The organism is Klebsiella sp. A-Nf5, from assembly GCF_002810545.1.
Taxonomy (GTDB): Bacteria; Pseudomonadota; Gammaproteobacteria; order Enterobacterales; family Enterobacteriaceae; genus Klebsiella; species Klebsiella variicola.
Genome location: NZ_PIOG01000254.1, coordinates 56,466 through 114,136 on the forward strand (window position 1 = coordinate 56,466; position 57,671 = coordinate 114,136).

38 protein-coding genes, 1 tRNA gene, 1 other RNA gene and 1 pseudogene are annotated in these 57,671 nt (G+C 59.6%); 11 read left to right on the plus strand and 30 right to left on the minus strand.

Annotated features, from left to right (window positions below):
* Positions 1-70 precede the first annotated feature (70 nt).
* A complete protein-coding gene (gene gorA, locus CWM53_RS23680) occupies positions 71-1,423 on the plus strand; it encodes a glutathione-disulfide reductase (RefSeq protein WP_100631011.1) in 1,353 nt (450 codons plus the stop codon).
* A 52-nt stretch (positions 1,424-1,475) separates the two neighbouring features.
* Here the strand turns inward: gorA and CWM53_RS23685 are convergent, their stop codons facing one another.
* On the minus strand, positions 1,476-2,099 hold the full coding sequence (locus tag CWM53_RS23685) for a glutathione S-transferase family protein (protein WP_074387008.1): 624 nt from the start codon (positions 2,097-2,099) through the stop codon (positions 1,476-1,478).
* 135 nt (positions 2,100-2,234) lie between these two features.
* Here CWM53_RS23685 and CWM53_RS23690 point away from each other — a divergent pair, with 135 nt between their 5' ends.
* From CWM53_RS23690 to CWM53_RS23700, 3 genes are all read left to right on the plus strand, one after another.
* The gene (locus CWM53_RS23690; protein ID WP_100631010.1) at positions 2,235-3,383 is read left to right on the plus strand and encodes an iron-containing alcohol dehydrogenase; all 1,149 of its coding nucleotides are present in this window, start codon (positions 2,235-2,237) and stop codon (positions 3,381-3,383) included.
* 239 nt (positions 3,384-3,622) lie between these two features.
* Entirely contained in the window at positions 3,623-5,275 is a 1,653-nt protein-coding gene (locus CWM53_RS23695; protein WP_100729726.1) for an alpha,alpha-trehalase, read from the plus strand.
* A 66-nt stretch (positions 5,276-5,341) separates the two neighbouring features.
* Positions 5,342-5,875, plus strand: coding sequence for a GNAT family N-acetyltransferase (locus tag CWM53_RS23700; protein WP_100729725.1), 534 nt, complete (start codon positions 5,342-5,344; stop codon positions 5,873-5,875).
* Positions 5,876-5,909: 34 nt separating this feature from the next.
* On the opposite strand, the gene CWM53_RS23705 is transcribed toward CWM53_RS23700, so the two are convergent.
* On the minus strand, positions 5,910-6,668 hold the full coding sequence (locus tag CWM53_RS23705; protein ID WP_100676312.1) for an SDR family NAD(P)-dependent oxidoreductase: 759 nt from the start codon (positions 6,666-6,668) through the stop codon (positions 5,910-5,912).
* A 119-nt stretch (positions 6,669-6,787) separates the two neighbouring features.
* Here CWM53_RS23705 and CWM53_RS23710 point away from each other — a divergent pair, with 119 nt between their 5' ends.
* From CWM53_RS23710 to CWM53_RS23720, 3 genes are all read left to right on the plus strand, one after another.
* The gene (locus CWM53_RS23710) at positions 6,788-7,687 is read left to right on the plus strand and encodes a LysR family transcriptional regulator (protein WP_100631008.1); all 900 of its coding nucleotides are present in this window, start codon (positions 6,788-6,790) and stop codon (positions 7,685-7,687) included.
* Positions 7,688-7,793: 106 nt separating this feature from the next.
* A complete protein-coding gene (yhjD, locus tag CWM53_RS23715; RefSeq protein WP_074387003.1) occupies positions 7,794-8,825 on the plus strand; it encodes an inner membrane protein YhjD in 1,032 nt (343 codons plus the stop codon).
* Positions 8,826-9,096: 271 nt separating this feature from the next.
* Positions 9,097-10,419 (plus strand): MFS transporter, encoded by a 1,323-nt coding sequence (locus tag CWM53_RS23720; protein ID WP_100676313.1) that lies wholly within the window; start codon positions 9,097-9,099, stop codon positions 10,417-10,419.
* A 37-nt stretch (positions 10,420-10,456) separates the two neighbouring features.
* On the opposite strand, the gene CWM53_RS23725 is transcribed toward CWM53_RS23720, so the two are convergent.
* Positions 10,457-12,508: an AsmA family protein gene (locus CWM53_RS23725; RefSeq protein WP_100729724.1), complete on the minus strand. Its 2,052-nt coding sequence runs from the start codon at positions 12,506-12,508 to the stop codon at positions 10,457-10,459.
* 194 nt (positions 12,509-12,702) lie between these two features.
* Between CWM53_RS23725 and CWM53_RS23735 the strand changes: the two genes are divergently transcribed.
* Entirely contained in the window at positions 12,703-13,632 is a 930-nt protein-coding gene (locus tag CWM53_RS23735; protein ID WP_012967094.1) for a sugar kinase, read from the plus strand.
* A gap of 54 nt (positions 13,633-13,686) precedes the next feature.
* On the opposite strand, the gene CWM53_RS23740 is transcribed toward CWM53_RS23735, so the two are convergent.
* The 9 genes from CWM53_RS23740 to bcsR all read right to left on the minus strand — a co-directional run bounded on the left by CWM53_RS23740 (position 13,687) and on the right by bcsR (position 29,578).
* The gene (locus CWM53_RS23740; RefSeq protein ID WP_061153028.1) at positions 13,687-15,189 is read right to left on the minus strand and encodes a M16 family metallopeptidase; all 1,503 of its coding nucleotides are present in this window, start codon (positions 15,187-15,189) and stop codon (positions 13,687-13,689) included.
* Between the two features lie 219 nt (positions 15,190-15,408).
* Positions 15,409-16,695 (minus strand): dicarboxylate/amino acid:cation symporter, encoded by a 1,287-nt coding sequence (locus tag CWM53_RS23745; protein WP_061153027.1) that lies wholly within the window; start codon positions 16,693-16,695, stop codon positions 15,409-15,411.
* 156 nt (positions 16,696-16,851) lie between these two features.
* Positions 16,852-18,858 carry a biofilm formation regulator HmsP gene (gene hmsP / locus CWM53_RS23755; protein ID WP_206053090.1) on the minus strand — a complete coding sequence of 669 codons (2,007 nt, stop codon included), beginning with the start codon at positions 18,856-18,858 and terminating at the stop codon, positions 16,852-16,854.
* A gap of 243 nt (positions 18,859-19,101) precedes the next feature.
* Positions 19,102-22,581 carry a cellulose synthase complex outer membrane protein BcsC gene (gene bcsC / locus CWM53_RS23760; RefSeq protein WP_100729723.1) on the minus strand — a complete coding sequence of 1,160 codons (3,480 nt, stop codon included), beginning with the start codon at positions 22,579-22,581 and terminating at the stop codon, positions 19,102-19,104.
* The gene (gene bcsZ / locus CWM53_RS23765) at positions 22,563-23,672 is read right to left on the minus strand and encodes a cellulose synthase complex periplasmic endoglucanase BcsZ (protein WP_100631004.1); all 1,110 of its coding nucleotides are present in this window, start codon (positions 23,670-23,672) and stop codon (positions 22,563-22,565) included. The genes bcsC and bcsZ overlap by 19 nt, the downstream gene beginning before the upstream one ends.
* A gap of 3 nt (positions 23,673-23,675) precedes the next feature.
* On the minus strand, positions 23,676-26,021 hold the full coding sequence (gene bcsB / locus CWM53_RS23770) for a cellulose biosynthesis cyclic di-GMP-binding regulatory protein BcsB (protein ID WP_100729739.1): 2,346 nt from the start codon (positions 26,019-26,021) through the stop codon (positions 23,676-23,678).
* Positions 26,022-26,031: 10 nt separating this feature from the next.
* Positions 26,032-28,650 carry a UDP-forming cellulose synthase catalytic subunit gene (gene bcsA, locus CWM53_RS23775; protein WP_012540356.1) on the minus strand — a complete coding sequence of 873 codons (2,619 nt, stop codon included), beginning with the start codon at positions 28,648-28,650 and terminating at the stop codon, positions 26,032-26,034.
* Positions 28,647-29,378: a cellulose biosynthesis protein BcsQ gene (gene bcsQ, locus CWM53_RS23780; RefSeq protein WP_074386998.1), complete on the minus strand. Its 732-nt coding sequence runs from the start codon at positions 29,376-29,378 to the stop codon at positions 28,647-28,649. Before bcsQ ends, bcsA (CWM53_RS23775) begins: the two co-directional genes overlap by 4 nt.
* An 11-nt stretch (positions 29,379-29,389) precedes the next feature.
* Positions 29,390-29,578, minus strand: coding sequence for a cellulose biosynthesis protein BcsR (bcsR, locus tag CWM53_RS23785; protein WP_002921513.1), 189 nt, complete (start codon positions 29,576-29,578; stop codon positions 29,390-29,392).
* Between the two features lie 168 nt (positions 29,579-29,746).
* On the opposite strand from bcsR, the gene bcsE reads away from it, so the two are divergent.
* The 3 genes from bcsE to bcsG are packed head-to-tail and all read left to right on the plus strand — an operon-like array spanning position 29,747 to position 33,173.
* Positions 29,747-31,300 (plus strand): cellulose biosynthesis protein BcsE, encoded by a 1,554-nt coding sequence (gene bcsE / locus CWM53_RS23790; protein ID WP_074386997.1) that lies wholly within the window; start codon positions 29,747-29,749, stop codon positions 31,298-31,300.
* A complete protein-coding gene (gene bcsF, locus CWM53_RS23795) occupies positions 31,300-31,497 on the plus strand; it encodes a cellulose biosynthesis protein BcsF (RefSeq protein ID WP_004204976.1) in 198 nt (65 codons plus the stop codon). The genes bcsE and bcsF overlap by 1 nt, the downstream gene beginning before the upstream one ends.
* The gene (gene bcsG, locus CWM53_RS23800) at positions 31,494-33,173 is read left to right on the plus strand and encodes a cellulose biosynthesis protein BcsG (protein ID WP_100676316.1); all 1,680 of its coding nucleotides are present in this window, start codon (positions 31,494-31,496) and stop codon (positions 33,171-33,173) included. The genes bcsF and bcsG overlap by 4 nt, the downstream gene beginning before the upstream one ends.
* Positions 33,174-33,279: 106 nt before the next feature.
* On the opposite strand, the gene CWM53_RS23805 is transcribed toward bcsG, so the two are convergent.
* The 18 genes and pseudogenes from CWM53_RS23805 to CWM53_RS23900 form a co-directional block, all read right to left on the minus strand.
* Positions 33,280-34,281, minus strand: a complete 1,002-nt coding sequence (locus CWM53_RS23805) for a glycosyl hydrolase family 8 (protein ID WP_074386995.1) — start codon at positions 34,279-34,281, stop codon at positions 33,280-33,282.
* Between the two features lie 11 nt (positions 34,282-34,292).
* A complete protein-coding gene (gene bcsD / locus CWM53_RS23810; protein ID WP_008806909.1) occupies positions 34,293-34,769 on the minus strand; it encodes a cellulose biosynthesis protein BcsD in 477 nt (158 codons plus the stop codon).
* Positions 34,769-38,821, minus strand: coding sequence for a cellulose biosynthesis protein BcsC (locus CWM53_RS23815; protein WP_074386993.1), 4,053 nt, complete (start codon positions 38,819-38,821; stop codon positions 34,769-34,771). The genes bcsD and CWM53_RS23815 overlap by 1 nt, the downstream gene beginning before the upstream one ends.
* The gene (gene bcsB / locus CWM53_RS23820; protein ID WP_100630998.1) at positions 38,821-41,253 is read right to left on the minus strand and encodes a cellulose biosynthesis cyclic di-GMP-binding regulatory protein BcsB; all 2,433 of its coding nucleotides are present in this window, start codon (positions 41,251-41,253) and stop codon (positions 38,821-38,823) included. Before bcsB (CWM53_RS23820) ends, CWM53_RS23815 begins: the two co-directional genes overlap by 1 nt.
* Positions 41,250-43,361: a UDP-forming cellulose synthase catalytic subunit gene (gene bcsA / locus CWM53_RS23825; RefSeq protein ID WP_061153014.1), complete on the minus strand. Its 2,112-nt coding sequence runs from the start codon at positions 43,359-43,361 to the stop codon at positions 41,250-41,252. The genes bcsB (CWM53_RS23820) and bcsA (CWM53_RS23825) overlap by 4 nt, the downstream gene beginning before the upstream one ends.
* Positions 43,362-43,380: 19 nt before the next feature.
* Positions 43,381-44,173: pseudogene (locus CWM53_RS23830) on the minus strand (cellulose synthase operon protein YhjQ/BcsQ).
* Position 44,174: 1 nt separating this feature from the next.
* On the minus strand, positions 44,175-44,711 hold the full coding sequence (gene bcsO / locus CWM53_RS23835) for a cellulose biosynthesis protein BcsO (protein ID WP_100630997.1): 537 nt from the start codon (positions 44,709-44,711) through the stop codon (positions 44,175-44,177).
* 514 nt (positions 44,712-45,225) lie between these two features.
* Positions 45,226-46,239, minus strand: a complete 1,014-nt coding sequence (dppF, locus tag CWM53_RS23840) for a dipeptide ABC transporter ATP-binding subunit DppF (protein WP_061153011.1) — start codon at positions 46,237-46,239, stop codon at positions 45,226-45,228.
* The gene (gene dppD / locus CWM53_RS23845; RefSeq protein WP_061153010.1) at positions 46,236-47,219 is read right to left on the minus strand and encodes a dipeptide ABC transporter ATP-binding protein; all 984 of its coding nucleotides are present in this window, start codon (positions 47,217-47,219) and stop codon (positions 46,236-46,238) included. The genes dppF and dppD overlap by 4 nt, the downstream gene beginning before the upstream one ends.
* Before the next feature lie 10 nt (positions 47,220-47,229).
* Positions 47,230-48,132: a dipeptide ABC transporter permease DppC gene (gene dppC, locus CWM53_RS23850; RefSeq protein WP_074386990.1), complete on the minus strand. Its 903-nt coding sequence runs from the start codon at positions 48,130-48,132 to the stop codon at positions 47,230-47,232.
* 9 nt (positions 48,133-48,141) lie between these two features.
* Positions 48,142-49,161, minus strand: coding sequence for a dipeptide ABC transporter permease DppB (gene dppB / locus CWM53_RS23855; protein ID WP_008806900.1), 1,020 nt, complete (start codon positions 49,159-49,161; stop codon positions 48,142-48,144).
* Between the two features lie 134 nt (positions 49,162-49,295).
* Positions 49,296-50,903 (minus strand): dipeptide ABC transporter periplasmic-binding protein DppA, encoded by a 1,608-nt coding sequence (dppA, locus tag CWM53_RS23860; protein ID WP_061153008.1) that lies wholly within the window; start codon positions 50,901-50,903, stop codon positions 49,296-49,298.
* Positions 50,904-51,747: 844 nt separating this feature from the next.
* Positions 51,748-51,879, minus strand: a non-coding RNA gene (locus tag CWM53_RS23870) — RtT sRNA.
* Positions 51,880-51,913: 34 nt separating this feature from the next.
* Positions 51,914-51,990 (minus strand) — tRNA-Pro (locus CWM53_RS23875).
* A 119-nt stretch (positions 51,991-52,109) separates the two neighbouring features.
* Positions 52,110-53,504 (minus strand): ankyrin repeat domain-containing protein, encoded by a 1,395-nt coding sequence (locus tag CWM53_RS23880; RefSeq protein ID WP_100676318.1) that lies wholly within the window; start codon positions 53,502-53,504, stop codon positions 52,110-52,112.
* 196 nt (positions 53,505-53,700) lie between these two features.
* The gene (gene eptB, locus CWM53_RS23885) at positions 53,701-55,374 is read right to left on the minus strand and encodes a kdo(2)-lipid A phosphoethanolamine 7''-transferase (RefSeq protein ID WP_074386988.1); all 1,674 of its coding nucleotides are present in this window, start codon (positions 55,372-55,374) and stop codon (positions 53,701-53,703) included.
* Between the two features lie 228 nt (positions 55,375-55,602).
* A complete protein-coding gene (locus CWM53_RS23890; RefSeq protein WP_074386987.1) occupies positions 55,603-56,808 on the minus strand; it encodes an MFS transporter in 1,206 nt (401 codons plus the stop codon).
* A gap of 241 nt (positions 56,809-57,049) precedes the next feature.
* The gene (locus CWM53_RS23900) at positions 57,050-57,631 is read right to left on the minus strand and encodes an autotransporter outer membrane beta-barrel domain-containing protein (RefSeq protein ID WP_162678233.1); all 582 of its coding nucleotides are present in this window, start codon (positions 57,629-57,631) and stop codon (positions 57,050-57,052) included.
* Between the last annotated feature and the right edge of the window lie 40 nt (positions 57,632-57,671).

The window sequence follows — 57,671 nt, forward strand, 5'->3', positions numbered from 1 at the left end:
GCAACCATCGGTGGAACCTTTTAAGCCTCGCGCTACAATCGCGGCAATCAACGATTAAGGACATATGGGCATGAGCAAACATTATGATTACCTCGCCATCGGCGGCGGTAGCGGCGGTATCGCCTCGATTAACCGCGCGGCCATGTACGGCCAGAAGTGCGCGCTGATTGAAGCCAAAGAACTGGGCGGCACCTGCGTCAACGTCGGCTGCGTGCCGAAAAAAGTAATGTGGCATGCGGCGCAGATCCGCGAAGCGATTCATCTTTACGGCCCGGACTACGGTTTCGATACCACCATCAACCATTTCGACTGGGAGAAGCTGGTCGCCAGCCGTAGCGCCTACATCGACCGCATCCATACCTCCTACGACAACGTACTGGGTAAGAACAACGTCGACGTCATCAAAGGCTTCGCGCGCTTTGTCGATGCCCACACCGTGGAAGTGAACGGCGAGACGATCACCGCTGACCATATCCTGATCGCCACCGGCGGCCGTCCAAGCCACCCGAATATTCCGGGCGTCGAATACGGTATTGATTCCGACGGTTTCTTTGAACTGCCGGCGCTGCCGAAGCGCGTGGCGGTAGTGGGCGCTGGCTATATCGCCGTTGAGCTGGCGGGGGTGATTAACGGCCTCGGCGCCGAAACCCACCTGTTCGTGCGTAAACACGCGCCGCTGCGCAGCTTCGATCCGCTGATCGTGGAGACGCTGGTGGAAGTGATGAACGCCGAAGGCCCGCAGCTGCATACCAACGCCATCCCGAAAGCGGTGGTGAAGAATGCCGACGGCAGCCTGACGCTGGAGCTGGAAGATGGCGGCAGCCAGACCATAGATTGCCTGATTTGGGCGATTGGCCGCGAACCGGCGACCGATAACTTCAATCTGGCGGCTACCGGCGTGAAAACCAACGATAAAGGCTACATCATCGTTGATAAATTCCAGAACACCAACGTGCCGGGCATCTACGCGGTGGGCGATAATACCGGCGCCGTCGAGCTGACTCCGGTAGCGGTTGCCGCAGGCCGTCGCCTCTCCGAGCGCCTGTTTAACAACAAGCCGGAAGAGCACCTGGACTACAGCAACATCCCGACCGTGGTCTTCAGCCACCCGCCTATCGGCACCGTCGGTTTAACCGAGCCGCAGGCGCGCGAGCAGTACGGCGACGACGCCGTGAAGGTCTACAAATCTTCTTTCACCGCGATGTACACCGCCGTCACCTCTCACCGCCAGCCGTGCCGCATGAAGCTGGTGTGCGTCGGCCCGGAAGAGAAGATTGTCGGGATCCACGGCATCGGCTTCGGGATGGATGAGATGCTGCAGGGCTTTGCGGTGGCCCTGAAGATGGGCGCCACCAAAAAAGACTTCGACAACACCGTCGCCATTCACCCGACAGCGGCAGAAGAGTTCGTCACCATGCGCTAAGACGCGGTCGCCGGATGATAAAAAGAAGCCCCAGGGGCTTCTTTTTTTATGCTCAGGCCACGCCGTTATTGCCATGGCGCATAAACGCCGGGCGCTGATTGAGCGCCATATACCAGCGCTCCACGGCCGGCATCTCCGGATGGGCAAAAGGGGTCATCTTCCAGCGATGCACCGACAGCCCCAGCACGATATCGGCGAGGGTGAAGCGCTCGCCGGCTATCCACGCCCCGGTACGCTGCAGTTGTGCTTCGACAATGCGCACGCACTGGGTCCAGGTGGCAATACTCTCTTTAATTGCCGCCGGATCCTGAAAGCGCGGATCTTTGCGCACCAGACCCATAAAGGCATGGCGCCAGGCAGTGTTAAACTCGGTCGCCTGCCAGTCCATCCAGTGCTCCACCTCGGCGGCGGGCTGTGGCTCGGTGGGCAGCAGATCCCAGCGCTCCGCTTTCCGCGCCAGATAGCGGCAGATACTGTTCGACTCCCAGAGCACAAAGTCGCCGTCCAGCAGCACCGGCACCAGGCTGTTAGGATTCAGGCGCTGAAACTCAGGCGTATCCAGAGGCTTAAATCCGCTGCCGTAATCCTCCTGCTGGTACGCCAGCCCGGCTTCCTCGCAGGTCCACAACACTTTCCGTACATTGATTGAAGAGCGTTTGCCCAGAATTGTTAGCATTGTCAGCGATTCCTCAGCCATAAAAGAGAGATCTTTCACTCTACTCTATTGTCAGCCTTGCCAGCCAGCAACAAGGCAGAGTAGTGGATAATGTGTATAGTTGATTCCAGCCTGTTTGCCGAAAAGGAACCCGACATGTTGACCCCTTTTACCGTTTTGATGCCCGCAAATATTCGTTTTGGCCGTGGCCAGGCCCTGAGCGCTGCCCCCTGGCTGGCGCAGCAGGGCGGCCCCATTCTGCTGGTGCATGGCGCCAGCCCGCAGCGGGCGGCGTTTCTGCTCCATCAGCTGGAGGCGCTGCAGCTGGAGGTCACGACGCTGGCGATAAGCCGCGAACCCTGGCTTATCGATATCGAGCAGGGCGTCCAGCTGGCGCGCGAGAAAGGCGTCCGGGCAGTGGTCAGCCTCGGCGGCGGCGCGGTGATTGACGCCGGTAAGGCGATTGCGGCGCTGGTGCCCGCCGCCGGCCCGCTGGTCGACTATCTGGAGGTGGTGGGAACGGGTCGTCAGCTGGAAGCCAGTCCGCTGCCGTTCGTGGCGATCCCGACCACCGCCGGGACGGGCGCGGAAGTCACCAAAAATGCGGTGATCAACGTCCCGGAACAACAGCGAAAAGTGAGCCTGCGCGACGACCGAATGCTGCCTGACCTGGCGATTGTCGACCCGGCGCTGACCGACAACGCGCCGCGGAGCATCACCCTGAGCTCCGGCCTCGATGCCCTGACCCAGGTGATCGAGCCCTGGCTCTGCAGCCGGGCCACTCCCTTCACCGATGCCCTCTGCCAGCAGGCGATCCCGCGGGGCATCCGCGCGCTAAAGATCCTGATGGAAAAAGAGTGTCCGGCCAGCCGCGACGAGATGGCATGGGTCAGCCTGTGCGGTGGACTGGCGCTGGCGAACGCCGGACTGGGGGTGATCCACGGCCTCGCCGGCCCGCTGGGCGGCCTGAGCCGCGCCTCGCACGGTGCCTTATGCGGCAGCCTGCTGCCGTTTGGCCTGGCGCTCAATGAGTCGCAGATAAGCGACCCTGCCCTGCGCCAGCGCTTCAACGACGTTCGCCGCTGGCTGGCCGACGGGCTGGACGTCCCTGTGGAACAGGTCTGGGACAGTCTGCGGGAATGGAGCCATCGCGCCGGTCTTGGCACCCTGCGCGACCTCGGCGTGGCGCGCGATGCGCTGGAACCGGCGGCGCTGGCCGCCAGCACCTCCTCATCGATGAAGGCCAACCCGGTCAGTCTGAGCAGCGAACAGCTGCTGGAGATGCTGGAGGCGGCGTGGGAGTGAGCGCGCCGGGATAAAATTTTGTTGCATAATGAATGCTCCGAATTTCATCTGTGCCCGAATAGATAACTTTTAGTTATTTATCAATTCGTTACTTTAAGATAACGGCTTTTCTTCTCGGCGGGAAAGCGTGATCTAACGCACAGTTTACTTCACACTCACCGAAGCGACTGTCTACGCTTAATAGACAAGGCCGGGTATGCCCGGCCCCGAACTCACGCTATCCGGAGGTCCGTATCGCTATGTTCAGCCAGAAATTACGCCACGTTGAAGACGACGAGTTACGGATCGACATCGATCCCTGCTACGAAGCCGATCCGTACGAATTAAAGCTGGATGAAATGATTGACGCTGAACCGGAGCCTGAGGTGATCGAGGGGCTTCCGGCGTCCGATGCCCTTACCCCGGCGGATCGCTATCTTGAGCTGTTTACCAACGTGCAGAAATCACGCATCTTTGCCGACAGCAAAACTTTCCCCGACTGCGCGCCGAAACACGATCCGCTGGACATCCTGCGGCACTACCGGAAGGTCAAACGTCAACCCGACTTCGACCTGCGCCAGTTCGTTGAAGACAACTTCTGGCTGCCGGAGAACCAGACCGACGTCTACACCTCCGATCCCAGCCTGACGCTGAAAGAGCACATCGATAAGCTGTGGCCGGTGCTGACCCGCGAGCCTCAGGATCATATCCCCTGGTCTTCACTGCTGGCGCTGCCGCAGGCCTATATTGTGCCCGGCGGTCGGTTTAGCGAAACCTATTACTGGGACTCTTATTTCACCATGCTGGGGCTGGCGGAGAGCGGCCGGGAAGATCTGCTGAGATGTATGGCCGATAACTTTGCCTGGCTGATTGAAACCTACGGCCACATTCCGAACGGCAACCGCACCTACTACCTCAGCCGTTCGCAGCCGCCGGTATTTGCCCTGATGGTCGAACTCTTTGAAGAGGACGGCGTGCGCGGCGCGAAGCGCTATCTGGACCATCTAAAGATGGAGCACGCCTTCTGGATGGACGGCGCCGAGTCGTTGATCCCGCACCAGGCGTATCGCCACGTGGTGCGCATGCCGGATGGCTCCCTGCTCAATCGCTACTGGGACGACCGGGACACGCCGCGGGATGAGTCCTGGCGCGAGGACGTGGAGACCGCCCGACACTCCGGGCGGCCCGCCAATGAAGTGTACCGCGACCTGCGGGCGGGCGCCGCGTCCGGCTGGGACTACTCCAGCCGCTGGCTGCGGGATATCACGCGGCTGGCCAGTATCCGCACGACGCAGTTTATCCCCATCGACCTGAACGCCTTCCTGTTCAAGCTGGAGACGACCATCGCCAACCTCTCCGGCCTGAAGGGCGATCGCGAGACGGAGGCGGCCTTCCGCCAGAAGGCTCAGGATCGGCGGGCGGCAGTCAACCGCTATCTGTGGGACGATGAGAACGGCTGTTTCCGCGATTATGACTGGCGCCGCGAACAGCTGGCGCTGTTTTCCGCCGCCAGCATCGTTACCCTTTACGTCGGCCTGGCGACTCACGAGCAGGCAGAACGCCTTGCCGATGCGGTGCGGGCCCGCCTGCTCACCCCCGGGGGGATCATGGCCACCGAATATGAAAGCGGTGAGCAGTGGGATAAACCTAACGGCTGGGCGCCGCTGCAGTGGATGGCGATCCAGGGATTTAAACATTACGGCCAGGATCCGCTGGGGGATGAGATTGCCTGGAGCTGGCTGCAGACGGTCAATCACTTTTACAAGCAGCATCACAAGCTGATTGAGAAATACCATATTGCCACCGGTGTCCCCCATGAGGGTGGCGGTGGGGAGTATCCCCTGCAGGATGGCTTTGGCTGGACCAACGGCGTGGTGCGCCGACTGATTGGCCTGTACGGTGAGCCAACCTAGTCGGGCTGTTCCCGGCGGCGTTCTCCTGCTATGTTCAGAGGATTCGCCCTGCCCGGAAGGACGCTTATGCCTGAACTCCTGACGCCGCGCCTGCGCTGCTCACCGCTGCAGCTGGATGACTGGTCGTTTTTTCTCGCCCTGCAGCAGGATCCGCAGGTCATGCTTTACGTCGCCGATCCCCGGCCGCAGGCGGCCATCCGCGAGGCGTTTGATTCGCGCCTGCCGCCGTGGGCGCCGGGGGACGAACACTGGCTGTGTTTGGTGGTGCGCGACAGGCTCACCCATGCCCCGCTCGGCCTGACCGGTTACCAACATCATCACCGCGACATTGCCGAGGTTGGCTTTCTCTTCGCTCCGTCGGCGCAGGGTCGGGGCTACGGCTACGAATCGCTGCGCGCGCTGTGCGACTACGCCTTTACCACCGGCGGCGTCCGCCGCCTGACCGCCAGCGTCACCGCCGGCAACGAGGCGTCTAAGCAGTTACTGCTCAAAGCCGGCTTCCGGCTGGAAGGGGAGCTGCGGGAAAACTACTGGCTGAACGGGCGCTGGCACAACGACTGGCTGTTCGGTCGGCTACGTGGGGAGGGCGATGCGCCGTAGCGCACCGCCGGTCACAGGCTGGGGGCAGTCAGGATCAGAGGAACATCCCGCCCGAGACTTCCACACGCTGCGCGTTCATCCACGCCAGCTCATCGCTGAGCAGGGCGGCGATGGCGTCGCCGATATCATCCGGCAGCCCAACCCGCCCCAGCGCGGTCTGGGCGGCGATATGCTGATTCACCTCGGCGTTATCGCGCACCACCCCGCCGCCAAAGTCGGTCTCGATGGCCCCCGGCGCGATGATATTCACCGAAATACCGCGCCCACCCAGCTCTTTCGCCTGATAGCGGGTCAGGACCTCCATCGCCCCCTTCATCGCGGCGTAAGCCGCATAGCCCGGCAGGGCAAAGCGCGCCAGGCCGCTGGAAACGTTGAGGATCCGCCCCCCGTCCTCCAGGAGAGGCAGCAGACGCTGGGTCAGGAAAAACGGTCCTTTGAACTGGATGTTCATCAGCTCGTCAAACTGCGCTTCGCTGGTCTCGGCGAAGGGCACGTTGAGGCCAATCCCGGCGTTGTTCAGTAAATAATCAAAGGTGGTGCGCCCCCACTTCTGCGCCAGCACCTGCACCACCTCGCTAGCGAAAGTGTCAAAACTTGAGGTATCCCCGACGTTCAGCGCTAATGCTGCCGCTTTGACCCCTTTTTGCTCTATTTCTGCTACCACGTCGAGGGCCGCCTGGCGGTTGCTGTGGTAAGTCAGAAGAATATCGGTTCCCTTCGCCGCCAGCTTCAACGCGGCGTTTTTACCCAGACCGCGGCTGCCGCCGGTCACTAAAGCGATACGTTGTGTCATCAGAAGACCCCTTTCAGGTTGCGTTGTGATTGTGTTCTAGCTTATTAACTGCCAGTGCAACAATAAATACGCTACATTACGTTTTACTGTTTCATCCATAACAACAATAGGCGATCGGCATGGATAAAATTCATGCAATGCAGTTATTCATTCGCGTAGCGGATCTGGAGAGTTTTTCCCGCGCCGCCGAGACCCTGGCGCTGCCGAAAGGCAGCGTCTCGCGGCAGATCCAGGCCCTGGAAAGCCATCTTGGCGTGCGGCTCCTGCACCGTACCACCCGCCGGGTTCAGCTCACCCAGGATGGGATGGTCTACTATGAACGGGCAAAGGATCTGCTGAGCAACCTCGATGAACTGGACGGTATGTTCCAGCACGATCCGGCGAGCATCAGCGGCCGGCTGCGGGTGGATATGCCGGTCGGCTTTGCTAAAAAACTGGTGATCCCCCATCTGCCGACTTTTTTACAGCAGTATCCGGGCATCGAACTGGAGCTGAGCAGCAGCGATCGGCTGGTGGACGTGATCCGCGAGGGGTTTGACTGCGTGGTGCGCGTCGGCGCGCTCAAAGACTCGGGGCTTATCGCCCGCCCACTGGGCAAACTGACGCAAATTAACTGCGCCAGCCCGGACTACCTTGCGCGATTTGGCTATCCGCAATCCCTTGAGGATCTGGCGGATCATGCCCTGATCCACTACGCCAGCACCCTCGGGGTCCGTCCCCCCGGCTTTGAGGTCATGCTCGACGGCGCGGTGCGCTGGGTAAAAACCGGCGGGATTTTGACGGTCAACAGCACGGAAACCTACCAGGCGGCCTGTATCGCCGGGCTGGGGATCATTCAGGTACCGCGTACCGGCGTGCGCGAGGCGTTACGCGCTGGCGACCTGATTGAGATCCTGCCCCAGTACCGCGCCGAGCCGCTGCCGGTCTCGCTTATCTACCCTCATCGGCGCAATCTCTCCCGCCGCGTGCACCTGTTTATGGAGTGGCTGGGCGGGTTGATGAAAGATTATGTCGATTGATCCCCGCGGATGGTGAACGGGTGGCGGGCAGATGGGTTCCTGCAAGATACGGCATTTAAGGTATACTTTTTGCTGAATCTCGCTGTAAAAAAGGAAGAAATCACGTATGACGCCGGAAAACGACGATCGACGCCCACCACAGGAACCGGACACACAGCCGGAGAAAAACAAAAGTACGCTCGAGGCCCTCAATGACACGGCCGTCGGGCAAAAAGCCAGCCAGGCGCTGAAGACCGTCACCGGAACGGCGGCCAGGGTACAACGCAACCCGGTTATTGCCCATCTGTTACGCGCCGCAGAACGTTTCAATGACCGACTGGGCAATCAGTTCGGCGCGGCCATCACCTACTTCTCGTTCCTGTCGATGATCCCGATCCTGATGGTCTCCTTTGCCGCCGCCGGCTTCGTGCTGGCCTGGCACCCGACCCTGCTGCAGGACATTTTCGACAAAATTCTGCAAAACGTCAGTGACCCAACGCTGGCGGCGACCTTGAAAAACACCATCAACACCGCGGTGCAACAGCGTACTGCCGTCGGTCTGGTCGGCCTGCTGGTCGCGCTCTATTCCGGTATTAACTGGATGGGCAATCTGCGGGAAGCGATCCGCGCCCAGTCGCGCGACGTCTGGGAACGCCGACCGCAGGACGAGGAGAAAATCTGGATAAAATACTTCCGCGATCTTATCTCGCTAATCGGTCTGCTGGTGGCGCTGATCATTACGCTGTCGATCACCTCTGTCGCCGGTTCCGCCCAGCAGTTGATTATCTCCGCGCTGTATCTCGACAACATTGAATGGCTGAAACCCGCCTGGCGGCTGATCGGCCTCGCCATCTCGATTTTTGCCAACTATCTGCTCTTTTTCTGGATCTTCTGGCGTCTGCCGCGCCATCGTCCACGGCGCAAAGCCCTGTTTCGCGGCACCCTTATCGCAGCGATTGGCTTTGAAATCATCAAAATCGTCATGACCTGGACGCTGCCGGCGCTGGTGAAATCCCCCTCCGGGGCGGCATTCGGTTCGGTGCTGGGGCTGATGGCCTTTTTCTATTTCTTTGCCCGCCTGACGCTATTCTGCGCCGCGTGGATCGCCACCGCGGAGTATAAAGACGACCGGCGGATGCCGGGCAAAACCCACCGTTAACGCATTGCGAGGATGAATTGAAGAGGCAAAATTCATCCTCGCGCTTTATTTCAGTAGATAAATCCACCTATTAACTTTTATTTAACTCAAAACTGGTTTTATCCTCTATCTTTTTAATTGTGTGAAGCATTTCATAGAACTATTTTCACTGGTGTAAAAATTATCCGCTTTTTGCCTGTTTTTTGCCCATTCTCGGCGTTTGTTACAGATTGAAATGTCCCTGTGGCTGTGGCTATATGGCTTTTCGTTCGCGCAAAAATAAGAAAGATCTATGCAAGCCACAGCCACCACACTCGAAAACTCGCAGGAAACCGCCCCGGTCAACTCACGCAACAAAGTCGTTGTCGCCTCGCTCATTGGCACCGCCATTGAGTTTTTCGACTTCTACATCTATGCCACTGCCGCGGTCATCGTCTTCCCGCATATCTTTTTCCCGCAGGGTGATCCCGCCGCGGCCACCCTGCAGTCGCTGGCCACCTTCGCCATCGCCTTCGTCGCCCGGCCGATCGGCTCCGCGCTGTTTGGCCACTTCGGCGATCGCGTCGGCCGCAAGGTCACCCTCGTGGCTTCACTGTTAACCATGGGGATCTCCACCGTGGTGATCGGCCTGTTGCCCGGCTATGAAAGCATTGGCATTGTCGCGCCGATGCTGCTGGCGCTGGCGCGTTTCGGTCAAGGCCTTGGCCTCGGAGGGGAATGGGGCGGCGCAGCGCTGCTGGCTACGGAAAACGCCCCGCCGCGCAAGCGGGCCCTGTACGGCTCCTTCCCGCAGTTGGGCGCGCCGATCGGCTTCTTCTTCGCCAACGGCACCTTCCTGCTGCTCTCCTGGCTGCTGACCGACCAGCAGTTTATGGCGTGGGGCTGGCGCGTGCCGTTTATCTTCTCCGCCGTGCTGGTGATCATCGGTCTGTACGTGCGCGTCTCGCTGCACGAAACGCCGGTCTTCGCCAAAGTGGCGGCGGCGAAAAAACAGGTCAAAATCCCGCTGGGTACTCTGTTGACCAAACACGTCCGCGTGACGGTGCTGGGCACCTTCATCATGCTGGCAACCTATACCCTGTTCTACATCATGACCGTCTACTCGATGACCTTCAGTACCGGCGCCGCGCCGAATGGCCTGGGCCTGCCGCGTAACGAAGTGCTGTGGATGTTGATGATGGCGGTGATTGGCTTTGGCGTGATGGTACCTGTCGCCGGCCTGCTGGCGGACGCCTTTGGTCGTCGTAAGAGCATGATTGTCATCACTACGATGATTATTTTGTTCGCCCTGTTCGCTTTTAAACCGCTGCTGGGCTCCGGTAACCCGCTGCTGGTGTTCGCCTTCCTGCTGCTGGGTTTAAGCCTGATGGGACTGACTTTTGGCCCAATGGGCGCGCTGCTCCCGGAGCTGTTCCCGACGGAAGTGCGCTACACCGGCGCGTCATTCTCCTATAACGTGTCGTCGATCCTCGGCGCCTCGGTCGCACCGTACATTGCCGCCTGGCTGCAGGGCAACTACGGCCTGGCGGCGGTCGGCACCTATCTGGCGGCGATGGCGGCGCTGACGCTGATCGCCCTGCTGCTGACCCACGAGACCCGCCACCAGTCGTTGTGATCCTTCGCCCTGACGCCGCTGGCGTCAGGGCTCTCCCCTACTTTTTCATCTGCGACAAAATGGTCCGGCACTGGTTGCTATCGCCCTCCGCCGGGGAGACCAGCGCCAACAGCGCGGCGGCCGGCGTCACCAGGGTTGCCAGCGCGGCCGCAACCGCACCGCGGACAATCAGCGGCCCGGCCTTCACCCCCGCCTGCGGCGATTTAAAGGTGCCCCGAACATACAGCGGTGAACGCAGCGTGATCACCCGGAAGCCTTTACTTTCCGGATCGATGGTCAGGTCCAGCTGCTCGGAGGCGAAGCTGGCGGTCCCGGTCACATTGATCAGCGCGTTTTCCGTATCAAAGGCAAAAATCTGCGGCCGGGCGACACCGTTGGTCACGTCGATATTGGCCGCCGCACAGTTCACCCGGACCTCCTCATCGCCAAAAATCTGGCCTATCAAGTAGTTGCCGACGTTAAGGCCGAGAATTTCCATCAGGTTGCGACTGATCAGGCCGTCGTTCATCAGTAGCTTCAGATTGCCATTACTGTTGCCGAGCAGGGCTGCCACCGAGTTACCGCTGCCGCGCAGCTGGACATCGCCATTCATCTCGCCGAGGGTTTTCTGCATCATCTCGACGTTCGGCATCAGCGCCTTCAGCTTCAGGCGTCGCGCCTGCAGATTGGCCTCACCCTGCAGCGGCTTTTTATCACCCTGCAGGTGTACGCTGCCGGCAATCGAACCATTGGCCAGGCCAAAGCGCACCGGCTGCAGGCGCAGGTCGCCATCTTCCAGGATCACGTGGGTCGACAGATCGCTGATCGGCAGGGTGCCGCCGTGCTCAATTCTCCGGCCCTTAAAACGTACATCGGCATCCATCACCTGCCATTTATCGGTTTCAAAGCGGTCTGCCGGCAGCACTTTACCCGCCGGCTGCGGCCGGTCGCTCCCCTGGCGCGAAGCGCTTTTCTTCGTCCCTTTTCCAGAGTCGACGCCGATTAACGGCCCGAGGTCCGCCAGCCGCAGCTGCTTCGACTCCATATCGCCGCTGAGTTTCGGCCGCGGTTTGCCGGTGGTGTAGGTCAGGGAGCCATGAATGTCGCTATCGCCGATCCGACCATTAAAATCCTGATAGTCAAAGCGCATGCTGTTTTTTTGCTTAAAGTCAGCGCGCAAGCGGCCGTCGGTAGAGAACGATGGCGTCTCCGGCAGCAGCACGCCGGTCAGGTCGTAGAGATCGCGCAGCGAGTCGCCGGCGAATTTCAGCCGCAGGTCGATGCCGCCGACGTTGAGCGGGTCGCTGACCGTGCCGCTGAACGCCACCCGCGTGTTGCCGGAGTGGAAGTCGCCCTGCAGCGGGAAAGGCGTGCTTGCGCTGCGCAGGGCCAGCATACCGCCGATTTTACCGTTGCCGGTGACCGGCTGGTCCTTGTAGCGGCCCTTCAGCGACAGGCCAAAGACGTAGTCGCCCACTTTCGTCGCGGTATGGCGATCGTCGGCTCCGGTCACTTCGCTGAACGGCAGCGGTTTGCCGAGAGGATCGACGAGGATGGTGATATCGCTGCGGGTGATCTTGTCATCAATGGCGATAGTCCCGCGATCAAAGAGAATGTTATCAAGGCGGAAGGACCAGCTGGAGGGGGCGCTATCGCCCGACGTACGCTGATCGCCTGCCAGATGAAAGGTCCAGTTATTGTTGTCTTCCGCCAGGCGGATCAGCCGCACGTCGGGCTGTTCCAGCTTGATCCACGGCAGGTACACCGTTTTGCTCAGCAGCGCCAGCGGGGCGAGGGTCGCCTCCACCCGCGGCAGGTGGATCATGGTCACCTGGGGAATGGCCGGCGGGTTGCCCAGCACGATATCTTCCGCGTGCACATGCGGCCACGGAACCCAGCTGCGCCAGCCGCGCTCGTCCGGCTGCCGCTCCCAGACCACACCGAGATCGCCGCGGATGGCGAACGGGCGGTTAAGCTCAGCGGACACTTTCTGATTGATCGTCGGCTTCAGCCGGTTCCAGTCAAAGGTGGCCAGCACGATAAAGAAAAGAACGATCAGCAACAGTATCGTTCCTGTGATGATAACCAACGTTTTACGGGTTCTGCTCATCCCTACTCCGCTCCTTTTGCATCACGTCAGTCCTGAATATAGTCAAAAAGCGGCGTTTCTCCTGGAAATGCGCTTTTCGTCACATTACGCGCGTCAGGTCAAAAAAATAATGGAACGATGTTTTAATATGATTGACCAGTCAAACAGCGCAGCGCACACTAGCGCTCATATCGATTCCATTGCAGGTTCTGGCTATGTCTAAAAAAATTGCCGTCATTGGCGAATGCATGATTGAGCTGTCAGAGAAGAACGGGGCCGTTAACCGCGGCTTTGGCGGCGATACCTTAAACACCTCGGTCTATATCGCAAGGCAGACCGATGCCAGTGCGCTGAGCGTCCACTATGTCACCGCGCTGGGAACCGATGCCTTCAGCCAGCAGATGCTCGACAGCTGGCAGCAGGAAAACGTCAACACCGATCTGATCCAGCGGATGGCCGACCGCCTGCCGGGGCTGTATTACATTGAAACTGATGATACCGGCGAGCGCACCTTCTACTACTGGCGCAACGAGGCGGCGGCAAAGTTCTGGCTGGAGAGCGATCGCGCGGCGGCGATTTGTGAAGAGCTGGCCACTTTCGACTATCTCTATCTGAGCGGCATCAGTCTCGCCATTCTCAGCCCGGCCAGCCGCGACAAGCTGTTCACGCTGCTGCGTGAGTGCCGCGCCAACGGCGGCAAGGTGATCTTCGACAACAACTATCGTCCACGCCTGTGGGCCAGCCAGGCGGAGACGCAGCAGGTCTATCAGGAGATGCTCGCCTGCACCGATATCGCGTTTCTGACCCTCGATGATGAAGACGCGCTGTGGGGGGAAAAACCGGTTGCTGAGGTGATCGCCCGCACGCATGCCGCCGGCGTGGAAGAGGTGGTGGTGAAGCGCGGGGCGGATGCCTGCCTGGTCTCGGTTAGCGGGCAACCGCTACAGGAAGTGCCGGCTGTCAGGCTGGCCAAAGAGAAGGTGGTGGATACCACCGCCGCCGGAGACTCCTTCAGCGCCGGTTATCTGGCTGTTCGCCTGACCGGTGGCGATGCTGAATCCGCCGCCAAACGCGGACACCTGACCGCCAGCACGGTGATCCAGTATCGTGGGGCGATCATCCCACGGGAAGCGATGCCGCAGTAATTCTCCGCAGGAAGCGCTCTCCGGCCGCCGCTGGCGCGCCGGAGAGGCGTTAGGTTACTGCCCTGGCGGGATATCGCTGGCCTCGCTGTGAGCGTCAACCGTATCAGCGCTACCGCTGACCGCCGCGGCCGCCGGATTCGGCGCCATCAGTTTTTCCCACGTAGCCTGCAGTTCCTTCATGTTATATTCCGGTTCGCCTTTCGGCTGCTGCAGCACCAGCGCCATATCCTGAGACAGCTGCTGACGCAGGTACTGGTTCAGCATGTCGACCGTCAGGGAGTTGAGGAACTCCTGCCGCAGCTTCTGGTATTGCTCCGGCGCGATATCCACCACCTGATTCTGCAGGGAGCGCATGCGCTGGCTCATCAGAATGTCAGTGTCCGTGCGCGCATAGGTGGCAAACAGCTTCTGCAGCTCAAGGCTTTTCTGGGCAATAAGCGCGTCAAACTCCTCCTGCGGCAGGCCGTTGTCCCGCACTTTCGCCAGCTCGCGCGAAACCACGCTCAGGTTGTTGTTCAGACGCTCGCCCGGCGATTCGATGTTGATGGCGCACTGCGCGCGCTGATAGAGCACCCGGCAGTCAAAGCCAAGACCAATATCCTTCACGTTATTTTTGCTCAGGCTCTGCTGCACGTGCCAGAACAGCGCTTCGCGGGCGAGGTCGTCGCGCCAGTAGCGCTGCAGCGCCGCGGAATCACGGATTGGCTGCCAGGGCGCATCCCACATGATGGACAGTTTGTCCTGACGCACCGCGCTGGTCATGATGCTGACCGGCACGGTAGGCAGTGGTGATAAGGTCGGCACCGCCGCGGGTGTTTCCCGCTTGCCCTTCAGATCGCCGAAGGTTTTACTGATTTGCTCGGCGACGCTGCGGCTGTCGACGTTACCGACCACAATCAGCGTCATGGCGTCGGGGGTGTACCATTTATGATAAAAGTCTTTCAGGTGCGCCACGTCAATCGGCTGCTTCAGTGGCGCTGCGGGATCATGGCCCAGCATGGTGGACCCTTTCAGGCGGTAGCGCCACCAGCCCTCTTTGGTATCCAGCGGCCAGGTCGCCACCATGTCGCTGCCCTGCAGCGCATGATTGATCGATTCAGGCGTAATGGTCAGCTTACCGCTGGCGTCCGCCAGCCAGCTCAGCGCCTCTTTCAGCAGATCGTTGCGGTTATTGGGCAGACTGAGATTAAACATCGTGTAATCGTAAGAGACGATGGCCGGCGGCAGAGGACGCTTCGGGTCAATACTCTGCTGCCATAAAGAGCGCGCCTGCATCGTTGGCAGGCTACCGCTTTGCGTCAACGCCAGGCGGGGAATAAAGCGGCTGAAACCGCTCTGCTGAGTGCTTTCGCTCAGCGAGCCAATATTCACGGACAGACGGACTTCAATACGGTCGCTGGGACGCTGCGGCGTGGCCAGCACCTGCCACGTCAAACCATTCGCTAAGGTCCCTTGTTGCCAGGCCGGATCAGGCTGGAGCGCTTCTGCCTGCACATAACCGGCCGCCGCTACCATCAGCAAACCGCCCGTTAAGAGTTTAATTGTTGTGCCCTGCATGTGAACCCCTGATGAACATTCCTGGTTACAACAGCACCCCACTGACGGGCTGCCGAAAAAAGTGAGAGTGAAATACGTCGGTTAGACCACACGGAGACGAAAATGTCGCATGACAACGCAAAATAATCATTTCGTGTCATTTCCTCCGGGCGGAAATGACCTCTAATTATGCGCAGGAGCCCGTACTCCAGCAAGGGAGTACGGGCCTAAGAGGAGGATTTAAGAGGATAATTCGTGCGATTTGTTCGCTGGAACACGGTTATTCAGAACATCATCCATCTGTTTGGCATCGAGTTCTTTGACCCATTTGGCCACCACCACCGTAGCGACGCCGTTACCCACCAGGTTGGTCAGCGCACGGGCTTCGGACATAAAGCGGTCGATACCGAGGATCAGCGCCAGGCCGGCCACCGGCAAATGCCCGACGGCGGAGATGGTCGCCGCCAGCACGATGAAGCCGCTACCGGTCACCCCCGCCGCCCCTTTCGAGGAGAGCAGCAGCACCACCAGCAGGGTGATCTGGTGGAAAATATCCATATGGCTGTTGGTCGCCTGGGCAATAAAGACTGCGGCCATCGTCAGATAGATAGAGGTGCCATCGAGGTTGAATGAATAGCCGGTCGGGATCACCAGGCCCACCACCGATTTGCGGCAGCCCAGCTTCTCCATTTTGTCGAGCATTCTCGGCAGCGCCGATTCTGACGAGGAGGTCCCCAGCACAATCAGCAGCTCCTCACGGATATAGCGGATAAATTTGAAGATGCTAAAGCCGGTGGCCCGGGCGATGCTGCCCAGCACGACTACCACAAACAGGATACAGGTGATATAGAAGCAGATAATCAGTTGCCCCAGCTGCACCAGGGTGCCGACGCCATATTTACCAATGGTAAAGGCCATGGCCCCGAAGGCACCGATCGGCGCCAGGCGCATGATCATATTGATGATGCCGAAGATGACCTGCGAGAAGCTTTCAATGACGTTGAAAATCAGCTGACCTTTGCTGCCCAGACGGTGCAGAGCAAAACCAAACAGGACGGCGAACAGCAGCACCTGCAGAATGTTGCCGCTGGCGAAGGCGCCAATGACGCTGCCCGGGATCACATCCAGTAAAAAGGCCACCACCCCCTGGTCTTTCGCCTGCTCAGCGTACATCGCCACCGCTTTCGCATCGAGCGTCGACGGGTCAACGTTCATGCCAGCGCCCGGCTGCACCACGTTGACAATAATCAGACCGATAATCAGCGCGATGGTGCTGACCACTTCGAAATAGAGCAGCGCCACCGCCCCGGTACGGCCGACGGCTTTCATACTCTCCATCCCGGCGATCCCCGTCACGACGGTACAGAAGATAACCGGAGCAATCACCATTTTAATCAGCTTAACGAAGGCGTCGCCGAGGGGTTTCATTTGCGCGCCCAGTTCCGGGTAAAAATGGCCCAGCAGAATACCGATCGCTATGGCCGTCAGAACCTGGACATAGAGGCTTTTAAAGATAGAGGTTTTCATAGGGTGTCCTTTGGGAATAACCACAGAGCAAGAAGGGATATTTGACGTCTGTGGCTTAAAAATAACACCCTGGAAACATTTCAGAAATAACTAACGCCGAAAGTGCAACGCGATTGTTAAAATCTTTGAGCTGACTCGCACAAGTCAACAAAACATTTACAAATTTGCATCCTCCTGGACCGGAGATAAATAGCGCGCGCTGAATGCCTCCTGCGGCAAAGCGCAACCGAACAGATGGCCCTGGAGCACCTCGACGCCAGCGGTTTGCAACCAGCGGTACTGGGCGTCGCTCTCCACGCCTTCCGCCACGATACGCAGCGACAGGCCGCGCGCAAGCTGGATCATCGCCGGCACCATGCTGACATCCTCCGGCAGCATATCGATGAATACCTTATCGATTTTCAGAATATCCACCGGCAGGGCCTTCATCTGCTGCAGCTGGTGCAACCCGGCATAACCCATGCCAAAGTCATCCAGCGCAATCTGCACCCCGGCCTCGCGCAGCGGTCGCAACCGCGCCATCACATCCTGCGGATCGTCCATCCGGCAGCTCTCCGTCACCTCGAGGATGAGGGTGCCAGGGGCGATGCGGTAGCGGGCGATCAGCTTCAGCATCTCCTCACCACGATCGTGTTCCAGCAGCTGGAGCAGGGAAACATTAACCGACAGCGGCAGCATAATCCCCTGGCTTTGCCAGGCCGCCAGCTGGCGACAGGCCTCTTCCATCACCCAGTAGCCGACCGGGATAATCAGCCCGCAGGACTCAATACGCTCAATCAGCGACGGCGGTAGCGACCAGCTGCCATCCGCCTGCCGCTGGCGCAGCAGCACCTCGGCGCCGCAGATCTCGCCGCTGGCGCAGGCCACCTGCGGTTGCAGCCAGATAGCGAACTGCTGGTTGTCGAGGGCAGTCATAATGTCGTGCTCTTCCATCAGGCGACGCTGAGCCTTTTCCATCTGCTCGGGATCGAAGAACTCGATCTGGTTTTTGCCTTTACGTCGTGCGGTGACGGCGGCTGACACCGCGCGACGGTAAAACTGTTCGGCACTGAGCCCGGCGTGGAACATGGCGATCCCGACGCTGGCGTAGGGGCGCAGCTGCAGACCATGCAGCGGCAAACGCTCATTAATAATAGTGAGCACTTGCTTACTTAACGTCACCGCCTGCCACGGTTCGGCAAGGCCATCGGCAAGAATCGCGAAGTCATACCCGCTCACCTGAGCCAGCACCATTTGTGGCGGAATGGCGGCCCGCAGCTTCTCCACCAGCGTCAGGAGCAGCATTTCGCGCTGGCTCTCCTTGAGGACGCCGGCGGCGTCCTGCAGGGTTTCGCAGGCGACGACGATCAGCGCGGCGCTCTGCGGGCGGGCCACCGTCTGCTCCAGCATCGCCAGCAAAAAGGCTTTATTCGGCAGCTCGGAGACCGGGAAGCGGGTCGACTGGATGGACAGCTCATCATGCTGGCGCACCAGGCTCTGCTGGTTGCGGTTATAGCTGCGCACCAGCATGCCGATCTCGTCGTCATGGTGCAGGCGCGGGAGCGTTAGCTGATGGCCGAGACGCTCCTGCTGAGAGAGATCGTTCAGCTCACGGGCGATACGCCGCAACGGGCGCACCATCAGCCGGTTGATACACCAGGTCAGCGCCACCGTCAGCATTAACACCAAAAGTAAGTAAGCCGTCACTAACGTAGCAAGGGCGCTCATGACAAACTTATACATGCGATAGGAGTCGGCCTGCAGCACCAGATAGGCCAGCGGCTGCGGGTTGGCTGGCCGCTCCAGTGAATAAATAGGTAACGAAATCTGTACCGGCAGCTCAAACAGCCGGGTGACGGTCACCGGCACCGGCCGCTCGGGGATAAATCGCATCCGCAGCGCCTGGAACTGGTTCGGCAATACCACATCCGCCCGGCTGACGATGCCAGCAGGCTGGATACGGCTCAAAATGGCTTCCGCTTCCGGAATATCGGCTTTCAGAATAGCCGCAGATAACGGTTCGCGAACGGATCGCGCGATACTTTCTAACTGCGTGGCCGTGGTAAAGCGACTCTGTTGCACAAAGTGAAACAGCAAAATAGTGCAAAAAACCAATACAAATGCCATGGACACGCTCGCGACCATCGCCATCTGTTTGATTGTAAGTGAACGGCTGACGCGCAACGGTGTTCTCCACTGATACTGAATGCATACCCGGCATCAATCCTTCAATCCCGGTCGTTTCAGGCTGATTATATACTTAAATCCTTCGCCCACGCCCGCGAGGGATGAAGTGGCGGGATATTTCCGCGCGCTAGCGCAGACGCCGGAGAAGCCTCCCCGGCGGCCGGCGGTGGGCAATGACACACGAGTATACGCGAAGCGCGCCGTGGAGTGGCGCTCTGTGACGTAATTCAGCCTATTCTGCTACCAGTCGGCGTAGGGCACCAGCGGCTGGGGCGGCATATCCAGATCCCCCTGCCAACCGGCCGCCGAGTAGCGGACGTAAAGCAGCGCATGGCTCGGGGTGTAATCCTTCGCCTGCTGAATATCGACCGCGGCGCCGACGAACCAGTTGCTGGTCACTCGCCGCTCCACCAGCGCTCTGGCGGTGTAACCAAATCCCTGGCTGCTGCTTCCCTGCTCCGTCAGCTCGCTGGCGCGCTGGCGGTAGTCGGACGGGATCAGGTTCAGCAGCGGATAGCGGGCTTGCGTCTGGGTGCGCGAATGGGACCATGACACCGACCCGCCGAGCTCCCAGGACCAGTTCTCGGTACGCTGACGCCAGGTCACCGGCACGGCGAATGAGAGATATTCCTGCGGGCTGTAGTAGCCGCCCTGGCCGAGGGTGTAGCCGCTGAGATCTTTGTCGTAGTGCCAGATCATATTGTTGAGGCCGACGGTGACGCGACGATTATTCTCGTTGATGACCTTGTAGTAGTACCCGGTCATCCAGCGCACGCGCCAGTTATCCGCCACGTTTTTACCGGTCAGCGAGTCGGCCCCCAGCGAGGACCAGATACCGTGTGCTTCGCCCCGGTCATAGCTGAGGCTCAGGCCGCCGCCGTCGGCGCGGACGCCGCCCCAGGTGGTGCCGGTATGGCTGCTGCTGTCTTTCTGCCCGCCAAAGGAGAGCAGCGAGCTGGAGATGGGGCGCCGGTGGACGTTGACCGTGTACCCCACCGGCCCGACGTCGCTGCTGTAGCTCAGCCCCCCCACCACATCGACGACATTGAAGCCCATCGGGGTGGTGCCGATATCGCCGCTCCAGGTGTCATTCTTCCAGCCGACCGCCACGCTGGCCCCGCTGTCGGTCTGGTTTTTACTGCCGCTGGTACAGGCGATCTCCCCGCAGGTACCCCAGCTGGGCGAGTAGCTCCCGTCGCTGTGGGTGGAAAAGCTGCCGGCATCCATATTGACCAGATCGGTGCGGAAGAACATCCGGCCATCCGCCAGCGGAGCATCCACCTGCAGCATGGTGGTATGCGCCTTCAGGTCGGAATAGCCGCCGGTGCCGCTGGAACCCCAGAAATCGTGTTCCAGGGTGACGTTCAGATCCTGCTGGCGATAAAGGTCGGCGGCATCGCTGCGGATCCCGCGCTTCAGCCAGTCATCCCGGCTGTCGTTGCGCGTCAGCCGCGTAAAGGTATCGTTGTCCTGCGGCTGCGCGGGGGTGATCCCGGAGGCCACCATCGCCTCCCGGTAGTGCGTCAGCGCCTGCTGCGGCGCCCCGGTCTGGGTGGCAAAGCGCGCGGCATCGCGCAGCACCAGCGCACTCTCCATAGAGGGCGGCTGCGCCTTCGCCTGCGGCACAATCTGGTTAAAAATCTGTTGGGCATCAGCGGTATCGCCAAGGCCGGCTCGCGCCAGGGCGACCCGACGCTGCATATTCATGGATTCGGTCTCTGCGCCTTTCAGCTGCATGACCTGCGCCCGGGCGGCCTGTTTATCGCCCTCGGCCAGGTAGACTTCCGCAAGGCCAAGGCGCGCATCGCCGTTATCGGCCTCCTGACGCAGCACCCGCTGATAGTCGGCAATCGCCGTCTGGCTGTCGCCGCGCTGCTGCGCCCAGTCGGCCAGCGTCAGGTCATAGCGCACCGAGGCGGGCTGCTGTTGGATAAGGGCGATCGCCTGCGCTTCGTCACCGCTGTCGCGCAGCTGGTTGGCCTGGCGCAGTACCCGGTCGCTTTGCAGACGCGCCTCAAGTTCACGAATGTTATCCGTCCACGCGCTGCGCGGCAGAGCGGCGATTTGCGCCAGGGCCAGATCGTCCTGGTCGTTCCCCGACAGGTAGAGCCCCGAGGCGTAGACCCGTTCAGCATCCTGCGGCTGGCGGTTGACCATCGCCCGCATCAGCGCGTCGGCCTCCTGGCGTTCACCGGCGCTAACCAGATCGCGCGCCAGACGGTAGGTTATCCACACGCTGTCCGGATCCAGCGCCAGGCGCCGACGCTGAACTTCCGCCGCCTGCGCCCAGTTGCCCTGGCTCTCCAGGGCCTGCGCCTGTTTCTCCAGCCGGTCGTTGGTCAGGCTGCGCTCAATATCATCGATGCTCCGCCGCTGAGCGGGAGGGAGGCCGGCGATCCAGGCGCTGGCTTTCTCCGGCGATTCGGCGCGATAGAGGTTGGCCAGGCCGCGCACCGCCAGGTTATTGCCGCGATCCAGGCGCAACGCCTGCTGGTAATAGCGCTCCGCCGCCACCGCCTCTTTGCGCGCCGCCGCGACGTCCCCCAGCCCCAGCACGGCATAGCTGTCGGTGCGATCGACCCGCTGCGCCTGGGCATAATAGTGCTGCGCCTGCGAAAGCTGGCCGGCCTTCAGGGCATTATCCCCCTGCTTGATCAATAGCCAGTAACGGTTGGTTTGCAGCAGGCTGTCCCATTTGCCGCGGTTCGGGCTGTCGGGGTCCATGGCAATCGCTTTATTGAGCTGCGACACAGCGCGCGCGCGGTCACCGCGCTGGGAATAGGCCTGGCCGAGGGCACCCACCGCATCGCTGTCGCGGCTGTCGGCCTGAACGGCTTTCTGCAGATCCGCGACCGCCTGCGAGGCATTCCCGGACTTGACCGCCGCCAGCCCTTCCGAGCGGGCGCGGAAGGTCGGATCCTGCAGCTGCGCCTGCTGCTGGTCGAGCAGAACGCGAGCGTTGGCCGCCACCGAGCCGGTGGGAAACTGCAGGAGAAATTGCTGCAACGCCTGCACGCTGGCCTTGCTTACCGGCATGCTTTTCACCTCACTGAACCACATATCGGCGGCGATGCCGCGTCCTGAGGCCGAGCGGGCCATCTCCGCCAGATAGGCAAACCCTTCCTGCGGTTTGTTATCGGCAAACATCTGCTTCGCCAGCGAAGTCAGCAGGCTGACGTTGCCCGGCGCGCTGGCGTTCAGCTTTTTCAACTGGCTGACGCCTTCGCTATGGCGAGCGGGCAGGCGCGCCACCAGCGTCCAGTATTCAATGGCGACGTCAACGTCATCCGGCACCCCGCCGTACAGTTTTTCATAGGCGGCGATGGCTTCATCGACCTTCCCGGCCACGCCCAGCAGTCGCGCCTGCTGCAGCGCCTGCCGGCCCTCGCCGGTGTTGCTTTTCATCTCATTGCGCGACGCCTTCAGCTCCGGGGAGTCCGGCGCCAGCTTCGTCAATCGTTCCAGCTCTTTTTGCGCCCCGGCGGCATCCCCCTGACGCAGCAGGTAGCGCATCCGCGCGGCAATCAGATCCGGGTTGTTGGGATCAATCAGCTCCAGGCGGTACAGCGACTGGCGCACCAGGTCTTCACGATTACTGGCCTCGCCAAGGCGGACCTGCTCCAGCAGATGCTCCTGGGCAGGCGTCGTCGCCGCCTGCGCTAACGGCAGCAGCGCAACGCCGAGGGACAACGTGAGTAAACTTAGTGAGAGCTTGCGCATTCCTGGTTCCAGTCAGGTTGTAATTCGCCACCCGCGGTGAAACGAAAACGGTGTTGATCCCACCCCTGGCCGAACAGCGTCAGGACCGCGCTATAGTAGGCATCCGCGCCGGGATAGTTATCGGCGACGCGCTGGCGTTGCACCGACCGGGCCTCGTCGTCCTGTAAAAACGGTAGCATCACCGCGGAGAAGCCCACGGGTCCCTGGCCGCTGGTCTTGCCGGTGGCAATATTCACTTTCTCCGGGGGCACCCCCTGCTCCGTAGTCTGCGCCGCCATCGGCGCAAAGCGTTGCAACAGGCGCGCTTTCTGCTTATCGCCATCATGGAGCATGCCCACCCACAGGTAGACGCGAATCGCGTCATAGCTGCCGATCAGCGGCTTTTCGGTTTTCAGCTGCCAGCCTTTCCCTTTCTCATAGCGCACCCAGTCCGGGGTAAAGCCTTTCGGCGCGGTCTCCAGCAGCAGGCGCAGATTGCTGTCGCGCAGGGCAGGCCACGGCGCGCCAAAACGCACAAAGTAGGTGGCCAGCTGCGGTGGAAGATAGCTGGGGTTAAACCGCCAGCCGCTGTCATCGGCAAAACCGACTTTTCCCGGCAGCAGCATCGTGCCGAGGCCCGGCACCGCCACTGTCTCTTCATCGACAATCCGCGCCAGCAGCGCTTTTCCGGTCTCGGTATACTGCGGCTGCTGCCACAGGCGGCCCGCCTCCAGCAGCGCCCAGGCTATCCACAGATCCGAGTCGGATGCCGAGTTGCTGTCCAGCAGGGTCCACTGCTTGTCGTCCTTTTTCCCCCACAGCCAGCCCGGCAGATGTTGTCGCAGGTCACCTTCCGCCAGGTTGTTCTGCGTCCAGGTCAGCAGTTTGTCGAACCCTGCGCGATCGTTGGCTGCCAGGGCGAAGAACAGGCCATAGCTCTGTCCTTCTGAGGTGGAGATTTTGCGCGCATCGCTGGGGTCAATCACCCGACCCTCCGGGCTGACGTACGCTTTTTTAAACTGCTCCCAGGCGGGCCACTGGCAGGCGGCGCCCACCGGGGCCGCCGCCAGCAGCAGCGCGGAGAGCACCGCGCCACAAAGTACTTTCATCATGATTTATTCATCATCCAGGCTAAGACGGCGGCGGCTGATGATGCGCAGCATGCGCCACAGCACCCACGCCAGCAGCACGATACTGATGGCGGCGAAGATCGCCAGCAGGATCGGGTGGTTAGAGAGCGCGAACCAGATACGCTCGAACCAGGGCAGATGGCCAACATAGTAAACGTCGCCCACTCGCAGGCTGTTGACGCCGGACTCACGGATCACTGCCACCGACCCAAACATTGCTGCCCGCTTACCGCTGTCGTTAAGGGCGTTGGTCAGCAGTTCATTACCGCGCGGGCTGTCGGCCAGCAGGGCCACCACGCTGCGCTGATCGTTATACGGCGACTGGAAGCCAATCACCGCCGCCATCGGTCCGGTGGAGGTAATGTCGGTACGCGTGTTGGGCGTGCGGGCCTCATCGTCGGGATAAATGCTCGCCAGGTCATAGTGGCGCATCGGCATTTTCACCCAGCTTTTGGTCGCCTCGACCAGCAGGTTGATTTTGGTGTCGTCCTTGAGGGCCGACGGGATCGCGCCGATCAGCAGTAGATCCGCGTCTTTATCCTTGATCTGGGTGCCATCGTCGGTCATCTGCAGATTAATCGCCGCCAGACCGGTCTGCGAACCGATGCCGCCCAGCGCCTGCAGCAGCGTCGCCACTTGACCCTGGGTCGGCGCCTTCGGCACCACCACCAGCGTGTCGGCGAGATCCGCCATACGGCTATATGGGAAGCCCGCGTTGGCGAAGACGCGCAGGTCCGGCAGGGCGATAAAGTGATAATACTTTGAGAAGTCGATGGTCGAATCGTCACCGATCACCACATGGTTCTGCACCGGCTGGAAGGTAATACAGTTGTCGATGGAGCCGCCCGGCATCGGGTTCATGTACTGGAAGTCAAAGCGCAGCTGGTTGACCGCCCCGAGACGCAGCGCGGGGATGGTGACCTCTGATTTGCCGTCCAGCAGCCCCTGCAGCACCGGCAGACGCAGGATCAGTTTATTCACGTCCTGAGCACTGTTCAGGCTGAATGACTGCAGGAACTGGTCGTTGAGGCTGATATCCATCCGCGAGCTGTCCTTCACCGGCGGCATGGTGTAGCGATATTTCAGATCCATATCGATGCCGTTGGCCCGCAGCAGATAGAGATCCGGCGGCAGGTTAAGCGCCACGGTGATGGCATCCGGCACCAGACCGCTGGACTGCAGCTGTTGCTCATAGGTTTTCAGCTCAGCAAAGGTGACCGAGCGGTCGGTGCGCACCCAGTTCGGCGCGTCGTAAGGCTGACGCGGCTGCAGGGTTTTGATGCCGTCCACGGTGACGCTGCTGCCGCGGAATAAAATATTGCCCTGGGCAATCCCCTTCGCCGCCAGCAGCAGGTCGTTATCATCGCGGCCGAAAATCACCAACAGCTTGACGTAAGGATCGTTCGGGTTGTCGATCATTTCGATGGTCGGCGCCTTGACCGGCGGATGATCGCGCAGGAAGTCCGGGCGCTTGTCGTTGGTGGCGAACACAATGGCGTTACGATCCGGCAGTTCGTTGAAATAGACCGGGAACTGCTGGCCGCGCCAGCCGGCCTTGCTGCCGAACCAGGAGGCGACAATCGCCGCCGCCTGCTGCTGGGCCACCGCTGGCGAGCCCGGGAAAATCATCGGTAGCGTCAGCGGGCGGTTATCGCGCGGATCGTAGAACGGCACCGGGAAGTGTGACAGATCGTTATGCACCTTCAGCGACTGGTAGGTGAGATCCAGATAGCTTTCGCGCCCGACGTCCAGCCACAGCGTGCTGCTGGCGGGGTTTTCGCAGACATCGCGGTAGTGGCCGACAAACTCCAGCCGTACGCGGTTGAAGTCGGTGATGTACAGCGGGTCAATCGGCAACTGCGCGCGGATCTTTTTCCCCAGCTGCTCTTTGGTCACGGGCAGGACGCCCATCAGCTCATCGTTGAGATAGACTTTCAGCTGCGACTGCACGGGCAGCAGCGAAGGCGATGGGGTGTATTCCAGGTTGAGCAGCGCGTTGGCGACCAGCTCATCGCTGCGCATGCCGAATTCGACCGACGCGTCAGGCCGTGAGCCGCGCAGCACGATGCTGCCGGGCGGCGGCGCGATGGTGGCAAAAGTCAGCTTCACCTCCCGCTGCGGGACGTTCTCGGCCACCACCGCCGGAGCGGTCGGTTCGGCGAGGGTCGCCGTCGGCTCGCCCACCACGATCGGCGCGCCCGGGGTCGCTACCTGCGGCTGAACGCCAGGGGCGGCGTTCGCCACGGCGGCCGGCGCCGCATAAGAGGCCAGCGGATACCAGCTGCACATGCCCACCGCTACTGCACACATCCAGGAAAGTTTTCTTTTCATCGCATTATCATCATTGTTGAGCCATTGCCGGGTCTGCGGAGAGCGTCGGCGCGGCGCGTTCAGGGCGTCGGGGTACAAACGACACTATCCAGGCCACCAGCGAAGTGAGCGCGCGGAAAACCACCTTCACCGACGGCGGTGAAAACTCCGCCAGGTGACGATAGCCGCGGAAGCCCAGCTTGAGGATATCCAGCAGGCTTTCCATCGGCTTGTCTTCCGGGAAGCTATCCTGCCAAAGCGCCCACGTATCAGCGCGGGCAAACGTACACTGCACAAAATCGATATGCTGTTGGTTGGTCAACGGCAACAGCTGGAGCCCCACTTCGCTGCCGTTGACCCGCGCGACCCTTACCGGGAAGGCATACTCCTGCTGTCCTCGTTTGAGCAACAGCCTGGCGTTCTGGCCTTCCAGCACCTGCGCGTCGCCGTGAATTTTGATCCCCAGCCCGCCGTCGGAATAGTCGTGAACCGTGCAGGAGAACAGATGGCCATCTTCGCGGGCAATCGCCGCCGGCATGCTCATTTCGACACGATGCGAACGGCGAACCTGCTTGCTTTCGACCGAGACCGCCACCGCGCCGCCAAGAATAATCAGGTTGTAGAACACCCAGACAATACTCACCCAGACGGTGAGAATTTCGTTTTCCGGGCCATACATAAATCGCCAGATCCCCACCGCGACGCCGACCAGATTGAGCAGTACAAGGTAGATATAGGGCCGGGAGATCACCCAGTCGACATACTCTTCTTCCACCAGCCCGCCCTTCGCGGTGACGTTGAACTTACCTTTATGCGGGTTAATCAGCGCCACAAAGGTGGGCGGCGCGATATACCAGGCCAGCACCGTCTCGTAGATTTCACTCCAGAACGAATGGCGGTATTTGCCCTGAATCTTCGAGTTGGTCAGGCTGGCGTGGATCATGTGCGGCAGCACGAACAGCGCGATCATCAGCGCAGGCGCATAAATGATATAGGCATGGAGCAGCAAAAAGGCCAGCGGCGCCGTGAGGAAGATGAGGCGCGGAATACCGGAGAGGAAGTGGAGCATGGCGTTGGCGTAGCAGACGCGCTGCGCCAGCTTCAGGCCTTTGCCAAACAGCGGGTTATCGAGACGGAAAATCTGCACCATCCCGCGCGCCCAGCGGATGCGCTGGCCGATATGCGCGGATAAACTCTCCGTCGCCAGCCCCGCCGCCTGCGGGATCCGCATATAGGCTGAGGTGTGTCCCCGCCGGTGCAGTCGCAGGGAGGTATGAGCATCTTCGGTTACCGTTTCGACGGCTATCCCGCCAATCTCATCCAGCGGGCCGCGACGGATAACGGCGCAGGAGCCGCAGAAGAAGGTGGCGTCCCACATGTCGTTCCCGTCCTGCACCAGGCCGTAGAACAGCGTCCCTTCGTTCGGCGTTTTGCGAAAGCGGCCAAGGTTGCGCTCAAAGGGATCGGGCGAGAAGAAGTGGTGCGGGGTCTGCATCATCGCCAGCTCTTTCTCTTTCAGGAACCAGCCCATGGTCATCTGCAGAAACGAGCGCGTCGGCACATGGTCGCAGTCAAAGATCGAGACGAACTCCCCTTTAGCGTATTTCAGCGCATTGTTGATGTTACCGGCCTTGGCGTGCTCGTGGCTGGTACGGGCGATATAGTGCACCCCGACATCTTTGGCAAACTGGCGAAACGCTTCCCGTCCGCCATCGTCGAGGATCCAGATGTTCAGCTTATCCTTCGGCCAGTCGATGCCCTGCGAGGCGTAAATGGTGTTTTTCACCACGTTGAGATCTTCGTTGTAGGTAGGGACGAAGATGTCCACAGTTGGCCACAGATCCATGTCCTCCGGTAGCGGCACCGGCTGGCGGTTCAGCGGCCAGACCACCTGGAAGTAGCCCAGCACCAGCACCACCCAGGCGTAGGTCTCTGCGAACAGCAGAATGATCCCGCACACCAGGCTTACCGGGTCGTTCCAGTTCAGCGTCGAGGTATAGCGCCACCAGATATAGCGGCACGACACCGTCAGCGACAGCACGATAAGCATTAGCGCCGAGAAACGCCCCGGGATGCGGCGCACCAGCAGCGCCACGCCCCACAGCAGCATCAGGAAGATAAACTGCGACAACGGGTTAAAGGGCTGCGTAATACACATTAGCGCCAGCACCAGCGAGCAGAAGGTCACCCCCCCAAGGATCGCCCGGCGCAGCTTCGGATTAAGGTGCGCCAGCTCTTTCTGTTTATCCAGATGGCCGGTGCGGGCGTTCACCTGTTCAGGCAGTTTCTCCAGCCATTGCGTATAGCGACCATGCACCCCTTCCAGAGCCGCCAGCGAGCGCCAGTTGACCTTTTTTTCCGGCTCCGGCACGCGCGTCGCCAGCAGCCACAGGGATTGCAAAAGATAGCGCAGCGGGTCCAGCGGACGCGGGCGATGCGGATTAATATGGGGAAAATAGGTTTCATGGTGGGCCAGAATCGCCTGCCAGCGCGGCGTCTCCAGCGGCATCAGCGCCCAGACCAGCGACGCCCACAAACAGCCAAGCGACGCCGAGAGCCAGGAGGCCCCGTGCTGCCGATAGTCGTCATAGCGCGCGCGCAGCCGTTCCCCCACCGGCGGAGCCAGCAGCAGCGTGCTGAGGCGGATCATGCCGCCCTCCCGCCGGAATAGTGGATCAGGCACCAGTTCGCCAGGGTCAGCACCTCTTCCGCCGCCAGGGAGTCCTGACGATACTCCCCGAGAGGTTGTTTCGCCGCCAGGCACTCAGCCATCGCCTCGTCGCGGTGAATCGTCACCGGCAGGATGCGCGGCTGGCTCTCGAGCCACAGCTGATAGAGATCTTCCTGCAGTTGGCTGCCGACCCGCAGGTCGTTAATCAGAATGTCGCTGTTGGCCGGAAGGGGCTGCTGGTGTAGACGGATATGGCTATTGGCGTCGGGATGGACCACCACCAGCGTGCGATCGCACAGCGTCAGCAGCTCGCGGGTCAACGGCGAATAGCCGCTCGGCAGATCCAGCAGTAGCCAGCGATACTGGCTCTGCAGCTGCTGCACAGCCTCCGCCATCACCCCCAGCGCGGGCTGCAGCTGGTCAGCATTTTCTCTTTCGCCGGCGCTGAGCTGGCCAAACGGCAGCAGATCGATATGTTGCGTATAGCGCAGTCCTGCGTCGCGCCAGTCCCGACCGTCGAGCAGCGCCCGCGCCCAGCCGTCCTGATGATGGACGTCGGTATTGAAAAAAAAGCGCAGCATATTATCCGGGCTGGCGTCGATCGCCAGCACCGTTTCACCGAGCAATTGCAGCGCCCAGGCGAGTGCAGCCGTAATGGACGTGACGCCAGTCCCCCCGCGCACGCCCTGTAATCCCAGAATAGCCATCTCCGGCTTCCTTATTTTTTCTCTGCAAACTCTGCCAGTAGCGGCCAGCGCTTCAGCGCCGCATTCAGCTGCTCGCGCCGGGAAATATCATGATAATCAATATCCGGCAGGGAAAATGCCCGGCTTAGCGCCAGAAAATCATTTTGAAAGGTGTACCCCAGCGTGGCGTCCGTGGGTACTGCAGGATCTTTTGCTGGCATATCTCTGTCCGTTCGAAATTTATTATTAAACCAGAGGACGAATACAGCGCATCCTTAAAAGCAGGTGTACATGCTAAAACTGATGACCTTTAATTTCAATGTTAGGTTTACTCTGCCGGTTTCGCTAGTAAACTTATCCAGTGTCAATCAGGGCGCACGAGGGATGCCGTGGATAGTGTATTTACTTTGGGTATTTCATCATTATGGGATGAAGTGTGCCATATGCCGGTCGGTGGGGTATGGTGGCTCAATGTTGACCGTTATGCCGATGCCGTCAGTCTGTTTAATCAGACGCTGGCCGCGCAGGCGAAAAACAGCAAGATCGCCGCGCTGGTAATGGGAAACAAACCTAATAATATCATTTCATTAGATAATGAAGGTGGCCCGGATAATATCGCGCTGTTCACCCTACCGAATCGTCCGGAAGCACTGGAAGAAATACATCGTGATTTAGTCTGCACCCTCGAACCTGGCAATTACTTGTTTATTCTGCTATGCGCTGAAAATACCTGGCAAAATATAAATAAGGATAAGCTATGCGCCTGGGTGGAAAAGACCAGCCGCTGGGCGCAATATCACCATTGCGCTTTCTTAGCGATCAATTCCGCCCAGGATATCGATCGGCAGCTCACCCCATTATTACGCGAGTACCGTTCCCTTTCCGGCCTGGCAAGTATTCGTTACCAGGGTGACCGACATCTCTTTGATATTGCCTGGTGGGGAAGCGAGAAAGGCATCAGCGCCCAGCAGCAACTGATGGTGCAACGCGATGATGCCGGCTGGCGGCTGGCGCAGGAGGCTGAAACCAGCGTTCAGCCACGTAGCGATGAGAAGGTGATCCTCAGCAATATGCGCGTGCTGGAAGGCGCCCCGCCGCTGTCGGAATACTGGAGACTGTTTGATACTAACGACGACGTCTTCAACGCCGGGCGCACCGCACAAGCGGCCACGTTACTCTTTTCCATTACCCAGAATACGCAAATTGAACAGCTGGGACGCTATATTCATACCCTGCGTCGTCAGCGCGGTACGGCGCTGAAAATTATTGTCCGTGAACAAACGCCCAGCCTGCGCGCGACCGATGAACGCCTGCTGCTCAGCAGCGGCGCCAGTCTGGTGATCCCCAGCAGCGCGTCGCTCTCCCGCTGCCTGACGCTGATCGAAAGCGTGCAGAACCAAAAATTCTCCCGCCATATTCCAGAGGATTTCGCCACGCTGTTGACCTGGAGCCAGCCGTTAAAGCTGCGCGGCTACCAGAAGTGGGATGCCTTCTGCGAAGCGGTACAGAACGTGATGGCCAATACCCTGCTGCCCGCCGACAGCAAAGGCGTGATGGTGGCCCTGCGCCCGGCGCCGGGACTGCGCGTTGAGCAGGCGCTGACGTTATGCAAACCCAACCGGATGGGCGATATCATGACTATCGGCAATAACCGGCTGGTGCTGTTTTTGTCGTTTTGCCGGATCAATGACCTCGATACCGCGCTAAACCACATTTTCCCGCTGCCGACCGGCGATATTTTTTCTAACCGCATGGTGTGGTTTGAAGACAAGCAGATCCTCTCGGAAATCGTGATCATGCGCGGCGTCGAGCCCGCGCACTGGAACACGCCGCTGCCCTTGTCGATAGATAAAAACGAAACCATCAACGCCACCCACGATGGACGCCACTGGCGACGCTACCCCGAACCACACCGGTTAACCACCCGTGAGGAACAAGCCTGATGATGTCTATCGCCGATATTCTGCAACTGGTGGTGCTCTGCGCCCTGCTGTTTTTTCCGCTGGGCTACCTGACGCGCCACTACCAGCGCCGTATTCGCACGACGTTAAGATTGATGTTCTTTAAACCCCGTTACGTGAAACCGGCGGGCGTATTACGCCGGGGAACAACGGTTAAGCAAGGCAAAGCGAACAAATGACAAACACTAAACCGACCGCGACACCGCTTCCGCTCTGGCAGTACTGGCGCGGACTTGGCGGCTGGAACTTCTACTTTCTGGTCAAGTTTGCCCTGCTGTGGGCCGGGTATCTCAATTTCCACCCGATGTTGAATCTGGTGTTTCTCGCCTTTCTGCTGGTGCCGATCCCGCGCGAAAAACTGCACCGTATCCGCCACTGGATCGCTATTCCGCTCGGCTTCGCGCTGTTCTGGCACGATACCTGGCTGCCTGGTCCGGAGACGCTTTTTAGTCAGGGCTCGCAAATCGCCGGCTTCAGCGCCAGCTATGTCTGGGATCTGATCGTCCGCTTTATCAACTGGAGCATGGTCGGCGCCTTCTTTGTTTTACTGGTGCTGTGGCTATTTATCAGCCAGTGGCTGCGCGTCACTGTGTTTGTCTCCGCGATGGTCGTCTGGCTGGCGGTCAGCCCGCTGCTGCCGGCCTTTACCCTGTGGCCCGCCGGTCAGCAGAACACGGCCGCCGCCACGACCGCGCCGGCCAATACCGGGGCCAACGCCGCCGCTGGCGCCGCGACCAGCCCCGCCAGCAGCGATATTCCGCCGCAGACCGAGCCGCCGACATCGGCCAATCTCACCAACTGGCTGAACGGTTTCTATGCCGCCGAGCAGAAGCGCAAGACACCGTTCCCGGACCAGCTGCCGGCGGATGCGCAGCCGTTTGACCTGCTGGTGATCAATATCTGTTCTCTCTCCTGGTCGGATATTGAAGCCGCCGGGCTGATGGACCATCCGCTGTGGAAGCATTTTGATATTGTCTTCAAGAACTTTAACTCCGCAACCTCCTACAGCGGCCCGGCGGCGGTGCGCCTGCTGCGCGCCAGCTGCGGTCAGTTGTCGCATACCAACCTGTATCAGCCGTCCGGCGCCGATTGCTACCTGTTTGAAAATCTGGCGAAACTCGGCTTTAACCAGCAGCTGATGCTCGGCCATAACGGTCTGTTCGGCGACTTCCTGAAAGAGCTGCGTTCGCTGGGCGGCATGCAGAGCCCCCTGATGGACCAGACCGGATTGCCGGTCAGCCTGCAGGCGTTTGACGGCTCGCCGGTGTATGAGGATCTGGCGGTCCTCAACCGCTGGCTGAAGACCGAAGAGGCCAGCAGCAATCCGCGGAGCGCCACCTTCTATAACACCCTGCCGCTGCATGACGGCAACCACTTCCCGGGGCAAAGCAAAACCGCAGACTACAAAGTGCGGGCGCAGAAGCTGTTTGATGACCTGGATAACTTCTTCACCGAGCTCGAGAAATCGGGGCGGAAAGTGATGGTGGTGGTGGTGCCGGAACACGGTGGCGCGCTGAAAGGCGATAAGATGCAGGTCTCTGGCCTGCGGGATATCCCGAGCCCGTCGATCACGAACGTCCCGACGGCGGTGAAATTCTTCGGCATGAAGGCGCCGCATGAAGGGGCGCCGATTATCATCGATCAGCCCAGCAGTTACCTGGCGGTGTCGGAGCTGGTGGTGCGCGCCCTCGACGGCAAAATGTTCAGCGAGGACAGCGTCAACTGGCAACAGTATGTCGCGAACCTGCCGCAGAGCGCGGCGGTGTCCGAAAACGCCAACGCCATCGTCATCCAGTATCAGGGCAAGCCTTATGTCCAGCTGAATGGCGGTAGCTGGGTGCCTTATCCGCAATAAGTGAAAAGGCCGCCATGTTGGCGGCCTTACATCGTCAGACGTTCCCATTCAACCTTCCCCACCCGCATGCATACGGGCGGGGAAGGCGGCAAATCAATCACCGTCTCTAACGCTGATCCTGTTTCGCCAGCCAGACCAACAGCTTGAGGCTGGCAGAGTAATAATCATCCTTGTCGTCAATCTGCGGCGCCTCCTGCGGTTCACCCAGCGTCAGATCGCGCACCGCCAGCAGGCCACCAGCCATATACCAGGGGGCCACCTCGTTGGTGCTGACGTTGATCCACGCCGGGGTTTGCAGACGCGGGTAACTCTGCATCCAGGCCTTCCACGGCGCGAGCAAAGCGCTTTGCGGATCGGCCCATGAGAGATACAGCGGGATACGAATCGCATCGAAACTCATCCGCGGCGGCCACTCTTTGGCTGGCAGCATCTTGCCATCCGCCCGCAGCGCCACCCAGTCGCTGGGCAAGTGTGATTTCCCCCAGCCCATCTGCCCCAGCAGCGCCTGTCCATCGGTCTGCAATGTCCGCCAGGCGGTCAGATGCGTCCGCTCCGCGAAGGCGCGCCAGGCCGGGAAGATGAAATAGGAGGGATTAAGGTTCAGATGGTCGTTGAGATTGAACCCTTTCACGCCCGGGAGCATCACCTGGCGACCGGCGAAGGTCACCACCGTATACTTCAGCAATGAGGCGGTGATGGCGTCCGAGGCCGTCGCGTAGCGCTTATCCTGCCACTGCTTTTGCGCGCGCAGCAGCGCCCAGGCGATCAGGGTATCGCCATCGGAGGCGTTGTTTTTATCGGCGATAGGGTCCGGCGCCACCGGGTTATAGCGCCAGTAAAACAGCCCGTTAGACTTATCGCGCAGGGTGCTGTCCGTCCACTGCCACAGCTTGTCGAACGCCGGGCGATCGTTATTCGCCACAGCCAGGAGCATGGCAAAACCCTGACCTTCCGTATGCGACACATTGCCATTGGCGGTATCAATGATACGGCCGTCCGGCATCATAAAACGGGCCTTATAGCGCTCCCAGGCCGTATCCGCCCACGCCCGGGGCACCAGCATCACTGCCGTTGTCACTATCACCGCCACTAAAGCACGCAGGGGCATAAATTCACTCATTATGGATGGTAGTAAAGAAACTGAACGTCAGAGACGGAGAACACCCGCTCGCGTTGTAAAACGACGTGAGCGCTGCCTCCCTGACTCTGCAGCCAGCGAGAATATAACCCCTCGAGTATGGCACAGAACGCGTTGCACCAGCGCACGCGTCCCGCGTCGTCCCGGCTGACCGGCAACGCCTGATGGCGCAGGCGCAGGCCATCCTCACCGACATCAATCGTCACCACGCCCCAGTGGAAATGGGTCAGCAGCCGGTTGATATTCGCCTCCAGCTCCCCCACCGTCTCCGACGCCGGCAGCGGATGGGTCTCCGCCAGCGAGGCGCCCATCTGACGCAGGAAGGGCTGGCTTTCCAGCTCGCCGGCATTATTTAACATACCTTCGACCATAATCACCAACAGATCGAACCATCCGGCAGGCGTCTGCTGCTGCTGGAACCAGGTCGTGACTACCGGGTTATTGTTCTCCGTCATCATCAATGATCTCCCAACATATAGCGGATATAGAGCCCGGCGGTGCTTTCGTTATAATCCCCGAAGGTGTCATAGCCAATCTGGCCCCCCAGCGTCATCTGTTTGTTAACCTTGTAGTCCGCCCCGGCGCGCAGGGTATAGCCGATGCCGCTCTTCGAGGTCGCGGAATAGTAGGCTTCCTTGGCAAACCCATTGCTCACCGCCGTCTCCAGGGTCTGCTGCCACTCCGAATTGGTCGGGAAATAGGCGCTCTTATCCTGACTGTAAGACTGGTAGCCCACCGAGCCGCCAAGCTTCATGGTCCAGTTATCATATTTCTCCGTCAGACTGACCGGCAGCGACACGCTGACATAGTTTTGCGGGCTAAAGTAGCCCCCCTGGCCATAGGTGAAGTAGCTGAGGTTCTTGGAATAATCCATATAGCTCATGCTCAACCCGGTCTGCAACTGGCGGTATTCGTCATGATAGGGCCGCAGATAGACCCCGGCATTGGCGTTAATGCTGGTGTTGCTGGCGACGTTCTGCCCCAGGTAGCTGTAACCGCCGCCGCCGACATAGAAGCCCGCGTCGCCGTCGTCATAGCTCAGCTGCAGGGTGCCGCCGTTTTTCGTCACCTGCCCCCAGGTTTTACCGGAATAGGCGTCTTTCAGACCAACGTAAGAAAGCAGGCTGTCGGTCAGTGAGCGGCGTTCGCCGGTCAGGATCAGCGACAGGTAGTTGCTCAGCTTAGGCGACCATTTCACCCCACCGACAACGGTATTGAGATCCTGGCCCAGCGGCGTGCTGCCAATATCGACGCGATAATCGTCACCGCTTAACGCCAGCGCCAGCTCGACGCCGTTGGCCTTCTGCGAATCGGTTGAGCCGCTGGTCTGGTCAACGTTCGGCTTAAGGCTGGAAGAGGCCAAATAGCTGGCGACTTGTCCCGAATCATAGCTCCCGAGCTTCGCCAGGTTTTCCATCCCGCTGCTGGTGGTCGGATTGAAATCTGCCGCATTCAGGGTACCCAGGCCGCTTAACGCCTCGGCCCCCGGATTGCTGGCATAATAGGCCGTCCGCTCCGCCTCGGTCATCGAGGCGATCGCCGCCTGCTCGCTGGTGGCGGTACTCACCATATTGGAGACCGCGTTAGCCAGCGGGTTGGCGCCGTAGCGACGCCAGGCGTCGCCGCTGGCGGTCCCGGCGTTCAACGACACCGGAGTGACGGTAAAGTCAAAGCGCGAATCGCCAAACGGCGAAGAGGACCAGGTCAGCGGCGTCCGGATCTCCGTCAGCTTGCTGGTCCCCGATTCGCCGTCGCGTCCACGCACGTCCATTCCGCCCTGCAGCCAGCTGCCGGTTTTCTCCTGCAGCGACTCCATCATGGTGTCCACCTGGCGCAGCATGCGCGTCTCGGCGGTATCGACCGGCAGATCGGGCCGCTGGATGCCCGGCAGCGAAGAACCGGGTGCGGCGGCCGACTGGGCGACCTGCCACGGCATATACTGCCCGTAGGTGGAAGCGGTCCGCGTCGGCGCCGACGTTTGCGACACGCCGATAAAGGGGTTGTCTGCCGCCAGCACCCCGCCGACGGTTGGCGTTTCGCTGCTGTTGGTGCTTTGCATACCCAGCAGTTTGCCGCGGGCGCTACGCAGGTAGGTCATCGCCTGCTGATGATGGCCCTGCGCCTCTGCGACTCTCGCCAGCAGCAGCAGGCGGTCCGGGGAGTTATCCTGACGTAAGCCACCGGCCAGCTGCTCGGCGCGATCGTTGTTCCCCGCCGACAGCGCCACATCAATGGCCCCGGCGCGCGCATCCTGGTTCGGCGTATCGCGCGTCATCAGGTAGTCATAGACCACCCCGGCCTCTTTGTTCATTTTGCCGCTCTGGTACAGCCGCGCCATCGCGAACATCAGATCGGTATTCTGCGGATCGCTCTGCATGGCGCGGATCAGCTTGTCATACGCCGCGGCGTAGTTACCCTGCTCACGCAGGCGATCGGCTTCGTTAATCACATAGCCATTGCGAATACTCGCCAGCTGCGTCGGCGTACTGCTGGCCTGCAGCTGCGGATTGCTGAGCAGGTTCTGCGCCTCGCCGGTCAGTCCGGCCTGGTTCAGCACCGCAATCTGATCGGCGTAATCACCGGCGTTGCCGGACACGCCGCTGCTGATATTGTTGCGCACCAGCGAGACCGCGGTGGTCAGGTCGCCGCTCTCGGCCAGTAGCCGCGCCAGCTTGCCGGCGTCCGCCGGGGCTTTCGGCGGCGTGGAGGCCATCGCCCGCAAGGTATTGCTGGCGGCGGTGCTGTTGCCCTGCGCCAGATAGTTTTCGGCGGTCACCAGCTGCAGGTTGTAGTTCACCCGCTGGCGTAAATCGCGCATGTCGCTGGTCTGGCTGCCGCCGGGGATGCGCGCCAGCAGCGTCTGCGCCTGCTGCCAGGCACCGTTTTCGCTGGCAAACAGGGCGGCGGCATACAGCGCATTGTTGCTGGCGCCGGGGCGATAGGCCGCCGACATCAGCGAAGAGGCCTCGCTGCCGTTACCCGATTTTTGCAACAGCCGGGCCAGATCAAGGCGCAGCCAGGGATCGTCCGGATAGCGGGCGACGCCTTCGCGCAGAGTGGCAATCGCGCCGCCTGGGTTACCGCTGCTGACCTGCGCCTGGGCCTGACGGCGCACGGCATCGCCCGGCATACCGGCCACCACCCGCGGCTGCAGTTTTTGCTGCAGGCTCTGCGGGAGCGTCTGCAGCATCGCCTGCGCCTCGGCGGATTTATTCTGCTCGCGCAGCACGTAATAGAGGTTTTCCCGCGCCGCCGCGTTCTGCGGATCGTCGCTTAACAGCGAGCGCAGCGTTTGCTCTGCCTGGGGTAAATCTTTGTTATGCCGTAGCACATCGGCACGGAACAGCTTCGCCGAGGCGCCCCGCGCCCCGCTCTGCTGCGCCAGCGGCGCGGAGAGCGCCAGCGCCTGGCTAATATTGCCCTGCTTATAGGCCTGCTGAGCTTGCGCCAGCTGGCCGTAGAACAGCGCATCGGCCGCCTGCTGGCGACGAGTCGCCGAGGCGTCACCACCGAGATCTGCCGCCCGGCTCAGATACTGCGACGCGGCCTGGTAGTCGCCGCTGCGTTGCGCGATATAGCCCATGCCCGCCAGCGCATCGGCATCCTGCGGGTTGGTCTGCAGCACCTCTTCAAATTGCTGCTTCGCGGCGGCGGTATTGCCGCTGTTCAGATTGGCGTAGCCCTGGCCACGCGCCTGACCGCTGCGCCGTTCGCGAAAGTAATTCTGGACTTCGCTATCCTGCGGATGCCGCTGCATCCAGGTATCGTAATACTGCTCATCCCCGGCCTGCGGGCCCAGCCAGAGCAGCGCCTGACGCAAGCCGCTGTCCGCCTCTTTGTTGCCGCTGGCCATCGGCTCCAGCATAGCGATCCCTTCCCGGCGGGTCTCTTCCCGCCAGGTTAAGGCTTTCCCCAGCGCCACCCGCGGGGCGTTCTCCTGCGGATGCTGGGCCACATACTGGCGCAGTTCACTGATAGCCTGCGGATAGAGCGATTTGTCGCTGGCCATGGTCAGGTAATATTCCGCCGCCAGCCCGGCAGGCGGCGTATTGCCATTAAACATGCTGCGCCAGGTCGCCAGCGCCCCGGGAATATTGCCGCCGCGCGCCTGCTGGCGGGCCAGGCTGAGCTGCCCCTGCGGCACCTGCGACATCTTTTTAGCGTTGTCTAAATCCTGCAGCCCAGGGCTGTCCGGCGCCGCTTTCGCCAGCCGGGCGCGCCACTGCGCCGCCGCCTGCATATCGCCACCCTGCTGCGACCAGAGCGCCATCAGATACAGCGCCTGGGTGTTATTGGCATCGACCGAAAGCACCTTCTGCAGCGACTCCATCGCCAGTTCGTCATGCGATTTCTCATGCCAGTAGTTGGCCTGGGCGAACAGCGCCTGCAGCGCCGCGTCGTTACCTGCCGCCAGCACGCCGCCAGAAGCGCCAAGCGCTAAGGCGCCGGTGAGGCAGAACGTCGTAAGCCGGCGGGAGGTTTTCATCGTTATTGTTATCTTTCTTTTCATTAGTTATCCCCCGAACCCAGACGCTTACGGGCGTGACGTTTAAACATCGCGGTCAGCGCCAGTCCCATTATCGAGGTGGCAATCAGCCCCAGCAGGGCCAGGAAACCAGAGTGCTGGCTGGCATACCAGACGGCCATCATGTACCACGGCATCTGACCGCTGGGGAACGGCGTGCTGACCTGGAAGCTGCGCACCCCGTTATCGCTGGTGATCACCGCGGTATCGCCACGGATCCCGGCGTTGATGCGCGGCGAGTCCAGATCGGTCTTCAGTCGCGCCAGCTGGTCATCATTGCTGGCCATCGCCACCACCACCAGGCGAGTCGCGTTCCACGGCGAACGATAGCTGATGAACCCGCGCCAGGCGCTGCTGGATGAGAAGTAGCGATCGGCATCGAGGCTGGCCGAGGTCCAGTCGCCGGTCAGCCGACGTTGAACTTTTTGCCACAGGTCAGGCTCGCGGACGCTCAGCGTGTTATCCACCGGACGATAGGGTGAATCAGCCAGCAGGCTCTGGTTAAAGGCCTGCTGATCGAGAGCGGTGACCGCCAGCACATCACGTTCGCGCAGCGACTGCAGATCCGCGCCGCCGGTCGGCATCCCGAGCACGACGCGGTTATTCGCCAGCGCGGTGCCGGTCGCATTTCCGGAGCGCGCCGCCAGATTCAGCAGGGTGGCCACCTGGGTCTCAGACGGGTCTGCCGGCAGCATGAGCGTCGTTTGTGAATAGTCCGCCAGCCGCGAGAAGGGGAATGAGGCGCCAACGAAATAGGAGAGGTTTGGCAGCAGCGAGAAGTGTCGCGTTTTGCTCAAATCAATCCAGGAGTCGTCAGTGATGCGGCTCTTGATATTGTTATTCAGCAGCACCGAGCACGGAACATCATCTTTCGGCACCACATTGAAGTACATCGACAGCTGGTTATCACCGTAGATCAGGTAAGGTGCCAGCGGGATGGTAAAGCGCTCCTGGCGCGCATCGCCCCCGAGGTGGCGCCAGACTTTCTCCAGTGGTCCCTGCTTGTTCATCGCCAGGTTATTGAGGAAGGTGCCGTTGAGCGTGACGCTCAGCAGGGACTTGTCCTCATTAATCCAGCTTTCCGACGGGAAGCGGTAGCCAACCTGCAGCGGGATCGTCTCGCCATCCCAGAGATAGAGGTCGGGCGCGGCGCGAAAGGCGATACGTAAAGGCTCATGCCAGACGCCGCTGACGGTCGGGCTTTGATCCTTACGCAGCAGTTCGCTGAGCTTGACCGGACGATCGGTGGGGATCCAGCGCGGCGCATCGTACGCTTTACCAACCGGGATGGTCTGCGGTTCGACATCCTGCGTCGCGGTTTGCGGGGCAAAGTTGCCGCGGGTCAACCGCCAGGCGGCCATGCGCAGCGCGGTATCGTTTTTGCCGACAATCAACAGTAGCTTATAGGCCGGATTGGCGGGGTTGGCGATGATGCGTAGCAGCGGTTTATCGGTTTCCGGCAGCGTCATGCCGCCCACCTGCTCGCCCGGATGGCCAATCACAATACCATGGCGTTCCGGCAGGCGATCGCGCAGGGCGCTGAAGGCGATGCCGCGATAGTCCGCCTGGATACCCAGCCATGAAGAGACCAGCGCCGCGGCGCTGAAGACGTCAGCCGACGGCTTCGCCCCATAGGCGACCGCGATGTCCGCCGGCGTCATCTGCATGCTGTCAAAGAAGGGACGCGGGAAGTGGCTCAGGTCGTCGCTGATGTTCAGTTGCTGGCTTTCCCAACTGAAATGCGACGTGGGCAGCACCGTCACCCGCGACGAATCATGAATGTCACGCTGGCACTGCAGGGTATCGCCATCGTTGATCTTCACGCTCAGGTTATTGCTGGAGACCATCAGCGCGGGCGGAATATCCAGCTGGTAATGGGAGACATCCTCGCCATCGGCACCCAGCGGCAGGGTGCCGAGGGGCTGACCGTTGAGCATCAGTTGCAGGGTGGCGTTGCGGCTCGCCATTTCCGGCGATACGCGGACGGCAAGGCTGAGCTGGGAATGGATCACCACCTGGTCGGAAGGCAGCGTAAAGCTAACGCCCCCTTGCCGCTGGCCGCCGCTGAGGATAATGCCATCCGGCATCCCCATTTGCGCCAGATTCAGATCGCCTCCCCAGACCGGGGCAACCGGGATGACATCGGGCGTAGCCACCTCACTCACCGGCGGGGTTACTGCGGGCATCTCTGGCGCAGGGGCCGTCACCGTCGCATCGCCTGCGGTGGCGGGCGCTGCCGGGGGAGTCCCCTCTTCCGGAGAGGCCGCCGGAGGTTCGTCACCCGGCTCATTGTCCGCCGCGCCGTTGAGCTGCGGAAAACTCAGCGGGGCTGAAGCGCCGGCAACCGGCTCTTCACTGTGCAGCGCTGGCGCAGAGAACATCCCTGCCAGCAGCGCCAGCGTCGTTAATCGCTTCATAACGTCCCATCCTCCTGCGCCGTTTTCGCCACTGGCGTCCGGTTGCGCTGGCTACGACGGGTTTTCCACGTCAGCCAGAACAGTTCGAACACGCAGCGCAAAATGGTGAAGAAGGAGCGGAACGGGTTATCCTGCGGACGCGGCGGATTAATCCAGGCATCCGCGCGGGCCAGCACCACACGCACCAGTTCACGGCGGCGCGAGAGAGGAATATCTTCATCAAACTTGAGGCGCAGGAAGCGCTCGTCTGAGGTGACCAGCTGAGCCGGGATGGAGATAGCCCCGGACTGCAGGATCAGTTCAATCTCTTCGATGTCATCCTCCAGATGACGCATATCCGGCGCGGCCACGCGGCAGCCACCCATCGACAGGTCCGCGGTATGGCTGCGGGAAACGATACCGCTGGCGTAATGGATCACCACCGGAATATCGACATCGATACGAATCGTTTTTCGCACCTGCCGCGTCTCGCGCGCCACGGCGATAGCCGCCAGCAGGAAGATCAGGCTGTAGATCCCCCACCCGACGTTCAGGGCGATAACGTTGGGATCCGAGCCAAAGTAGTCATGGCCTATCGCCCGGACGATACCGACGACCACCCCCAGGGCCAGCAGGCAGGCCACCACCAGATGCGGGCGCACCACGGTGAAATCGAAGTAACCGACGTCAAGCAGCCCGCCCTTATCGGTAACGTTGAATTTGCCGCGTTTGGGGAAAATCATCGTCACCAGGGTCGGCAGCACCAGGTGGAAGGCCAGCACAATATCGTAAATCTCCCCCCAGAAGCTGTAGCGATAGCGGCCATTCATTCGCGAACCGACGTAAATGGCGAGGAACAGATGCGGCAGGGCATAGGAGACAATCAGGCTCGCTGAAGAGTAAATAATATTGAGGTTAAACAGCAGATAAGCCAGCGGGGCGGTGACAAACACCACCCTCGGGAGCGCGAACTGGTAATAGAGCATGGCGCTGAGGTAGCAGAAGCGCTGCTGTAAGGTCAGGCCGCGGCCAAACAGCGGGTTATCGAGGCGAAAGATCTGCGTCATCCCGCGTGCCCAGCGGGTACGCTGGATAACGTGCACCACCAGGCGTTCAGTGGCGAGACCAGCCGCCAGCGGAATATCGAGAAAGGCCGATTTCCATCCCAGCCGCTGGAACTTCAGCGCCGTATGGGCATCTTCGGTCACCGTTTCGACGGCGAAACCGCCAATCTGCGCCAGCGCCTCGCGGCGGATCACTGCGCAGGAGCCGCAGAAAAAGGTGGCGTTCCAGTTGTCGTTCCCCTGCTGAATCGGGCCATAGAACAACATCCCTTCGTTCGGGATGTTACGCCCGACGGAGAGGTTACGTTCAAACGGGTCCGGGGAATAGAAGTAGTGCGGCGTCTGCACCAGAGCCAGCATCGGATCTTTCAGGAAGCCGCCGACGGTGGCCTGCAGGAAGACGCGCGTGGCGACGTGGTCGCAGTCGAAAACGCAAATAAGCTCCCCGTGGGTCAGGGTCAGCGCATGGTTAAGGTTCCCCGCTTTGGCGTGCTTGTTGTCGTTACGGGTGATATAGCCCACGCCGACGTCGGCGGCGAACACGGCAAACTCACTGCGTTTGCCGTCATCCAGAAGATAAATCTTCATTTTATCTTTTGGATAATCAATGCATTGTGCCGCCAGCACGGTATCGCGCACCACCTCCAGCGGTTCGTTATAGCTCGGAATATAGATATCGACCGTCGGCCACTTACTCATATCATCCGGCAGCGGAACAATGCCGCGCTTCAGCGGCCAGACCGTCTGCAGATAGTTAAGTAACAGCATCACCCAGATATAGACTTCCGCCAGAAAGAGTCCCATTCCAAGAATGGTTTCAATGGACGAGTTGAAGTGCAGGGTCTGCGTGAGACGAAAATACATGTAACGCGTGGACATCAGCAGCGATGTGACGACCATAATGACCGATATGCTGCGGCGCTTACTGAAGCCCATCAGAAAGAGAATACCGATACTTAGCAGACCAAAAATATACTGCTTTTGGCTGTCCATCGGCGTGATCACCACCAGCACGGCAACGGGAGACAGCACCAGCGCCAGCAACCAAAAAAGAGATTTTTTCATTCAGCAGCCCTGCAATAAGTTAAAGCCCTGACATGCGTGGCTGGCTGTGCACCGTGCCATCGCCAATATGGATACCCAACAGCGAAGATATTTTTTTAGCAATAATTTCAATATCAAAGGCCGCTGCGGAGGAGGCGTTAAAGTCAAGGACCGACTTCTGCGAGGCATTGGCCTCCACCACGCTTTCATCACGATGGATCACCCCAAGCAGTCGCTCGCCCAGTTTCTCTTCCATCAGGCTGGTGACGTCCCGGCTGACCTGGCGACGGCTATCGCTTTGGTTAATGACGAAATAGTGCCCGTGCTTATGATTCAGCGCCGCGCCGGTCAGGCGCTGTTTTTCCACGTGCACCAGCGTCGACATCGAGGCGGTATCTGCCAGCAGTGGAATCAGATGCAGGTCCGCCAGCCCCGTCAACGCCTTCAGCGCCGGTGAAGGCCCCGGCGGCATATCGGCGATGGTGATAAGCCCGGGATAGTTGAGCAGCGCCGACAGACCGCGCTGGAGAAAATGGTCATTGTGGGTCAGTTGCTCATCAAACGCCTGACGCTGCGCTTCGCTCACTTCGCCGTAAGGCAGGACGAAAATATTGCTGCCGGCGCTCAGCACGCACTGGCTCCAGTCATGCAGTTCCAGCGCCTTCGCCACATAGCCCCGCTCATCGCTCAGCGGCACGCCAAAATGCAAACGGAGGGCATTCTGGACGTCAAAATCCAGCGCCAGGACTTTGCTGCCCGTTCGAGCCAGCGAATAAGCTAAATTGGCCGCAAGGGTCGTTTTCCCCACGCCACCTTTCGGTGAACAGACGCAAATCAACGGCATGTTGCGATCCTTTCCAGAAGAGATTTCAAAGGCTGGTCTTTATTTTTCGCCACCGGCTCTGCGGTTTTTGCCGCGAACAGGTGGGCATAGTTGTCGGCGCCCGGCGCAGGCCGCGGGGCCATTCTCGGCGGCGAGGTCACCACCGGCTCAGGTACCGGCGCCGCGGCCAATGGCGCAGTCGTCATTGTTGGCGCCGGAGCGACAGGTTCCGGCATTGCAGGTTCTGCGACCGGCAATGGGATCGGGGCAATAACTGGGGGGACTGGCGCAACCGGAGGTGAGGCTGGCGCCGCGACCACGGGGTCGACACGCTGGAAGAGATCCGCGGGCACGGGCTGCGGCAGCGGCGCGGAGACCGACCCTCCCAGCGCCAGAGTAGAAGATTTCCCGGCGTCGGGATTCAGCTGATTGAGGATCGCCCAGTCGCCGTGTTCCCGCGTGGCGGCTTGCGAAGAAAGATCCTGAAATTTGAGGTTTTGGGTCCGCGTTTTTTCTTGAAAGCGCTGCAGATCATCATAATGGTTCATTGATAACCTCATGATTTTAAAAATTTCATATTAAGTTTGTTGTTATTTTCTTGGTATTAGAAAACATCGTGACGTTTCTTGTATGGCAGATAAATGCCAGCTTAGTCGTACCAATACAACACGATTGACAGGGATATAATAGTTTAGAATTTGATTTTCGGTGTGATTCCACGGCAGAAGTATCACTACACTAACACTTCCCTTTCAGAATGATAGCCCCATTTTTTAGGTATGCGCTCATCCTTAACCTCCGCGTACCACCGCGCTTCCCGGCCGTTTTCATATAAATATATTAAACCATGAAAAAATCATGGCATTGGATAAATGAAATAATAAACCTGAACCATTTTAATTTCTCTTTAATTCTATAAAAATGGACTGAAAGGCTTATTTTTTCGGATAATCTACGAAGAATGCTCCGAGAGTATGGCAGAAATTGCAACAATGAACGCTGTTGCCAGGTTTCCTCTCAGGCAGAAGAGAAACTCCCGGTCCGGGGACCGGGAGCGCGCCATCAGGCGTGGGGTTTTTGCGGATTCTCATCCTGATCGACGGCAAAGCAGGCCACCAGTTGGCCACCGTAATCCTTAAGCTGCGGCTGAAGCTGGGTGCATGGACCAAAGCGTCGACGGCAGCGTGCATTAAAGGCGCAACCCGGCGGCGGGTTCAGCGGGCTCGGCAGTTCGCCGGTCAGCTTGATCCGCTCGCGACGGTCGTCCGGGTTCAGACGCGGGGTCGCCGACAACAGCGCCTGAGTATACGGATGGCGCGGATTGTTGAAGATCTGGTCTTTGGTGCCCTTCTCCACGCAGCGGCCGAGATACATCACCATCACTTCATCAGCGATATGCTCGACGACTGACAGGTCGTGGGAGATAAACACGTAGGACAGCCCTAAATCCTGCTGCAGATCCATCATCAGGTTCAGCACCTGGGCACGTACCGAAACGTCCAGCGCGGAAACCGGCTCATCGGCAATCACCACGTCCGGATCCAGCATCAGCCCGCGGGCAATGGCGATACGCTGGCGCTGACCGCCGGAAAACATATGCGGGTAGCGATCGTAATGTTCGGTTTTCAGACCGACCTTCGCCATCATCGCCAGCGCTTTTTCACGGCGCTGATCTTTACTCAGGCTGCTGTTAATCAGCAGCGGCTCTTCCAGAATCTGCCCCACTTTTTTACGCGGGTTCAGCGAACCGTACGGGTTCTGGAACACAATCTGGATTTTCTGCCGCCGCAGCTTCTGCGCCTGCGGGTCGTGCTTAAGCAGATCCTGACCCTGATAGTACAGCTCACCGCCGGTCGGGACCTCAATCATTGTCAGCAGACGGCCCAGCGTCGATTTACCACAGCCCGACTCCCCCACCACCGCCAGCGTTTTACCGCGTTCAAGGGTAAAGGAGACGCCGTCCAGCGCTTTCACCAACCGTTCCGGGGCGAATATCCCCTTCTTCACCGGATAGTGTTTTTTCAGATCAATGGCCTGCAACAGCGGTTGTTGCGTGGTGGCCTTTTGCGTACTCATAATCCAGGCCTCCCGGCATCATCGAGTGGGTAGTGGCATTTAGACTGACGGCCGCCATTGAGATCCGCCAGTACGGGCTCTTCGCTACGGCATTTATCCGTGGCATAGGGGCAGCGTGGGTTCAGCAGGCAGCCGACAGGACGGTCATATTTCCCCGGCACCACGCCCGGCAGCGACGCCAGACGCGCCTTATCCTGAGCGAACTCCGGCAGCGCGCGCAGCAGCGCCTGGGTGTACGGATGGCGCGGCGCGCGGAAGATATCTTTCGCGTCACCGGTCTCTACCACCTGACCCGCATACATGACGATAATTTTATGCGCCGCCTCGGCCACCAGCGCCAGGTCGTGGGTGATCAGCACCAGCGCCATATTTTCCTGCTGCTGCAACTCCAGCAGCAACTCGATGATCTGCGCCTGAATGGTCACATCCAGCGCAGTGGTGGGTTCATCGGCAATCAGCAGTTTTGGCCGACAGGCAATCGCCATCGCGATCATCACGCGCTGACTCATCCCGCCGGAAAGCTGGTGCGGGTAAACGTCGAGCCGCGACGCCGGATCGGGAATGCCCACCAGGTTCAGCAGGTCGATGGCCCGCTGGCGGCGTGTTTGCTTATTGCCGCCCTGATGAACTTTGATCGCTTCCATAATCTGGTAGCCGACGGTATAGCACGGATTGAGGCTGGTCATCGGATCCTGGAAGATCATCGCCACTTCCGCCCCCACCAGCTGACGCCGCTCTTTTTCAGAGATGCGCTGCAGGTCGCGGCCGTTGAACTCCAGTTTGTCCGCCATCACCCGGCCGGGATAGTCAATCAGACCCATAATCGCCAGCGAGCTGACGGATTTACCGGAGCCGGATTCACCGACGATGCCAACCACTTCACCCTGCTTCACGCTATAGCTGATGCGGTCTACGGCGCGGAACGGCGCGTTCTCATCGCCGAAATGCACCGATAATTTATCTACATTCAATAACGCCATCTCGAACCTCTTACTGCTTCAGTTTGGGATCGAGCGCGTCACGCAGACCGTCACCCATCAGGTTAAATGCCAGCACCGTCAGCAGGATCGCCACACCCGGGAAGGTCACCACCCACCAGGCGCTTTGCGCGAACTGCAATACGTCGGAGAGCATGGTGCCCCACTCAGGCGTCGGCGGCTGTGCGCCCATGCCGAGGAACCCCAGCGCTGCCATGTCGAGAATGGCGTTAGAAAAGCCCAGCGACGCCTGAACGATCAGCGGCGCGAGACAGTTGGGAAGAATATTGACGAACATCTGGCGCATCGCGCCGGCGCCCGCCACGCGGGAAGCGGTCACGTAGTCGCGGTTGACCTCGACCAGCACCGCCGCACGCGTCAGACGCACATAGTGTGGGAGCGCCACGAAGGTCAGCGCCAGCGACGCGTTGACGATAGATGGCCCGAAGATAGCCACCAGCACCAGCGCCAGCAGCAGGCTCGGCAGCGCCAGCATAATATCGACGACGCGCATGATGATGGAATCCACCACTCCGCCGAAATAGCCCGCCACCAGGCCGAGCACCACGCCAAGGATCAGCGACAGGACCACCACCAGGCAGCCCACCAGCAGCGACAGGCGGGCGCCGTACATCAGACGCGACAGAATATCGCGGCCCACGTCGTCGGTGCCGAGCAGATGCGCCAGGCTGCCGCCATCCTGCCAGAACGGCGGCGCCAGCAGCGAATCACGGAACTGATCCGCCGGGTTATACGGGGCGAGGAAGTTGGCGAACACCGCGATGATAATCATCACCGCCACGTACACCAGACCGACGACCGCGCCTTTGTTGCGTTTGAAATAGTGCCAGAACTCCTGCAGCGGCGTCATTGGCACCGGTGCAGCAATCGCTTTATTCTCAGTAATTTGTGACATGATGGCCCCTTACTTCTTATGCCGGATACGCGGGTTCACCACGCCATACAGCAGGTCGACCAGCAGGTTGACGAGGATAATCATCGTCGCCACCAGCAGCACCCCGCCCTGCACCACCGGGTAATCGCGACGCTGCAGCGCGTCAATCAGCCAGCGGCCTAAACCAGGCCATGAGAAAATGGTTTCCGTCAGGATCGCGCCCGCCAGCAGCGTGCCCACCTGCAGGCCAATGACCGTGACCACCGGCAGCATCGCGTTGCGCAGGGCATGGACCACAATCACCCGCATCCGGGTCAGCCCTTTGGCGCGCGCGGTACGAATGTAGTCTTCGCCGAGCACTTCCAGCATCGACGAGCGGGTCATACGCACAATCACCGCCAATGGGATAGTGCCCAGCACGATAGCCGGCAGGATCATATGCATTAAGGCATCGATAAAGTCGCCCTGCTCACCCCAGATGGCGGTGTCGATCAGCATAAAGCCGGTCAGCGGCAAGGTATCGTCAAGGAACACCGTATCGCTGATACGCCCGGAGACCGGGGTCAGGTTCAGTTGCACCGAAACCAGCATAATCAACATCATGCCCCACCAGAAGATAGGCATGGAGTAGCCAGTCAGCGCCAGACCCACGGCGGTATGGTCAAAGATGGAGCCGCGTTTTACCGCAGCCAGCACGCCCACCGGAATACCGACGGCGACGGCGAAAATCATCGCGCAAACGCCCAGTTCAAGGGTGGCTTTAAAACGCGGGACAAACTCTTGCCACACGGGAATGCGGCTTTTCAGCGAGATGCCTAAATCACCGTGCAGTACGCCCCAAATGTAATGGGCATATTGCTGCCACAGCGGCTTATCAAGGCCCATTTCGGCCAGCAGCTGCGCGTGACGCTCGGGGGAAATACCACGTTCGCCCGCCATAATCATCACCGGATCGCCGGGGATCATATGGACGAAGGCAAAGGTGAGAAGGGTGATACCGATAAATGTCGGGATGACTAGTCCCAGACGTCGGAGAATAAACTGCAACATAACCCGGATTCTCTCTAGTGACGCCCCGCCTGGCGACAGGGCGTCTGTATTGCTCACAAAAGCATTCCCCGGAATAGCGGGAATACGCCCCCTTCCTCTCCCGCGCGGGGAGAGGGGGTCAGGCATCGTGCTTATTATTCGACGGAGACGTTATCGAAGTGGTGTTTGCCCAGCGGATCCACCACATAGCCTTTGACTTCTTTACGCACCGGCTCATAGACGGTGGAGTGAGCGATGATCAGCGCCGGAGCCTGGTCATGCATCACTACCTGAGCCTGTTTGTACAGTTCAATACGCTTGTTGTGGTCGTCGGTAGCGCGGGCCGGCTGAATCAGATCTTCAAACGGCTTATAGCACCAGCGCGAGTAGTTGGAGCCGTCTTTCGCCGCGGCGCAGCTGAACAGGGTCGCGAAGAAGTTATCCGGATCCCCGTTGTCACCGGTCCAGCCCATCATTACGGTCTGGTGCTCGCCCGCTTTCGCCCGCTTCAGATATTCACCCCACTCATAGGTGACAATCTTGGCCTGGACGCCGACTTTCGCCCAGTCGGCCTGGATCATTTCAGCCATACGGCGGGCATTCGGGTTGTACGGACGCTGTACCGGCATCGCCCACAGGTCGATAGTGAAGCCTTTTTCCAGGCCCGCTTCTTTCAGCAGCTGCTTCGCCTTCTCCGGGTCGTAGGTGTAGTCTTTAACGTCGTCGTTATAGCCCCACATGGTCGGCGGGATCAGGTTCTTCGCCGCCTGGCCTGCGCCCTGGTAAACGGCTTTGATGATCGCTTCTTTGTTAACCGCGTAGGTCAGCGCCTGACGAACTTTGACGTCGTCCAGCGGTTTCTTCTCAGTGTTGAAGGAGAGATAACCGACGTTCAGGCCCGGCTGTTCCAGCAGGGTAATGTTCTTATCTTCCTTCATGCGCGCGATGTCCGCCGGGTTCGGGTACGGCATCACCTGGCACTCATTTTTCTGCAGCTTGGCATAGCGCACGGAAGCATCCGGGGTGATAGAGAAGACCAGACGATCAATCTTCGGCTTGGTACCCCAATAGCCCGGGAAGGCTTTATACAGAATGCGGGAATCTTTCTGGTACTGCAGCAGCTGGAATGGGCCGGTACCGATAGGATTGAGGTCCACTTTTTCCGGCGTGCCGGCTTTCAGCATGTTATCGGCATACTCTTTCGAGAGGATAGAGGCGAAGTCCATGGCCAGGTCAGCGAGGAACGGCGCTTCCGGGCGAGTCAGGACGAACTGGACGGTTTTATCGTCCACTTTCTTCACTTCGCTAATCAGGTCCTGCAGACCCATCCCTTCAAAGTATTCATAGCTGCCGCCAGAAACTTTATGGTACGGGTTATTGGTATTCTTCTGGCGATCGAAGGAGAACACGATGTCATCGGCGTTCAGGTCACGGGTTGGTTTGAAGTCTTTATTATCTTGCCACTTCACGCCCTGACGCAGATGGAAAGTATAGGTTTTGCCATCAGGACTGACTTCCCATTTCTCAGCAAGCCCTGGAATAACTTCCGTCGTACCGGTTTTAAATTCGACCAGGCGGTTATAGATAGGTACGGAACTGGCGTCATAGGTGGTGCCAGAGGTGAAGAGCTGTGGGTTAAAGCCTTCCGGCGAGCCTTCAGAACAATAAACCAGGGTTTTCGCTTGCACGCTGGCGGCGACGGTCATGGCGACCAGGCTCAGACCAAGCTTCAGCATCCCTGATTTCTTCAAGGAAATACTCATTATTCTGCTCCAAAACTGTGATGTTGTTTGCATATATCCGCCGGACCTTTATTTATTTTTATTCGTCCTATTTCAAACGACGGATGCGTTGGCTGCGCTCGATCATCCCAGTCACATCGTTATCTATGCTCAGGGGAGCTCGTACACTTGCCGCCTTTCCGCAGCTCGAACTATTTAGAATATACCCGGTCCAGTCGGTGGTGCCCGAAGGCGTAGAGAGAGATGGGGATTCCTTTCGCAAAAACGACTGAGTTGCAGTACGGATTCTCCATGAAATGCCCCTCATGCCCTACAATCTGTCAACAGAATGGGGAAACGTCAATACAGCCAGCCGGGTTTTACATCCAGCGTGAGAAACGGCAGGCAAAGATTAAAAAAACTTCAAGGCGCTATTTTCAGCAGAGAAATTTATGCTACGGGCCGATAAGCAGAATAAAGACCTTAATAATTTGCAACACGCAGAGGGAAACAATTCCAACAAATGAGAAAAATTTCTTGCTGTGTGACCAATATGTGAGCGATTAATAGCGCGAACGTTAAAGCGCACAGCGGAAAATGCTACATTTAGCCATAAGCTTCGCGAAAAAAGATCTGTTCATCGATAAAAAAATGCAATGGAAGATGTCACAAAATAGCGAATAGCTGGCTGGAAACGTGGGTAAAGACGTTAATTGTGATTCTGGTGGAATTTTTGGCCGGTAGCACACGGATAATGCCCGGCGGCGCTACGCTTGCGCGGGCCTACGGAACACAAGCCGAACCTCTAACCTCTGCCCCCGGAGGTTCTCATCCTCACAGGCTACAGATGCAAAAAAGCCTGCTCATTGAGCAGGCTTTTCGAATTTGGTCGGTGATAGAGGATGACTCGCCACTTCGTGGCTCGCCCTGCGGGCCGTTGCTGTCGCAACGTTCTCTCGCTTCGCTCGAGTCGAACCTCTGCCCCCGGAGGTTCTCATCCTCACAGGATACAGATGCAAAAAAGCCTGCTCATTGAGCAGGCTTTTCGAATTTGGTCGGTGATAGAGGATTCGAACCTCCGACCCCTTCGTCCCGAACGAAGTGCGCTACCAGGCTGCGCCAATCACCGAATGCGGGGCGCATCTTACTGCTGGGATGCCTACCCGTCAATGCCTTATTTTCAAAAAATCGCTCAACCGGCGAGAAACTCAGCAGCCTGAGCAGCGAATCGCCGGTTGGTCATCGTTTTCAGCGGCAGGTCACCTCAAACGCTTTGCGATACTCGGATACCTTACAGGTCACCGGCTCACCGAGATAGGTCGAGCCCGCCGGGTTGAATTTAAATTCCCCGAGCAGCATCGTCAGTTCCCCCAGCTCCGGACAGGATTGCTGATGGCGCATGATATCCGGGCGGGTATCGTTATTTACCGCGCGGGCGATGTCGCTGTATGCCAGCTTGTCGGCAAAGGCATTGGCACAAAACTGGAGTTCGCTTTGCGCCATATGCGCAGCCTGCCCCTTCAGCTCGGCATGCTGCGCCAGCAGCAGCTGGCGAACCTCGCCGGCCCGGCTGTAGCCAATCGCCGTATAGCCGGCCTTATTGCTGAGATTGACGCTGGCGCCAGCCTCAAGCAGCGCCTCGACACTGGCTTTATTATTCATTTTGACCGCCAGCATCAGCGGGCTGAGGTCGTTGGCGGAGAGCTGGTCCACCTTTGCGCCGCGCTGCACCAGCGCCGCGATCACCGCAGGCGACCCCTGACCCGCCGCCACCTGCAGCGCCGTGAGCCCTTCACGGTTCGGCTTATCCACCTCCACACCGGAGGCCGACAGCGCCAGCACCAGATTGGGATCATCCCCCGCCGCCGCCAGCATCAGCGGAGTGGTGCCGGATTTATCCGCCAGGCTGGTGTCCGCCCCGGCGTTGGCCAGCGTCGTGATGGTTTCCGCCGAACGCGCGTGATCGACCGCGAGGAAAAAGGCCGATTCCCCTGAAGCATTGACGGCCTTCACGTCCGCCCCGTGTTTGAGGAGCAGCGCCACAATTTCGTCGACGTTCTTCTTAAAGGCGCCGGGTGCCAGTTGTAACGCCATGTCTTCGGTCATCAGCGCGCGGTTACCCGTCGCCAGCGATTTCGCCGCCGTTGCGCCGACAATTTTATCCAGCGCGCTCTCCTCCTCGACAGGCGCATCGGGCTTTTTCATTGCCAGAATATGCTGATAGTCGTTTCTGACGTCCCCGCCGTCGGCAATGGCGGACATCAATGGCGTGCTCTTCTCGATGGTGGTCTGATTCACCGCCGCTCCCGCCTGGAGAAGATCGCCGATAATCGCGGTATCGCTGCCTCGCGCCGCCGCCAACATCAGCGCCGTCACGCCCTGGCGCGTCTGGAGATTCGGCTTCGCCTGACGCTTAAGCAGTAACGCCACCACATCGCGACGATTTTCCGCGGCAGCGACCATCAAGCCACTTAAGCCGGTTTTATCCTGACCATCCACATCAATGCCGTTATTCAGCATGGCTTCGATCGTCGCCGGCGCATCGTATTTACAGGCCAGCAGGAACTGGCTGGTCTCTTCCTCAGACTGGCAGCCCGCGAGCATCAACAGGCACAGCAAGGCCAACCCCTTTATTACCTTCATCCTTTCTCTCCATGAAAAGTTCGAGCACAGGGGAAGCAAGGAAACTGGAGGGTAATCAAAGAAGAAGAGGCAACCTGCCAGACACGTCCACTGTGCGAAAAAAATCCCTCGCGCGACGTCAGCCGGCGAGGGATTAGCTTATCCTGGGCTCAGGAAGGGAAAACAGACCCGAGAATCTGAAAATAAAATCCGTGCCTTACTTTTTCCAGCGGCACCAGTTGTTATTCTCATTGATCCCGCCATCCGGCGAGGTATAGCCGAGGCAGCCCATAATGGTGTCGTACAGCTCGACGTGACGGCGCGGCACCTTCATCGCGGCCTGCTGCTGCAGATGGGCAAACGCGGCGGCATGATCGGGATTCTCCAGGTATTTATCCGACATCCACACCATCATCGGCACGCGGAACTGCTCCGGCGGCGCCATCTTGCGCGGCGTTCCGTGCAGGTGTTCACGCTCGTTAATCGACTCCCCATGATCGGCGGCATAGAACACAATCGCTTTCTTATCCCGCAGCTGGTCGAGGACGCTGACGATAAAGTGATCGACGTAGGTCACGCTGTTATCGTAGGAGTTAATCAGCTCCGCTTTCGAGCACTTGTTGTCGACACCGACGCACTCCGGCTTCCACTGGGCAAAGCTGCGCGGGTAGCGTTGGGTGTAGTTAAAATGAGAGCCTTTGGTGTGGAGAATGATCAGGTGCTTACCGGAGGCGTTGTCCTGCGCCATACCGCGCTTCATCTCCTCCACCAGCAGCATATCGTCAACGCTCTTGCCGCGGTTGCGCGGCTCGGCGCCAATTTGCTCGCGGTAGGCGATATTGTTGGCCATCGTGTTGCTGTAGAACCACATCTCGCTCTGCATGGCATAGAGATTGCCGTTGAAGCCCAACTGATGAAGCACGGCAAAGACGTTCTGCTCTTTGAGCGTCCGCTGCGGGTTATCCTCCGCCCCGCCCTGACGCACAAACATGCAGCGTAACGACAGCTTGGTGGCGGTATCGCAGGAGTAGCCGCGGAAGGCAACGAGATTCTTCTCTTTCTCCAGCTCTGGCGTGGTGTTGCGGCTATAGCCGAGGATGCCCATATGGTCCCAGCGGGTCGTTTCGCCAATGATGAATACCACGTAGGTGTCATCCAGACCTTCCGGGGCGACGTAGGTAAACTTCTTCGCCGGGTTAATCAGCGATTTATTATCCGAGGATTCATCCACCTGCGCCCAGGCGTAAAGCCCCAGCGCCGACAGCCAGTTTGATGGCAGGTAGGAGTTGGCGATCACCCCGCCATAGCTCGGCATATCCACTTCCGAATGGCGCTCCACATCGTGCTGACGCAGCTCAAGCAGGCGGATGGGGCCCCAGACAATGAGTCCGGCCAGCACCACGATCAGCACGTTTTTAACCCGCTGGCCTGGGGTGCGCAATTGGCGCAGCAGAGTATGGCGGCAGCGGTTACTCCAGATAAACAGCAGCGGCGGCGCACTCACCACCACCAGCCAGAGGATCAGGTGCCAGCCGATAACCTCTTTCGACAGGTCGATATCGGTGGTCATCACCGAGGCGATAATTCCGTAGCCAATCACCACATTGAGGAACGTCATGTAGTAACTGGCGGCGGCGGAAAACAGAACAATCAGCGTCGCCAGAATGCGCCAGATGCGGCGGCCAAACAGTGACAGCAGACGTAACAGGAAGAAGGTGACAAAGACCGTGGCAACCAGTTCAACGACACCGGAAAGCCCTTTCCAGAAAGTGAACTCTTGAGCATAACCATCGAAACGCCGGAAAAAAACGGCGACGTTCATAAACCAGCCGATGTACAGCGCCAGCCAAAAACTAAGCTTCTGCTGCGTCATCGTTCTAATATATTTCATGCAAGCAAACCTGGAAAAAGAAGAATAAAACACCGCCTGACGCTGTGGCACGAGTCAGTAGGCTAATAGGGTGCGTTAGGGTTGGTTATCAGAAACCTCTACAAAGCGCGATAAGTAGACCACAGGGAACGGGAAAAGTATCAGGAGGGAATGTGATCCAGCCAAACATTTACAAAACATTTGGCTGGATTGGCACTATTTGCTTAGGGGATTAACCAGGGGCGCGTTTCAGGCATGCGCCTCGCTATAGACTCTGCCTTTCGGCTGACGAATGGTGGTGGACAGCGCCAGCGACAGAATCAGCAGGGCGAAGATCACGCAGAAAGTCACGTAGAAGCCGCCGAACAGCGAAGCGATGAGAGAGCCGCAGATGCTGCCGATACCAAAGCCCAGATAAATCACACCATAGTTTTTCGCCAGATTGTTCAGGCCAAAGAACTCACTCACCAGTGACGGGAAGACGGTGATGGTGCCGCCGAAGTTAAAGGCGACGCAGGCGATGGCGGCGAAGAAAGTCATGGCATTCAGCGGGGCGAACAGCAGCGCGGCCATCCCCACCAGCGACACCACCTGGCCGAGGGTAATTACACGAATGCGGGAGATTTTGTCGGACAGGATGCCTAACACCAGGCGGCCGCTAAGGTTAGCAATCGAGATAACCGTGACCGCGTTTGCCGCCGTGGCGACATCCAGGTGGACCATCCCCTGGGCAATATCTTTCGCCACGCCAATCACGTACAGACCGCTCATGCAGGCCGTCAGGAACATCACTGCCAACATCCAGTACTGCGGTTTACGCATTGATTCCGCCAGGCTGAAGTCGTTTTCTACCACGCCATTGGCCGCGGTGGTCGCCGTATGATTCGGCGCATCTTTCATCAGGGTCGCGCCAAACACAATCATCACCAGCACGATAGCGCCCCAGATGACGAAGGTTTTTTCCAGACCGACGGTGGCCAGCAGATGGGAGTCAATGAATTTGAACCCCAGGCTGCCGAGACCATAGGAACCGATGGAGAAAGCGGAGATCAGCCCTTTACGTTCAGGGAACCACTTCACACAGTTCGACAGCGTCAGCAGATAACCGGCGCCGTCCGCCAGCCCCACCAGCACGCCCGCGCTCAGCCACAGCATCATCAGGCTGCTGGAGTGCGCGGTCAGGAAGAAGCCCAGACCGAGCAGGATCCCGGAGGCCATCGTGACGCGCTTAACGCCAAAGCGCTCCTGCAGTTTCCCGGCAACCGACGAGGAGAGCGCCAGCCCGAGGCTCAGCAGGCCAAAGGAGAAAGCCACCCGGCTAACCGGCTCGCCCAGTTTGTCAGACAGCGAACTATTAAACAGGCTCCAGGTATAGACCGAACCGAGAGCAAATTGGGTGATGATGGTGCCGATTAGCGTAAGCCAGCGGGTCGATTGACGGTTTGCAGCGTTCATAGCAGTTGTCCTGATAAATTAACTGCCGCCACAATAGCGAAGGCCCCTCATCCTGTGGGGAAAAAAGGCATGAACTGCCATCAGCAGGGAATGAAATGCATTAATGGCGGAACGAATGACATTGCAAAACATTCATTCCGCGAATTTCAGGCAAAAAGTTAGTGTGCGCTATCTCACAGAAATGCGCCATTACTGAGATTTAACAATAACCGTGTCGTTTCAAACGCGTAACAATGTCGGGTTAAAAGTTGGCGCTGACGCCCATCAGATAGAGCGTATTTTCCCCCGATGGGACATTGTCCGCCTGCGACAGCGTCGCCCATGCTGCCACGTGGGATCCCAACTGCATATCGGCACCCAGGGTGACATCACTCCAGCCGCCTTCTCTGGCGCGGGTCGTCGGCGACCAGGCATCGCTGGCGAGCGACTGGTTATAGCTCACCTGAGCCCAGGGATGTACGCCCCACAGCGACTGATAATCCATGCGCCAGCCGAGCGTGTTGACATACCCCGTCTCGCCCGCGCTTCTCGTCACCGGCGCGGTGACGTCGCTGCGCAGGCTGGCCACCGGCCCGGAGGTCATGCCGTTTGCCAGCAGATAATTCCAGCCGACGCTCTGACCACGGCTGCTGTCCGGTGGCGCCAGCGCCTGGTTTAATGCCAGCCCGCCGGGCGTTTCTGAGGACTTCATCCGCTCAGCGAGAATATCTTCGTAACGTGGTTGGTGATCGCTATCCCATGTATAGCGTTCCGGCGTATTACTTTTTGTATCGATAGCGATATATTCCTGTTGCCAGGCATTCGCTCCAGAGACACACAACACCCAGACGGATATGCTCGCCGGGATCAAGAAGCCCCGGAGG

Coding starts and splice junctions, on each gene's coding strand:
- gorA (WP_100631011.1), top strand. CDS start 71: ATGAGCAAACATTATGATTACCTCGCCATCGGCGGCGGTAGCGGCGGT.
- CWM53_RS23685 (WP_074387008.1), bottom strand. CDS start 2,099: ATGCTAACAATTCTGGGCAAACGCTCTTCAATCAATGTACGGAAAGTG.
- CWM53_RS23690 (WP_100631010.1), top strand. CDS start 2,235: ATGTTGACCCCTTTTACCGTTTTGATGCCCGCAAATATTCGTTTTGGC.
- CWM53_RS23695 (WP_100729726.1), top strand. CDS start 3,623: ATGTTCAGCCAGAAATTACGCCACGTTGAAGACGACGAGTTACGGATC.
- CWM53_RS23700 (WP_100729725.1), top strand. CDS start 5,342: ATGCCTGAACTCCTGACGCCGCGCCTGCGCTGCTCACCGCTGCAGCTG.
- CWM53_RS23705 (WP_100676312.1), bottom strand. CDS start 6,668: ATGACACAACGTATCGCTTTAGTGACCGGCGGCAGCCGCGGTCTGGGT.
- CWM53_RS23710 (WP_100631008.1), top strand. CDS start 6,788: ATGGATAAAATTCATGCAATGCAGTTATTCATTCGCGTAGCGGATCTG.
- yhjD (WP_074387003.1), top strand. CDS start 7,794: ATGACGCCGGAAAACGACGATCGACGCCCACCACAGGAACCGGACACA.
- CWM53_RS23720 (WP_100676313.1), top strand. CDS start 9,097: ATGCAAGCCACAGCCACCACACTCGAAAACTCGCAGGAAACCGCCCCG.
- CWM53_RS23725 (WP_100729724.1), bottom strand. CDS start 12,508: ATGAGCAGAACCCGTAAAACGTTGGTTATCATCACAGGAACGATACTG.
- CWM53_RS23735 (WP_012967094.1), top strand. CDS start 12,703: ATGTCTAAAAAAATTGCCGTCATTGGCGAATGCATGATTGAGCTGTCA.
- CWM53_RS23740 (WP_061153028.1), bottom strand. CDS start 15,189: ATGCAGGGCACAACAATTAAACTCTTAACGGGCGGTTTGCTGATGGTA.
- CWM53_RS23745 (WP_061153027.1), bottom strand. CDS start 16,695: ATGAAAACCTCTATCTTTAAAAGCCTCTATGTCCAGGTTCTGACGGCC.
- bcsC (WP_100729723.1), bottom strand. CDS start 22,581: ATGCGCAAGCTCTCACTAAGTTTACTCACGTTGTCCCTCGGCGTTGCG.
- bcsZ (WP_100631004.1), bottom strand. CDS start 23,672: ATGATGAAAGTACTTTGTGGCGCGGTGCTCTCCGCGCTGCTGCTGGCG.
- bcsB (WP_100729739.1), bottom strand. CDS start 26,021: ATGAAAAGAAAACTTTCCTGGATGTGTGCAGTAGCGGTGGGCATGTGC.
- bcsA (WP_012540356.1), bottom strand. CDS start 28,650: ATGATCCGCCTCAGCACGCTGCTGCTGGCTCCGCCGGTGGGGGAACGG.
- bcsQ (WP_074386998.1), bottom strand. CDS start 29,378: ATGGCTATTCTGGGATTACAGGGCGTGCGCGGGGGGACTGGCGTCACG.
- bcsR (WP_002921513.1), bottom strand. CDS start 29,578: ATGCCAGCAAAAGATCCTGCAGTACCCACGGACGCCACGCTGGGGTAC.
- bcsF (WP_004204976.1), top strand. CDS start 31,300: ATGATGTCTATCGCCGATATTCTGCAACTGGTGGTGCTCTGCGCCCTG.
- bcsG (WP_100676316.1), top strand. CDS start 31,494: ATGACAAACACTAAACCGACCGCGACACCGCTTCCGCTCTGGCAGTAC.
- CWM53_RS23805 (WP_074386995.1), bottom strand. CDS start 34,281: ATGCCCCTGCGTGCTTTAGTGGCGGTGATAGTGACAACGGCAGTGATG.
- bcsD (WP_008806909.1), bottom strand. CDS start 34,769: ATGATGACGGAGAACAATAACCCGGTAGTCACGACCTGGTTCCAGCAG.
- CWM53_RS23815 (WP_074386993.1), bottom strand. CDS start 38,821: ATGAAAAGAAAGATAACAATAACGATGAAAACCTCCCGCCGGCTTACG.
- bcsB (WP_100630998.1), bottom strand. CDS start 41,253: ATGAAGCGATTAACGACGCTGGCGCTGCTGGCAGGGATGTTCTCTGCG.
- bcsA (WP_061153014.1), bottom strand. CDS start 43,361: ATGAAAAAATCTCTTTTTTGGTTGCTGGCGCTGGTGCTGTCTCCCGTT.
- bcsO (WP_100630997.1), bottom strand. CDS start 44,711: ATGAACCATTATGATGATCTGCAGCGCTTTCAAGAAAAAACGCGGACC.
- dppF (WP_061153011.1), bottom strand. CDS start 46,239: ATGAGTACGCAAAAGGCCACCACGCAACAACCGCTGTTGCAGGCCATT.
- dppD (WP_061153010.1), bottom strand. CDS start 47,219: ATGGCGTTATTGAATGTAGATAAATTATCGGTGCATTTCGGCGATGAG.
- dppC (WP_074386990.1), bottom strand. CDS start 48,132: ATGTCACAAATTACTGAGAATAAAGCGATTGCTGCACCGGTGCCAATG.
- dppB (WP_008806900.1), bottom strand. CDS start 49,161: ATGTTGCAGTTTATTCTCCGACGTCTGGGACTAGTCATCCCGACATTT.
- dppA (WP_061153008.1), bottom strand. CDS start 50,903: ATGAGTATTTCCTTGAAGAAATCAGGGATGCTGAAGCTTGGTCTGAGC.
- CWM53_RS23880 (WP_100676318.1), bottom strand. CDS start 53,504: ATGAAGGTAATAAAGGGGTTGGCCTTGCTGTGCCTGTTGATGCTCGCG.
- eptB (WP_074386988.1), bottom strand. CDS start 55,374: ATGAAATATATTAGAACGATGACGCAGCAGAAGCTTAGTTTTTGGCTG.
- CWM53_RS23890 (WP_074386987.1), bottom strand. CDS start 56,808: ATGAACGCTGCAAACCGTCAATCGACCCGCTGGCTTACGCTAATCGGC.